The organism is Bacteroidia bacterium (assembly GCA_023228875.1).
Classification (GTDB): Bacteria; Bacteroidota; Bacteroidia; order NS11-12g; family UBA955; genus JALOAG01.
On record JALOAG010000001.1, the window covers coordinates 576,714 to 634,384 of the forward strand.

Sequence of the window (57,671 nt, forward strand, 5' to 3'; positions counted from 1 at the left end):
CCTCATTTCAACAATGCCTATATGTTCGCCTTTCCATTCAATATTTTTTTCAAAATGGATTTTACATGTTGCCACTCTTTCTTCAAGTGTAGGAGGGGGGAGCAGTTGCCCGTATTGAAGGAAATGTTTGATTTCTCTGAAAATCCAAGGGTATCCAATGGCTGCCCTTCCAATCATAATACCATCAACACAATATTTGTTTTTCATTTCTAAAGCTTTTTGTGGAGAATCAATATCTCCATTGCCGAAAATTGGAATATTTATTCTGGGATTTTCCTTTATTTTCCCAATCAGAGACCAATCAGCAGAGCCTTTGTATAATTGAACGCGAGTTCTGCCATGGATGGTGAGAGCTTGGATACCTACATCTTGCAACTGTTCAGCAACTGTTTCAATATTTTTTGTGTTGTCATCCCACCCTAAACGGGTTTTCACAGTAACGGGCAGGTGTGTAGCCTTTACCATTGCTTCTGTGATTGATTTCATCTTAGGGATATTTGTCAAGATGCCTGCACCTGCACCTTTGCAAACAACTTTTTTTACCGGACAGCCGTAATTTATGTCAATCAAATCAGGATTCGCTTGAGTTGCAATTTCACACGCTTCTTTCATGCTGTCAATTTCACCTCCAAAGAGTTGAATCCCAATTGGACGTTCATATTCAAAGATGTCGAGTTTTTGAGTGCTTTTAGCTGCATCTCGGATAAGCCCTTCTGATGAAATAAACTCTGTGTACATGAGGTCTGCACCGTTAATTTTGCACACATAGCGAAACGGAGGATCACTCACATCTTCCATCGGTGCTAATAGCAACGGAAAATCAGGCAGTTGTATATTGGCTATTTTTAGCAAATTTGCACAGCGTTATAAGTCACGGCAAATGTAAGTATTTATGCAATCTCAGTTTGACCCAAAACACAGAATTCAATATTCATCAAGGCTCTTGGTGTTAGTGGGGATTTTTATTTTGTGTAATTTTATGATTTTCCCACTTATTGGGTTCTCCGCAATTGCTTATGTTTATGAAATAGGGGTGATGGAGATTCCAAATGTCTTAGCCTCTCCGTCAGCATATTCCTATGGTGTGAATGTGATGTTATGGTTACAAATTATTACATCGTTTGGAGGATTTTTTGTGTCATCTTTTGTTTTCTTAAAATCATATAGTTACCCACCCTTTGAGTATTTGAAACTAAATAAAATGCCTGTCGTTAAAGCAATCTTACTCTGTTTGTTCATTATTGTTGCAAACATTGGTATAGTGAGTTTGTTAGGAGGGTTGAATTATCGCATTCCAATTCCTGAATTTGGCGGATTGCAAGAAATTGCTGCAAGGATGAATGAAAGAGCATCTGCAATGATGGAATCTATGCTGGTTATGAATGGATTGAGTGATTTGCTTATTCGTCTCTTTGTTATGGCATTATTGCCTGCATTTGTAGAGGAAGTTTTTTTTAGAGGCTTGCTTCAACGTTTTATAACAGAATGGTTTGGGTCTATTTGGACAGGTATCATAGTGAGTGCGCTCGTGTTTGCGTTATTCCATTTTAGGATAACCCAAATTCTTCCTATCTTCTTTGTTGGGTTGTTGTTTGGGTATATTTATTATCGAACAGGAAATTTGTATTATACAATATTGATGCATTTTGTACATAATGGCTCAATCGTTATTTTGACTTATTTAGTGAGAGATAAGGATGCGCAAGCATTTATGCAAGAGGACTATATTCCCGGATGGGAGTGGATTGTGCCATCAATTTTTGGACTTGTCATTGGAGTTTATTTTCTGTTGAAGCTTTTCCCTTTACAGCCTAATTCTAAAAATGTATTAAATCAAAATGGAGGTGATAATGAGTAACTTTATGACCCGTGCTATTACGGGAATTGTTTTTGTGCTTGTTGTACTGGGTGCGGTACTCTGGCGCATCGAAGCCTTTAAAGTGTTAATTATGTTAATCAGTGCAGTTAGTTTGTTTGAATTTTTAAGACTATACAAAGATCGAGATAATAGCGTGAACCCTTATTTCGGTGCAATATCCGGAGGGATTGTTTTGCTTTTGTATTCTTTCTTTAGATTAGAGATGAATGTTGCTGCTTTCTTCCTTCTTATCATTGTTCCATTATGTTTAGTCTTAAATCAATTGTTCACTTATAAAAAAGATATATTCTCCTCTGCCGGACTGTTGTTGGCAGGGAATTTTTATTTTGTATATCCTTTTGCAATGTTACTGACATTTTTAGAGAATTATAATGGAGATTATAAGCCCGAAATCTTTATATACTTACTTGTAATTGTTTGGTGTAATGACACTTTTGCGTATCTTGGAGGTAAGTTGCTTGGTAAGCATAAGCTCATGCCGAAGGTGTCGCCTAATAAGACTGTAGAGGGCTTTGTGTCGGGCTTGGTTTTCGCTGGGATAGCCTCATTCCTTATGTGTTATTTTGGTCTGTTTCAGGTACAAATCCCTTGGTATAAGCATATAATCATAGGTGTATTTTTTGGAACAGCGGCTACCATAGGCGATCTCATTCAGTCTTCTGTTAAGCGTATGGCGGGTGCAAAAGATAGCGGCAACATCTTCCCCGGTCATGGAGGAATGTGGGATAGGTTTGATGGTCTGATTGCTGTTGTCTGGGTTTATATTCTCAGTTCCCCATTTTTTATGTAGAAGAAATCGAAGGTTGTGCATTAGTACAATCATCTTTGGTACAAACGGTTATTTATATTTTCTATAAGTGTGAGTGTCTGTAGATTTAGTCATGCACTTTATGTTGTTGTTCAATCTCTAATATTAATCACGAAGAGCATGGAAAATCTACATTCTTTTTGATGTTTCTTTTTGGTGTTAATCTAATTATAACTGTTATGAACGTAAGGGTGCCAACTCCGAATATAGTCATTGATACTGATAGAACATGTGATAGGGTAAGTGTAAGCAGTGCGCCAATGCCATTGGTTAAATAATGTTAAATAATTAACAAGTCTGTTGCATCAATAGGCAACATAGTAAAAGTTGTTTTACAAAAGGTGCTTCAAAGATTCCAATGAGGTGATTTTGACTCAGGAAAATGCTACTATCTTTATTATTAGATTAAAATTGAAGAATAATTGCGCAGTACCTAAATTTGCTAAATCTTTGCGTACTTTACAAGCTGAATCATAACATGCTTTTACCATTCTTTAACGGGCTGCTGGAAGGGATTGTTATCTCCTTGTTGCTATTTGGTCCGGCATTCTTCAAATTGTTGAATGTCAGTATGCAGTCAGGAAGATTTAAAGGCTGGTGGTTGGCAACCGGTGTGCTGTTGAGTGATTTGGTGGTTGTGTTGTTATTAATTTATGGACTCTCGGGTTTGTTTGAAAATGTGCACTTTAAGCAATTTTATAGTCTGACAGCCGGTATTGCTATGGTTCTGTTAGGGTTGAAATATGTGAGAAGTTCTTATAGGATTTTCTTGAAATCATATAGAGAAAGGAGCAAAGGGAGTAAGAGTCTGTTAAGTGGCTTTGGGTTGAACTTGATTAACCCTTTTACTTTTGTACTTTGGTTTAATGTTTTAGGTGCAATCAGTTTAAAGTACAGTTCGGGAGAGCATTATAGAACTAATTTGATTTTAAATCTTTTGGGGATTCTATTAACTTTGTATTTGATGGATATCTTAAAAGTTGTAATGGCTGATTTTATTGGTAGGAAGATTGGACATCGTACTTTTTATCACCTCAATCGCTACTTTGGAGGTGTCTTTATAATCATTGGTTTAGTCTTTCTCTTTTTGTTCTTTAAATTATTATTTACATAATTGTAACTCAATCATGATGGCAACTTATGTAGATATTAATACACTTGTCAATGTAACTCTTGCACTTATTACGTTTAGTCTTGGTATTACACTGACAAAGAGTGATTTTGCAAATCTGTTTGCCAACCCAAAATCTTTGATTGTTGGTTTGTTTTTGCAAATTGTTTTATTGCCTCTTGCAGCCATTCTGATTATGTCAAATATGAACCTTGACCCCGTGCTCAAGGTTGGTTTTTTTATCATAGCGATTTGTCCATCGGGAATCAGTTCCAATATGTTGAGTTTTTTAATGAATGGAAATACTGCATTGGCAATTTCAATGTCTGTGTTTAATTCCCTTATTACGCTTTTCTCAATTCCACTTTTTACAAATTTTGCATTAGATTTTTTCTTGCATGAGAGAGCCACAAGTCTTCGACTGCCTTTTTGGGATACATTCTTCACTATTTTCTTTATCACAGTATTGCCCACTATTATTGGAGTATTCGTGAGAGCACGTTTTAAGCAAATTGTTAAACGAATTATTCCCATTCTTCGCTATGTGTTACCGTTATTGCTGCTATTTATCTTTTCTGTCAAAATATTTTCAAATGATTCAAACGGTCATCCCAAAATTCGCTTAGAACAGTTTTTTTCATTGTTTGCACCAGAGTTGTTTTTGAATTTTTTAGGAATGTTATTTGGCTTTATTGCAAGTACAATTGTTCAAATTAGTTTTCGCAATAGGCTGACTATTGTGCTTGAAATAGGGCTTCAGAATACGGCTATGGCGCTGCTAATAGCTGGCACATTGCTGGAAAATGCTCAAATGGAAATACCGGCTTTAGTGTATGCAACATTTAGTTTCTTTTCCACATTTGCTTTCGCATGGTTGTTTAAATACTTGTATTTTCGTTGGAAGAAATGGATGAAGCACAGAGGTGTTCAAAGAAAGTAAGATGTTTCAGTTAGCTATTGCCCAGCATTGGTGCACTTTCGCAAGTCAACACTATTCTAAAGGTGGTTTTCTCGTTTGGAATTGATTCTTTTACAAAGATGCTGCCTTTGTGATATTCAGTGATAATGCGTCTAACTAAAGATAGACCTAGCCCCCAACCACGTTTTTTGGTAGTATAGCCGGGTTTGAAAATAGTTTTGAATTTATTTGAAGGAATACCTTTTCCATTGTCTGTAATATCAATGTAAACCTTGTGTTTAAGAAGGAAAATACTAATGGTGATTTTCCCGCTACCAACCATCGCATCTATAGCGTTTTTGCAAATGTTTTCTATAACCCACTCAAAGAGTGATTTGTTTAAGCGTACCAATAAATCGCGATGTCTTTCAACAAACACATATTCTATCTTGTCAGATGTGCGTGTCTTCATGTATTGAATAGATTCACTCAGAATGTTATTGATGTTTTGTACAATCAACTCAGGTTCTGAACCTATTTTTGAAAATCTTTCGGTGATTACGTTTAGTCGCTCTATATCCTTTTTCATTTCCTGCAATGACTCAGGGGTTGCTTGTTCAGGCGCAATTTCTAATAATTCAACCCATGCCAATAATGACGAAATAGGTGTTCCGAGTTGATGTGCAGTTTCTTTAGCCAATCCTACCCAAACTTTGTTCTGTTCTGATTTTCGAGCTACTGAGAATGAAAAATATGAAACAAAGATGAAGAGTGTTACAATTCCTAATTGGTATAAAGGATAATTTTGAAGTTGTTTGAGTATATAAGAATCACTATAGTAGAGGTGTCCTACTTCTTCATTCATAATCTTGATAGTAATAGGAGGGTAGCCTTTCTTCATTTCTTCCAAACGAGCCTTGACATATTCGGGGTTCAATGCTTTTGTAGAGTCCAAATTACGCGAAATGAGTTGTCCGTCTGAGGTCTCCAGAATGACCGGAATAGTTTTGTTCTCTTCGACTATACTATAAAAGAAACTTAATTCACTTTCATCATCAGCTTGAGCGAGTCTTTCTTGCGCTTTTGCCCAAATTGCAATTTTCTTTTTTTCTTCAAACCGCAATTTCTTTACAAGGTTGTTAGTGTAGATAAGAGAGAAGGCACCAATTAATAATGCACCAATGAATAAGGCTATCTTTATGATTCGCTTTGTATAAAAAATATTCACCACGCCAAAATTATCCCAAAATCAGCATTATTTTCGCAACTCTATGCCAACTTTTTATTGCTGTTCAAAATCATTCATTCAGTCAATTATTTTACTTTAGTTTGTTGATACATGAGATTGTTTCATAATGTACCCGAAAAAATGCTTTTTGCAGCGAATGCACTGCTTTCTGCATGGATTAATTTTTTTGGGAAAAAGCCATTGAAAGCAAATGAAATCTTGGTTGTAAAGATTGATGAAATAGGAGATATGGTATCTGCTACTCCTGTTTTTAAGCTACTTAAAGAACGATTCCCTCACTCGCAAATCACTCTGCTGTGTAAGCCGGTATGTAAAACGTTTATGCAATATAACCCACATGTCAATACAATCATTTGCTCCGAAAAGGAATGGCAAAAAAAATTTGATTTGGTTGTGGAGTTGCGAGGTACAAGAAGGACATTGTTAAAGTCTTTTAGATATATGCCTTCATATAGGCTGGATAGGGGTACTGTACGTTTTAAATATAGGTCTAAATCAGGAAACTTGAGCGACAGAGAAACGAACTTTCTAGTAGTCAAGCCTCTCATAGGAGATGTGAAATTACCACTCCCTGATTTTTTTTCTTCGCCACAAGATAAAGTTTTCGTTGAAGATTTTGTGAACAATAAGCATTTACAACAATTTGCAATCATACATGCTACTTCAAATCAAGCAATTAAAGAGTGGTCTCATCAGCGTTTTGCTGAACTTGCAGATTGGTTTATTGAGAAATATGGATTTAAAGTTGTTTTTATTGGTGCTCAAACTGAGTTTACACGCACAGAAGCACTGATTCAACAAATGAAAAACAGTGCTGATAACTTTGCAGGAACATTCACCCTTTCGCAGCTTTATGAGTTCTGCAAGAAGGCAGCAATTTATGTTGGAAATGATAGTGGTCCTATGCATATTGCAAATGTAGCAGGCACACCCTTGGTGGGATTGTTTGGTCCTGTGCCGAGGGGAGTTTTTTATCCGTTTGGAAATAAAGCTATAGTTATACATCCTCAAACTAATGACAGAACAGGAGAAAGTCCAATGTCCAATATTAGTGTTGCAGAGGTGAAATCGGCAGTACAAAAACTCATTGGATGATTCAAAAGCAGTTTACAGAGTTTGTATATGAAGCCGGCTGTGATGAAGCCGGTAGAGGGTGTTTGGCAGGTCCTGTCTTTGCTGCGGCTGTTATTATTCCTAAAGGTGTTTGTATTGAGCGCTTGAATGATTCAAAAAAGCTCTCACACAAACAACGAGAACTTTTAAGATTTGAAATTGAGAAACGGACAATTTGGGCTGTTGCACAATGTTCCCCAACAGAAATTGACCAACTGAATATATTGTGGGCATCTATTGCTGCAATGCACAAAGCACTGGATTGCTTGTCGGTTGTCCCAGAATTCGTTTCAGTTGATGGAAATAGATTTAAACCCTGGCGTGAGATTGCTTTTGCAACCCATGTCAAAGGAGATGCGCGATTCATGCATGTTGCTGCGGCTTCAATACTGGCAAAAACGCATCGAGATGAATATATGCTCACTGCTCATAAAGATTTTCCTTGCTATGGTTGGGATAGAAACAAAGGATATCCTACAGCAGAACATAGACGAGGTATTGCAGAACATGGCATTTGTAAAGAGCATCGCAGATCATTTAGCCTACTGCCGGCACAAAGAACTTTTGAGTTTTAGATATGTTTCGTGATGTTTGATTGAGGAGGCCTTACAAATTATCAAAATCCCTTGTTTCCAAACGGAATCTTTCGCGTTTAAGTTCTGAGAACGGTAAGAATTTGGCTCTTAGTTCAGCTATTTCTTTGCGTGTCGCATAAAGTTTTAAAGCAGAAAATAAAGAAGCACTAAATGAAGAAGCAGAGGCTTCAAGTCGTTCTGCAATATTATATGCGGTTCCGTGGTCGGGACTTGTTCTGATAATAGGGAGTCCGGCAGTAAAATTAACTCCTTCGTTAAAAGCCAATGCTTTAAAAGGTGTTAATCCTTGGTCGTGGTACATTGCCAATACACCATCAAAGCGCATTAAATTGCTGGATCCCCATAGCCCATCAGCAGCATAAGGTCCAAAGACGATTGCGTTTGCATTGTCAGAAAGGCTTTCAATTGCAGGAATAATTACCTTTTCTTCTTCAGTGCCTATTGTGCCTCCATCGCCAGCATGCGGATTTAATCCTAGAATGGCTATTTTGGGTCTTACAATACCAAAGTCATTGCGAAGCGCATCAATAAAGATCTGAGTTTTTGAGATTATCAACTCTTTTGTGATGGTTTTAGCTATATCGGCAATAGGAATATGCTCTGTTACTAAACCTACTCTTATTTCATCATTAAAAAGAATCATTAAATGGTTCTTTGTGTTGAGTTTTTGAGCAATATAGCCTGTATGTCCACTAAATGGTGTATTCTCATTGATTGTTTTTTTGTCAACCGGGGCTGTAACTACTATTTGTAATCTGCCTTTAGAAGCATCTTCTAACATACGGTCAATTGCCAATAATGCTTGCTTCCCTGCTTGTTTTGAACCTTGCCCTAATTGGTATTCAAAATTACCCTCAGAGGTTGCTATCAAGTTAAGTTTGCCTTCTTGCGCATCTTCTAATTTGGTTATTAGGTTGTAAGATAAGTTTTCAAATCCTAATTTGTTTTTAATTTTAGTAAATACATTCTGCGCTCCATATAGCACTGGTGTGCAATAGTCATATACAAAGTCATGGTTGAAAGTTTTAAGGATTACTTCCATTCCAATCCCACAAGGGTCTCCCATTGTAATTCCTATTATTGGTTTTGTGTTCATTACATTCATTAAATCAATGTTTTCAAATATTCAAAAATCAATCTTACACCCACACCGGTTCCGCCTGCAGGTCTGTAATCAGTATTGCTATGGACAAATGCAGTACCTGCAATGTCAAGGTGTATCCACGGATAGTCGGTAAATTTTTCAAGAAATTTGCCCGCAGACATTTGTCCACCTTCACCCTTTCCTAAATTGGAGAAATCTGCAATTTCAGATTTTAATTCATCTCCATATTCATCCCAAAGCGGAAAGTAAATAACTCTTTCGAATGTGTCATATCCTTGCTGTTCAATCTTATCAAAGACTTTTTTTGATGCTGTTCCCATCATAGCAGAGGCGTAATTTCCTATCGCTCTTACTGCTGCTCCTGTTAAAGTTGCAAAGTCAATCACAAGTTCGGGGTTTAGTTTCTTTGCATAGTGCAAAGCATCTGCCAGAATCAACCTTCCTTCAGCATCTGTATTTTTTACCTCTACTGTATTTCCACTATACATTGTGATAATGTCCCCCGGTACGATTGCATCTTCGCCAGGACGATTGTCAGTGGCAGGAACCAAACCGATGATATGTAATGGAAATTTTGCTGTTGCTGCAGCATAAAGAATTCCGCCAACAGCAGCAGCACCTGCCATATCGCACTTCATGTAATCCATACTGTTTGCTGTTGGTTTTAGGCTCATTCCTCCTGTATCATATACAACACCTTTACCAATTAGTACAATTGGTTTTTTGTTTTTGGCGTTTTTGGGCTTCCATTCCATGATATTGAAAGTGGGCGGAATAGTGCTTCCGCTATTCACACCTAAAAGTCCACCCATTTTTTGTGCTCTGATTTTGGCTTCATTCCAAACCTCTATCTGAAAACCGGCAATTTTTCCCATTTTTTCAAATTCTTCGGAGAGTTTTGGAGCGGTGAGGTATGAATTTGGTTCGTTCACCAAATCACGTGTTTTGCCTACTGCTTCTAATACAATATTCCATTCTTTGATTTCTGTGGCAGAAATGTTTTTAGAGGAAACATATAGTGCAATCTCTTTGGACTTTTTGTTTTTCTTTTCTGTTTTGTATTTGTCAAAATTGTATTGACCTAATACAAACCCTTCGCAGCATGCTTTTGTTGCATTTGAATTTATACAAAAATCATGAATGACTACTTCTGTCAGTTCGTTTGCTTTGATGGTGTTTGCAAGACTTGCAGCATTTTTGCGTACTTGCTCTCTGTTTTTCCATTCATGGATGTTTTCGCATAATTGATATGCGAAGAGTGTTGTGCCATCAAACGTAGAAACAGTTTTTTTGATTTCTGCACTCTTTAACTTGCTTTTTATAATCGGATTTAATAGAGCATTAGGAATGGAACTTGTTTTCTCAAATAATACTATGTGAGCTTGTGCTTTTAATTTATTTGTATGTTGTTTAATTGTTATCATATTAGGTTTTGACTGAATATCAGAGGGCAAAGTTAATCTGATTAAAACAAAAAAAGCTGCTAAACAATTTGTTTTAGCAGCTTTTTTTAGTGATACAAGGAAATTTAATTTTCTAACATGTAGAAATTGCCGGAAGTTACAGATAAAGCGATACCGAAAGCATCTTTTGCGGCACAAGTGAATTTGCCTGACAATTTTTTATCAGCGAACTTTGTAATGGTGAGCGTTCCGGATTCGCATTTTACTTGTGTCAAATCACCCGCATTATTTTTATAGTATTCAAATGTTGCTTGTTTGTTTGTGTTTAGCGGTTTGTCTATACTTATAAATTCATAAGTGCCTTCTTTTAGACCACCTTCACTTTTAATAACAAGGTCAAGTCTTTCACTGCTCGTTCCACCTAATGATTGGTTGTAATAAATTTTGTATTTGTCTTGTGCTTGAGAGATCCATGTGGTGTTAAAAGCATAACTGAGGTCTGCCCCTATCTTGAAACAGGTGTTTTTATCTCCACATGGGTTTGTTTCTTTTTGGTCGTCATCTTTATTGCTCTTTTTACAGCCTGAAAAAGCAAGTGAGCCAATCAGAATAAGTGTAAGAATTGATGTAATTTTTCTTTTCATAATGTGAATAGCTTTGTTTGAATATGCAAATATGGCAAAGAATTCGATTAATTGGAAAATCTTTTTTGGGCTTTGCGATTCTTAAGATACCAGACTGTAACCGAAATAAAGATAACAGCATATACGGTAGCTAACATGATTAAAATACCTGGATTTAATCCCATTCCTACAACCTTCTCGTCATGTGATTGAAGGGATGATACAACTGCGCTTTTACACATTGGACATTGCGCAGATGCTTGTAAAATCCCAATGCTAAATACCAACAATAATCCTAAAAACTTTTTCATTTTAAATGTAATAAGGTGAAATTAACAAATAAACTAATGCCCCTGATACGGCAACATATAGCCACACAGGAAAGGCATATCTAACAATTTTTTTATGTTTTTCAATTTGCTTTAGCATTCCCCTCATAAATGCAAACAAAACAAGAGGAATGACAATGACCGAAAGTAGAATATGACTAATTAAGAGGAAATAATATACATATCGTAAGGCACCCACGTTCATTAGTTCGGAGTCTGACAATGTTCCGTTCCCATTAATGTCCCCAAAGCGAACTTCGGACGCGGTCATGTGTCGGATTGCATATAATACAATGAACATGACAGATAAACCGAGACATATCTTAATTAATCTTTCGTGTAAGGCTATATTTTTTCTTTTGATGGCAACGAGAGCTGCTATCAACAGCATTGCAGTAATTGCATTAGTTGTAGCATAAATAGGCGGGAGAAAACGTGTGTCATATCCTTCCAACTTGATTCTAAATAACATTAATACTGCAATTGGCAGTATGATGGACAAAATTATGATTATGCGTTTAAATGAACTTTCTCTCATTTGCTTTGTTGACTATATTCATATTCTAAAGCTCTTACTGCGTCTTTAATTGCAGGAATTCCATCCTTTGCCATTCCTCTTCTTCCGGGAAAAATACCTCTGACTCTGCCTTCTTTGTCCACCAATACAATGCTCTCGCTATGAAAAAATGTATTATTTTCTCTATCTTCATTTGCCAGCAGCTTGTATGACTCTTCTGCCATGTCATATATTTTTTCTTTTGGTCCTGTAAGAAAGTTCCACTTGGGTGCTTCCGCGCCAAATCGTTTACTGTATTCTAATAGAACAGGTACGGAATCATGTTCAGGGTCAACTGTGTGAGACAAAAAAACAACATTGTCATCATTCACAAATTCTAAATAGACCTGTTGGAGATTACGATTCATCTCAGGGCATACATCATGGCATGTTGCAAAGAAGAAGTTTACTAACAAAATTTTCCCTTTTACAGACTCTTTTGAAATTTTTTGACCTAATTGATTTGTAAACTCAAAATCTTCAATGGTGTGGTATATTGTGTCGCCATTGGCATCAACTGAGGTTTCAAAAAGTATAGGTAGTTTTTGGGTTAAATGTTTGCCGGTTTTAAACACCACAATCCATGCGATGGGCGCACCTATCAATATCACAATGAGTGTAATAGTTAAGAGGAGAGGAGTGTTTCTTTTTTTAGATTCTGTCATCTTGTACAAGATTATTAATTGCTTGGCAAATATAGACCATTCAGCCATTCGGTCCACAAGATTCTGACCTGTACAGCCTCTTTTACATCGTGAACTCTCAGTATGTCGGCTCCTTGTTGTAGTGCAAATAAATGTAGCGCACTTGTTGAAGGCAGCATGTCTTGTGGAGTAGAATTAAATAGTTTCCAGAGCATAGTTTTTCGTGAGACGCCAACCAAAATAGGCGTTTGTAATATGTGTTTAATAGCTGAAAGATTGCGTAGTAGTGAATAATTGTGTGAGATGGTCTTACCAAATCCAAAACCGACATCCGCAATAAAGTCTGATATACCTATTGTCTCGGCTTTCTGTTTATTTACACCCAGATAATGTGTTACCTCTTGGCAAACATTGTGATAAGAGGGAGCATTTTGCATTGTTTTAGGCGTGCCTTGCATGTGCATTGCAATATAAGGACAGCTGTTTTGGGCTGCAATATGAGTATTTTCAGGGTCGATTTCCCCTGCACTAATATCGTTAATAATGTGTGCTCCACTATGTATGCACGCGTTGGATACCGAAGAGTAGAATGTGTCAACGCTTAAGATTGCCTTTGGAAAATGTTTGGAAATAGCTTCTATCATAGGGATAATCCTTGCCAATTCTTGTTCTGCTGATTGTGAGTCAGCGCCTGGTCTTGTGCTCTGTGCACCTATATCAAGAATGTCAGCGCCTTCATCTAACATTTTGCCTGCTGTATCCAAGGCTTCTTGGATACTATGAATACAACTTCCTTCATAAAAAGAGTCTTCTGTGATATTGAGTATTCCCATAATTAGAGGGTGATACCATGTTTTAAGTTCTCCTTTTAGATTGAGTCGAAGTTGATATTTGTTGTCTTGGTACATTTATGCCTGCAAAACAAACAAGTTTTTTGCGTATAAAATCATGCTTCCGTACTATATTTGCCTACTTTTGAAAAATACTTAGCACAGAAATGAAGTTATTAACCCATACTGTCAGAGCGCTTGTTGGCTTACTGTTCATGTTCTCCGGTTTTGTAAAGTTTAATGATCCGGTTGGTTTTTCATATAAAATGGAGGAGTATTTTGAGGTTTTCGCAGACGATTTGGATGTGCAACAAGATAGTCTTCATATTCAAATTCAAGATCAGCGTGGCAATGATGTTACGCATAGTTTTCCGGTATATAAACATAAAACAAGCAGTACATTATGGCTTACTAGTAAGACCGACAAAGAACTAATGGAACTAGGGAGTGATACTTTTGTTGTTACTAATGTAGTGGTGAGCGTTGAAAATGAAGTTTTATTTGATGAAAATTATCTCTATAAGCCACAGCAGCCGGAAACGGATTCAATTTGGTTTAACTGGGCTTTAGGACAAGACCCGCTCAATAGATTCACAGAACATATTTCACCATATAATGATATTGAAAATGACATTACATTGGATTACTCTAATAACATAAAGTCGCAACCCCTTGCATCTAAATTTTTTGAGGCACTTGTTCCTTATGCTTTATGGATTGGGATGTTGATATGTGTGTTTGAGTTAGTGCTTGGATTTGTTTTGCTCATAGGTTGGAAGCCTCTTCCTGCGCTGTTGGTAACGTTTTTGATGATAGTGTTTTTTACTTTTCTCACAGGGTACTCAGCAGTATTTAATAAGGTAACAGACTGTGGATGTTTTGGCGATGCAATCAAGTTGACTCCTTGGCAATCATTTTATAAAGATGTGATACTATTGATGCTTATTATTTTCTTGTTGGCAAAAAATAAAATTATAAAGCCGGTATTTTCCAATGGATTTTCTCTTAAAGCAACCATAGTAATCGGATTAATCTCATTGTCTTATAGCCTGTATGCACTGTATTATTTACCACCTGTTAATTTCTTGAACTTTGCTGATGGCAATAATTTATATCAAAGGACATTGATTCCCGAAGGACAGACCAAAGACGATGTGATGGAAATTGTGTATTTCTATAAGAACAAAAAGGATGGCACAGTAAAAGAGTTTGATATCAATACAGCCCCGGTAGATAATGATGATTGGGAGTTTGTGGACCGCAAGGAAAAGATTATTCAAAAAGCATATAAGCCCAAATTAGACAATTTTCACGATATCATTCATTCAGACTTAGGAGATGTGTCGGATTCTATTTTGCACAGCACAGATTATCAGCTTATAATCGCTTCTTATGATATTACAATTGCAAATAAGAAAGGAATAGAAAAAGCAGTAGAACTGGCAAATACTTGGACTAAAGAAACAGGGAAGCCGATATGGTTTATAACCAGTAACACAAAGGACGATTTAGATAGTTTTGCTTCAACACATCAGTTAGAATTTAAGTTTTGTACTGCTGATAATAAATTTGTTAAATCAATTATCCGTTCCAATCCGGGGGTGATTTTACTTAAAGGTCCCATAGTGGTAAAAAATTGGGATGCTCACCGTATTCCTTCTTTCAAGAGAATTAAGAAGAAGCTAAAATAATTGTAGAAAGGATGTTTAAACACCTTATAATAAGGTCTTTTTATCCCTTAAGTATTTTATGGGGAGTCATAACACTTTGTTTTATTCTTTTTTATGTGTTTCCGGATGCAGATGAATTAGTGGTAGGTCAAAGAAGTGATTTGCAAACAAAACAAGCCATAAAAGAAGAGTTGGGTTTAGACAAACCGGCATTTGCCCGATACATTCACTATTTAAAACATTTAAGCCCTATTTCAGTTGAATCAAAGAACAATATTGTAGAGACTAATATCAACATTGGTGTTTCCGCTACTTCAGCATTAGTTATTAAATTTCCTGATTTTGGACTTTCATATCAAAATCGTAAACCTGTGGTTTCCATTCTTCTCGAAGCGCTGGTAGGTACATTAACATTAGCAGGTGTTGCTATGTTGCTGGCATTTTTCATGGGGATTGTGCTTGGGACTATTGCTGCATTAAATTATAATAGTATAGCAGACTCTGTCATACTTGCTTTTAGTACACTTTTCATTTCCATACCTTCTTTTTTCTCTTCAATATTAATAGCGTGGCTGTTTGGGTTTGTATGGCATCAATATACAGGTCTTCCCATGACCGGAAGCTTATTTTCAATTGATTTAGAAACAGGGAACCAAATATTAACATTGGAAAATTTGGTATTGCCTGCGCTCGCGTTAGCTGTTAGACCTGTTGCAGTAATTACTCAATTAATGCGTTCTTCTCTTTTGGGAGTGTTGCAGAGTGATTATATAAGGACAGCAAAAGCAAAAGGATTGTCACCTAATAAATTAATTGTACGTCATGCACTTAAAAATGCACTCAATCCGGTTATTACAGCTGCCTCAGGTTGGTTTGCATCAATGATGGCGGGCGCATTCTTTGTTGAATACATCTTTAATTGGAAAGGACTTGGCAAAGTTTTAATAGAATCTGTGCAACTTAGTGATTTGCCTGTTGTCTCCGGTGGAGTAATTTACATTGCTATCATCTTCATAGCGGTCAACTCACTGGTCAATATCTCATATCAATATCTTGATCCGAAATTAAAAAAATAATGACAAAAATTTTTGTTGTTGGAATGCCGGCAAGTGGCAAAACTACCTTTGGGGCTAAATTGGCAAAAGCTCTTAATTATAGTTTTGTTGATTTAGATAAATTAATAGAAGAAAATGAAAATAAATCGATAGCAAAAATGTTTGAAGATATTGGCGAATTAGGTTTTAGGGAAATTGAACGATTCTATTTGCAAGGATTGAAAGATTTGCAACATGCAGTTATTAGTACAGGCGGAGGCTCTGTTGCATTTTTAGATAATATGGAGTGGATGAATTCAAATGGTTTAACTATTTATCTGGAAGTTGATATAGCCACTTTGATACAGAGAAACACCGTAAATAGGCGGTTTAGACCACTTTTTGCCGACAGTTCAAATGAAGAAATAGAAGAAAAAATGTATTTTTTAATGGAAAAGAGGGTGCAATTTTATGAACTATCAACCTTGGTAGTCAATAAACAAAGTGTGAAAACAACTAATAACATATCTGATAATCAGCAAGTTAACGAAGTTAAGGAAATAATTAATCAGATTGTTGATTTTAGGTGAATAAATAGCGTTAAAAAAAATGCGGAAGTGCTTGCATTTCTAATTGTGTACTCTACATTTGACGATGTAAATTTTTATTAACTTAAATAATTAAATATTATGAACAAATCAGATTTAATCGATCACATTGCAAAGGATGCTTCAATCACTAAAGTACAAGCATCAGCAGCTTTGAATTCATTCATTGATGCAACATCTAAAGCTTTAAAGAAAGGTGATAACCTTATCTTAGTTGGATTCGGAACTTTCTCAGTTACTAAAAGAGCTGCAAGAAAAGGCCGTAACCCAAGAACAGGTCAAGAAATTAAAATTCCTGCTAAGAAAGTTGTTAAATTCAAAGCTGGTTCTGATCTTTCTAAAAAGGTTGGATAATTCTACCTTTTTACGTTCCTTTGAGCCTCGCATTTGCGGGGCTTTTTTTTTGATATGATTTCACAAAAGACACTCTTTTTAAATTTACTGGCACAAACTACACAAGCTCCTTTATTACTTGAAATCGAAAGGGCGGACGGAGTTGTTTTGTATGGAACACATGGGGAGCAATATCTCGATTTAATATCAGGGATTAGTGTCAGTTCCCTGGGGCATGGTAATAAAGCTGTAATTAATGCGATTGAAGAACAAGCGCATAAGTATCTTCACTTAATGGTATATGGAGAACTCGTTTTGACCCCCCAAGTGAAGTTAGCAGAGGTACTTTCGCAATTCTTACCTTTCAAAGATCAAACTTCTGTATTTTTTACAAATTCAGGAAGTGAAGCTATAGAAGGTGCTATGAAATTAGCTAAGAGAGCTACAGGGCGTGCAGAGATTATTGCGCTCAAAAATGCATATCATGGAAGCACACATGGTGCAATTAGTCTCAGTGCAGACCCTTATTATACTGATTTTTATCGCCCATTGCTTCCTCAGATGAGGCAAATAAAACAAAATTCAATTGAGGATTTAGATTATATTACAACTGATACTGCGGCAGTTTTTGTTGAAACTATCATGGGTGAAGCCGGTTATCTGCCATCAAACCAAGAGTGGTTAAAAGAATTAAGAAATAGATGTACTCAGAGTGGTGCTCTTTTAGTATTAGATGAGGTGCAATGCGGTATGGGAAGGAGCGGTACTTTGTTTGCTTTTGAACAGTATGAAATTCAACCGGACATCTTGGTACTTGCAAAAGCATTTGGAGCAGGAATGCCATTAGGAGCTTTCATTTCAAACAAAGAGACTATGTCAGTCTTGTCAACTAATCCTATCTTAGGGCATATTTCAACTTTTGGAGGACATCCTGTGTCGTGTGCAGCGGCTCTGGCAGGATTTGTTGAAATTACAGAACGAAAATTATGGCAAAATGCCAAAGAAATTGAAAGAGAGTTTAGAAGCGGGTTGATGCACCCTGCTTTGCAACAAATCACAGGGCGAGGTGCTATGTTGGGTATAGAACTACCCACACAAGTAAAGTGTTTAGAGTTTGTACAACATAGTATTGAATCAGGAGTGTTGATTGATTGGTTCCTTTATGCACCTCACAAAGTAAGACTTTCGCCACCTTTGGTAATCAACAGCAGTGAGATTAGGCAAGCTTGTGAAATTATGAATAATGTAGCCGAAAAGATTTTCTAACTACTATGAGGAAGATTTTTATACTATTATGTTGTATCAGTCTTTTTGCATGTCACAAATCACAGCAAGAGAATGTTAATCAAGTGGCAAAAATTGTTGAATTTCAAGATCATGCGCTAAGCTTGTTTACAGTTGCGTATGATGTAATGGCCAAAATTGATTCACCATCTACTGTCAGTATGTTTCAAAATTGTATGGAAGTAGTTTGGATAGATTCACTTTTTAATGATGGTAACGGGATTGAAGCTTTTCTTACTTTTCATAATTATGACTCTTTTTCAAGTAAGTATTTGTATGGGTTTGATAAAAAGTTGCGCAAAGGACTTTTATACATAGAGGTAAATCATTCGCTAAGCAACCAAGATGTAACCGGACAGATTGCAATAGTAGATTCAATTCAATATAATTCAGGGTATTATATTAAGAAAATGAAGCAGCTTAATGGAAGTTTGTTTTTTAGTAGAAATGGTGCTAATAGCTGGGTTGTTTCCCTGCCTCAAATGAAGTATCAAAGTGGATTGCAGCTTGGGATGATGAGTTTTGAGGGAGAAATAAACCTCTCATCAGGCTCAAGCAATGGACTGATAGGTGCGACATTATCAATGAAAGGTTCTTCAAAGGGAGTCGTTTCATCCGATTTCAAGACAGAAATAAAAGCACCTTTAGAAATAAATTTTTCAAAAGAATGTTCAGGTATGTATAGGGTAGGAGAACAACAGGTGCAATTCAAAGATGACACTTGGACTGTGAATTATAATGCTTTCAACACAGGAAACTGTGATAGATATATCAAGTTGGAATGGGGTCGGCAAGAGTATTTTAGACCTATGTATTAGAGTTTGCCCCCGCTTCCTCTTATTTTTCTAGAGCTATAAGGGTTGCCTTCTTTGCCAAAAAGTCCTCTATCTTTTTTTCCGAGTCTATTTTTTTTCTTTGCTTTATGAACTTGGTTGCCACAACTTGTTGTGCGAGTTCTACCACTATTAGGGGCTTTGACAACATGTACTTCGTTTCCACAACTTGCAGCTGACTGACATGCGGATATCCCGAAAAGAAGACAAATAATGACAATAAAAAAGCAAATACGTTTATATGAGCAATGCAAAACGCAGCAAATATATTAAGAAAATGATGATAAGAAATACTTTAAAATTCGGTTGCTATTACTTTAGAAGTGAAATTTAGTTTCCGAGTTGAAAGATTCCTATAGTTTGAGATGATAGATATCCTATTGATTGTCTTCTTGTTAAAAAATGAATGCCATCATGAGACGCGATTACATTAAAAGATAAAGATTTTACTTAATTGAAAAGTTCAAAAATTATTTTTCTTTTCCACTGTATTTGCTAATTTTGCCGCCCCCAAAAGGAGGAATTATAATTTGACAGAAGAAAAAAAATTAACCGCAACAGAGTCAACTGAAAGCACACAAACAGCTAAGACTCAACCCGAATTGACACAGAGGGTGCACAATCCGGATGAATTTGATTGGAGTATGGATGGAGCAGGTTTTGCCCATTACTCTAAAGCAGAAAAATCTAAAATGGAGGAATTGTATTCCAAAAACATTTCTTCACTTAACACAAATGAGATCATTGAAGGAAAAGTTGTTTCAATCACAGATAAAGATGTGGTATTAGATGTCGGATTCAAATCTGACGGAATTGTTTCTAAAAATGAATTTAGAGATATGCCAAATCTTAAAATTGGCGACAAAGTTCTTGTGTTTGTTGAGCAAACAGAAGATGCTCTTGGGCAACTTGTACTATCTAGAAAGAAAGCACTTCAAGAAAATTCTTGGGTAGAAATTTGTAAAGCGATGGAACAAGATAAGGTACTTACCGGTCTTGTTACATCTAGAACAAAAGGAGGACTTGTTGTTGATGTGATGGGAATCGATGCATTTTTACCCGGTTCTCAAATTGATACCAAACCTATTCGTGACTACGATCAATTTGTAGGTAAAGAAATGGAGTTTAAGGTGGTAAAAGTGAATGAGATTTTTAGAAATGTTGTGATATCACACAAAGTGTTAATTGAAGATGATATCGAAGCACAAAAATCTGAAATTCTATCCAGCCTCGAAAAAGGTCAAGTATTAGAAGGAGTTGTTAAAAATATGACTTCATTTGGTGTATTTATTGACCTTGGTGGTGTTGATGGATTATTACATATTACAGATATCTCTTGGGGTAGAATCAATCACCCGGAAGAAGTATTGCATTTAGACCAAAAAATCAATGTTGTTGTTCTTGATTTTGATGACGAAAAGAAAAGAATATCTCTTGGCTTGAAACAGCTTTCAGAACATCCTTGGGATTCATTGGATGACAGCATTAAAGTTGGTTCTAAAGTTAAAGGCAAAATTGTTACGGTTGCTGACTATGGAGCATTTCTTGAGATTAAACCGGGTGTAGAAGGACTCATTCACGTTTCTGAAATGAGTTGGTCTCAACACCTAAGAAATCCTTCTGATTTCCTTAAAGTAGGTGACGAAATTGAAGCAGTGGTGCTGACTTTTGAAAAAGAAGAAAGAAAAATCTCATTGGGTATTAAGCAATTAACACCTGATCCATGGCAATCAATTCAAGCTAAATACCCTATCGGTAGTAAACACGAAGGAGTTGTTAAGAACCTAACAAGTTATGGGTTGTTTGTTGAACTTGAAGAAGGTGTTGACGGACTTGTTCACGTTTCTGACCTTTCATGGACAAAGAAAATTAAACATCCTGCCGAGTACATTAAAAAGGATGAGAAAATTGAAGTGATTGTTCTGGAAATTGATAGTGAAAATAGAAGACTTTCATTGGGACACAAACAATTAGAAGAAAACCCATGGGATGCATTCGAATCTATTTTCAAAGTAGGTACTAGACATGAGGCAACTATTGTTGACTTGAATGATAAAGGCGCAACGGTACAATTATCTTATGGTATTGAAGGTTTTATTCCTAAACGTCACTTAACTCAGCAAGATAATGCCCAAGTTAAAGAAGAGCAAACTATCGAAGCTGAAGTGATAGAATTTAATAAGGATGCTAAAACAATCATTCTTTCTCATACTGTGATTTGGAAGGCAAATGACGAAGAAAAGAAAGATGCAGAAAATAAGAAGAAAGAGAAACAGGCTAAAAGTACTTCTAAAACTGTACAACAAATCAATCAAGCAAATGACAAATCTACTTTAGGTGACTTAGATGCATTTGATGACTTAAAGGCTATGTTTGAAAAAGCTGAAGCGAAAGCTGAAAAGAAATCAAGCAAAAAGTCTGAAGCAGAGCCTATAGCAACAACCAAAGAGGAGAAAGCACCAGCCAAGTCAAAGAAATCTAAAGGTGATGATTTGAAAAAATTAAGCGGTGTAGGTCCTGCTTTTGAAAAAAGATTGATAGCTGTTGGTATTGATTCTTATGCTAAAATGGCTGCTCTAACTGAAGCTAATGTGAACAAACTTGAAGAAAAAGATAATATCACAAGTTGGTCAAATTGGGAAAAGTGGATTGAAGAAGCTAAGGCACTGATTGGATAATTTCCAATAATCATAATATTAAGCCGTTTGGATTTCCAAACGGCTTTTTTGTTTAATAGAGTTTTTGTCTTTTGAGTAAAAATGGGAGTATAATTTGCTCGAACCCTTTATCAATATCTGCTTCAATGAAATCAACTTGGTATTGCATTGATTTTTCTTTGATAATCTTGTTAAAGGATTGAATACGTTGAATGTATTCTTTACGTACTTCTTCGGTGTTGATTTTTATCTCTTCACCGGTTTCTATATCTACAAATTTGTGTGGTACAGATGGAAAGTTGAATTGAATTTCTTCATTTCCATATACGGTATGAAAAATTATTATTTCATGCTTCTTAAATTTAAGATGATTGATTGCATCAAATAATAACTGAGGATTGTTGAGATTGGTTTGGTCGAATAGGTCTGAAAATATAATTACCAGGCTTCGCCTGTGTATTTTCTCTGCCATTAAATGCAGCATGGAAACAATATCTGTTTGTTCGCGCTTTTGTTCGGACTTTATGACCTTCTCTAGTTGTGAGATGATTTCTTGGTAATGTTGCGTAGATGATTTGACTGCACTTTGCCATTCAATACTTTTTGCGAAGCAAGTCAAACCAAATGCATCACGTTGTTTTTTGAGCAGATAACTTAATACTGCTGCAGATTTGAGTGCAAATTCAAGTTTGCTGTTTTGAACAAGAGGATAGTACATGGAAGACGAAATGTCCAAAAGTATATGTGCGCGTAGATTTGTTTCCTCCTCAAATCGCTTGACAAACAAGTTGTCTGTTCTGGCATATAACTTCCAGTCAATATTGCGAATACTATCCCCTTGGTTGTAAGCTCTATGCTCAGCAAACTCAACACTAAATCCATGAAATGGACTTTTGTGCATTCCGGTAATAAAACCTTCAACAGTTTCTCTGGCAAAAAAGTCAAGAGATGCTAGACTGTGTGCGGTTTCCTGAAGCATAGTGAAAATTGCTTAGCTTATAGATGAGCATCTATTTTAGCAGCAATATGACTCTTTGGGAGTGCACCTACTAATTTGTCAACAACCTGCCCACCTTTAAAAATCAACAATGTAGGAATGCTTCTAATTCCAAATTGTCCTGATATGTTGGGATTTTCATCTACGTTTACTTTACCGATTACTGCCTTGCCGGAATATTCATTAGCTAATTCTTCTACTACCGGTGCTATCATTCTGCATGGTCCACACCACTCTGCCCAAAAATCTACTAATACTGGTTTGTCTGAATTTAAAACTTCATTTTGAAAGTTTGAATCGTTGAATGTTATTGCCATAATAATATATAATTTTCTGTTAGCAAATTAACACCAAATTAATTGCCAAAACCAATTTACGGACAAAATAGGTCTAATCTTCTGCCATTATGCCAATCAAATAGAGATTCTCTTGCTGCTGCAAAAAAGTTGCACAAAATCAACCCTTGAATATGTGTAAATTGCCTATTTTTGAACACTTTATAAGGATTAATAAAATATGGAATTAAAAGATGTAGTTGCTATTGCAGGCGCTCCAGGACTCTACAAAGTAATTGGACAGCGCAAAAATGGTATGATTGTAGAATCTTTAGATGGGGCAGCTAATAAAATTGCGACTTCACCTACTCAAAAGATATCTGTCTTGAGTGATGTTGCTATTTTTACTGATGCTGAAGAAGTGAAACTCTCTGATGTATTATTGGAAATTAAGAAACAAACTGAAAACGGATTGTCTGTACCTGACAAAAAAGCCGATGACAATGCACTCAAGTCTTTTTTGGCGACTATAGTTCCCAATTATAATAAAGAACGTGTATATGTTTCTGATATGAAGAAACTAGTAGGTTGGTGGCAGATTTTAAAAGACCAATTAGATTTTGATAAACTAACAGTATCTGAAGATGCAGTTGAGGAAAGCGGAGAAAAGGCTGTGGGAGCTAAAGAGGCCAAAAAGGATGCATTAAAAGCACCAAAAGCTAAGTTAAAACAAACAGCTCCTAAAGCAAATACAAAAAGTAAAGCTGCCAAATCTATTTCAACCCCGAGGAAGGCGCAATAACTGCGATTGAATGGAACTTAAAGCACATCCGCGTATATTCCTGCCTAAGGACTATACAATTACACAATGGGAAGGGCTGTTGCCTTATTATGAAAGCCTTATTGATGAAGATTTTCAATCAATAGATGAGTTTGAATTATGGCTAAAAAAAGTAAGTGAATTAGACAGTGTTGTCAGTGAAGACCTTGCTTGGAGATATATTCGTATGACCTGTGATACGACTAACAAAGAATATGAGCAATCTTATCTTGATTTTATTTCAAATATTCAGCCCCAATTAACACCGCTTACTGATAAAATTAATAAAAAGTTAGTTGCTTCATCGTTTTTACAAGAACTTGAAAAAAAGGACGGTGCTTATACTTTGTATTTTAGACAAATAAGGACAGCTATTGACTTGTATCGTGAAGAAAATATTCCTATCTCTACCAAAATCCAAACGCTTGCTCAAGAGTATAGCGCAATCAGCGGACAAATGGAAGTGGATTGGGAAGGCAAGAAATTGACGTTGCAGCAAGCCGGGGTCTTTCTTAAATCTAATGATCAGTCGGTTCGTGAAGAAGCATACAAAGCGATACAAGAAGAAAGGTATAGAAATCACGAGCGTTTAGATAATATTTTTTCTGAAATGGTTGCGCTGAGACATCAAATAGCTGTCAATGCCGGATTTGAGAATTTTAGAGACTATAAGTTCAAAGCACTCAATCGATTTGATTATACGGTGCAAGATTGTTTTGATTTTCATAATGCTATTGAAAAGGTTGTGGTTCCTTTAAAGAAGAAATTACACCAAATACGTAAGGAGAAATTAGGTGTAGAAGTGCTTAAACCTTGGGATACTTCAGTTGATCCTGATAATCATCCAAAGTTGCATCCATTTGAAACCGGTGAAGAGTTATTAAACAAAACTATCAAGGCTTTCAACCGCATTGACTCATATTTTTCTGATTGTTTATTAACCATGAAAAAAATGAAACATCTGGATTTGGAAAGTAGAAAAGGAAAATCTCCCGGTGGATATAACTACCCGCTTGCTGAAACCGGTGTACCTTTTATTTTTATGAATGCAGCTTCGATGCAACGTGACGTGGAAACGATGGTACACGAAGGTGGACATGCAATTCATTCTTTTCTAACCAGAGAGTTACCACTCGAATCTTTCAAAGAAACACCATCAGAGGTAGCAGAATTAGCTTCCATGAGTATGGAATTGTTGAGCATGGATGTTTGGGATGAGTTTTATCCAGATCCTTCAGACCACCAACGTGCTATACGCGAACAATTAGAGGGGATTATATTTACATTACCTTGGATTGCGACAATCGATGCGTTTCAACATTGGGTTTATGAACACCCAACACATACACAAGATGAACGTATTATTGCATGGAATAACATTTCTAATCGCTTTGAAACCGGATTGATTGATTATACAGAAGTAGAACAATATAAAAACTATTCATGGCATGCTCAACTTCATGTCTTTGAAATTCCTTTTTATTATATAGAATACGGATTTGCTCAATTAGGGGCAATTGGTGTTTGGAAGAACTATAAAAACAACCAGGTTGCAGCTATTGAAGCCTATAAAACTGCTTTAAAGGCAGGCTATACAAGGTCTATTCCTGAGATATATCAATTAGCAGGAGTTAGATTTGATTGTTCTGCCGGATATATAGAAGAATTGTTTGAATTTCTTTGGAAAGAGCTACACTGATGCGTGTGTTCGCTTAGTGTGAGATACTACTCTTTTTTTTGACGGTTTGATATTATTTCTTGTGCTATTGATATTGAAGCAATCTCTCCATTTTCATTATCTTTGTGAGCCTTTACCTTATGAGCCAATCGTTACTTCAGGCAAAATTAGATGCATTTATTAGCAAATACCACCGAATGCAATTGTTGCGTGGTGGTATTGCAGTAATTGGAATTTTTTTGAGCAGTTATCTCTTTGCTGCTTTGTTGGAGTACTATGGCCGTTTTGGAACAGCAATAAGAGCGATTCTGTTTTTCTCAATCATTGCCCTCACAATATGGGTTGTTGCCAAGAATATTGTAAAACCATTATTACAATTGCTTAAAATCAGTAAAGGAACATTAAGTTATAAAGATGCCTCACTAATGATTGGCAGCCATTTTCCACAGGTGAAAGACAAGTTGTTAAATGCTTTGCAGTTAGAGTCAATGAAGCAAGCCAGCGGACAAAATGAGCTCCTCATGGCAGCTATTGAGCAAAAAACAAGAGAAATTTCAGGCATCCCTTTTTTGAATGCGATTGATTGGGAAGGGGTTAGAAAGGTTGCAAAGTACAGCGTTATACCGCTTTGTCTGTTTTTGATAACATTGGTTTTTAATTCAGGTCTTTTTATTGAAAGTGGTCAGCGAATCATTCACTTTCAAAAGCAATTTGCAATTCCTGCACCTTTTCAATTTGTGATTGCAGAAAAGCAACTCAATGTCTATCGAAATCAAGATTTTACTTTAGAATTACAAACACCAGGGGAACAAATACCCACTGAGATGTATGTCATTTCTGCAGGTAATACTATGAAAATGGAGACAGTGGGCAAAGGGAAATTCTCTTTTACTTTTAGAAATGTACAATCCAATCGGATTTTTTATTTTACCAATGGGAAATTTAATTCTCATGATTATTTGCTGACCGTAATTCCTAAGCCGGTGATATTGAATTTTAAAGTAGCATTACAATATCCTACGTATTTACAAAAAAAGAATGAAACACTTGAAAATGTAGGCGATTTGACTATTCCTGCCGGAACACGAGTAGAATGGAGTTTTCAAACTAAAGATGCGGACCAGTTACAAATGCTTATTGATACCATGACGCGAAAAGTGCAGCAGGATAATCATGGTAATTTTGTGTTGACTCAGCGATTCTTGCACAGTACTTCTTATGCAATTCAAGTGCTCAATTCAAAAACAAAGGGATTTGATAGCATGGCTTACAGCGTTCATATCATTGCAGATGAGTATCCTTCCATATTTGCAGAACAACAGAAAGACAGTAACATGTTGTTTACAAACTATCTGTTCGGTGAGGCAAGCGATGACAATGGGGTTAGTAGGTTGACATTTTTCTATAGGAAGGTTGGGCAACAAGAGCATTTTCAAAAAATTGAATTGCCAATTACAGGCACATTCAAACAGAATTTCTTTCTACCGATTGACTTAAAACAATTGGGTCTTGCTCAAAATGAAGCATTGGAGTATTTTTTTCAAGTATGGGACAATGATAGAGTTATGGGACCCAAATTTACCAAGACCACTATTCAAACTTTAAGACGTGAATCAGACAAAGAACTTGAAAATCAAGTGAGTGAAACAGGTAAGGCATTGCAAACTAATATGCAACATGCTCTTCAGAAAGCTTCGGAGCTGCAAGAGAAAATAAAATCATTGAGCAATGATTTAAAGCAAAAAAGTACCTTGACATGGGAAGACAAACAAAAGATTGAGAAACTTCTTGAAGAGCAGAAAAAGTTGCAAGAAGAAATTGAAAAAATGAAACAGGATTTTCAGCAACGCAATGAGTTTGAAGACCAGTTCAAGAATAAAAATGAGGAGCTAAGAAAGAAGCAAGAGCAAATTCAAAAGATGTTTGATGAACTTTTTGATGACAAGACAAAAGAACTTTTTAAGAAACTTGAAGAGATGCTTTTACAGCAAAATAAAGATAAAATTCAAGAAAATCTGAATGACTTGAATAAGAGCAACAAGGATTTGGAAAACATGTTAGACAAGACTTTGGAACAATTCAAACAATATGAACTCGAAAAAAAGATAAATGAAACCATAGATAAGTTGGATAAGCTGTCTGACAGACAAGAGGAATTAAGAAAAGAAACTGAGAACTCCGACAAGAGTCAGAATGAAGAGTTGCAAAAAAAGCAAGACGAGCTTAATAAAGAATTTGAGGCAGTTCAAAAAGATTTAGAAGAGATAAAACAGAAAAATAACAACCTTGAAGACCCGATGAAACTTGACAATACAGAGTTACAGAGTCAAGATATCCAATCTGATATGAACCAAGCAGAGGAAAATATTTCTAAAAATAAGAAGAATAATGCTGCCAAGAAACAACAAGACGCTTCAAAGAAAATGAAAGAGTTGGCGCGAAAAATGGAGCAGGAAATGGCTGAAAGCAAACAAAATCAGAATGAGGAAGATTATCATACGTTGAGACAGCTGCTCAAAAATTTGATTCTGTTATCCAATTCGCAAGAGGAGATTATGAAGGAATTTGGTTCAATCAAAGAATACAACCCCCGTTACATTGAATTGTCAAAGCGGCAAAAAGAGTTGAGACAGTCTGCATTAATGATTGAGGATAGTTTGAACAATTTGGCAAAACGTCAGCCCATGATTTCTTCTTTTGTTACGAAAGAGTTGGGGTCCCTTACACAAAATATGGATGGTGCGGTCATGGATTTGTCGGAAAGATATACAGGCAACGCGTTGGTTAAGCAACAATACGCAATGACTCATACCAATAATTTGGCTGTATTCCTTACCGAAGTGCTTCAACAAATGCAACAACAGATGAATGCAGAAAAGAAAGAAGATGCAAAACCTCAAGACGGAGACCCAAAACAGAATTGTGAAAATCCGGGGCAAAAAAATTCTATGGGTAAAGGAAAACCTAAACAAGGGATGCAGGGTATGAAGCAACTGCAAGACAGATTGAACAAAATGATGCAAGATATGCAGCAAAAAATGATGAACGGACAAAGTCCCTCAAGCGAAGAATTTGCACGTATTGCTGCTCAGCAAGAAGCTTTGAGACGTGAACTTGAACGTATTCAAAAAGAAATGGGAGAGCAAGGATTGGGTGGTACAGACTTGATGAAGGAAATTGAAAAAACAAAGAAGATGATGGAGGAGACCGAAAAACAATTGTATAATAAGAAGTTAGACAGTAGAACCATTCAAAGACAAGAAGAAATTTCACACAGATTATTTGAACATGAAAGAGCCGAAAGGGAGCAAGGAGAAGATGACAAACGTAAAGGAGAGACAGCCACTGAGAAAACGAGAAAAATGCCTCCTTCCATAGAAAAGTATTTGAAGGAAAAAGCAAGAGAAGTAGAGTTTTATAAAACACTGCCCCCTGAGTTCAGTCCTTATTACAAGAATAGGGTGAAAGATTATTTTCAAAATATACAATCTTAAATTTAACCGAAATGATTCTATGTATTGAAACAAGCGGTGAAATTTGTAGTGTAGCTCTTGCAGAAAGCACAAAACAATTTTACTTTTTAGAAAGCCAAGTACCCAATGCTCATTCAGCCGTATTATTGCCATTTATTGACAGGTTGTTTACAGAACATCAAATCTCCAAGCAGTCCCTATCAGCAATAGCTCTTTCTTCAGGACCCGGTTCCTACACAGGGTTGAGAATCGGTAGCGCTGCGGCAAAGAGTATTTGTTTGGCTTTAAATATTCCGCTAATAACAATAAGTTCACTTGAAATATTAGCACAAAAAATGAAAGCAAGGTCTGCAAATGCAGAATGTTTAGTGCCTCTGTTTGATGCCAGAAGAATGGAAGTCTATGCAGCGGTTTTTGATGTAAATACAAATAGAATCAGCGCTGATATGCCGATTGTCTTGTCAAAAGATACCGCAGCGTTATGGAATCATAAGAAAGTTCTACTTGCAGGTTCCGGAGCTGCAAAAACACACTTGTTTTTAAAAGAAATTGGGGAAGATGCTGAACTTTTAGGTGATTTTTTTCCTGATGCCCCGTCCATGTTAACCCTTGCATTTGAACACTTTGAAAACAAATACTTTACTGATATTGTTAATTTTGAACCCGCATATTTAAAACCTTTTTATACCACCGCAACCCCCATTAAATACAAATTGAATGAAATCCTTAACTATAGCTGAATTTGAAAAAGAAATGAGCCATGCGCTTGTTTTAGATGTTCGAAACAAAACCGTCTTTGAAACAGGTTTTATTCCTAAGTCGCTTAACATTGGTGTGGATGGTGCGTTTCATCAATATCTTCCTAAATTAATAGAGAAAGACAGGCGGGTTGTATTGGTATGTGAGCAGAATATTGAGAAACAGTCTGCGGAATTAATTGCAAAACAAGGATTTAAAAATATTGCCGGTTGGCTAAACAATGGAGTTGAGAGTTGGAAACAAGCCCAAAGACCTATTGATATGCATATCTCAATTCAGGCAGATGAGTTCGCAACTGACCTGTATTTTCTCAATGAACATGAATCTGTAATTGATGTTAGAGAGTATGACCTTCGGAAATTAGGGTCTATTGAAAGTTCAGTAGGTATGCCTTTGACTGATTTGTTCGAAAATTATTCAGAGATGGATATGCAAAAAGCATATTACTGTCATGGGGCAGATGGATATGAAGCAATGATTGGAGCATCTTTTTTAAAATCTAAAGGATTTAACATGGTCAAGTCTGTGGACAGCACATATGAAGACATTCTTGAAAAATTAAAATATCACAAAAAGGTGTAACCCTGACGTTTCCTTGTCTTTTGTCTCGGGAAGTATCATTGCCTGCTTTTTATACATTTGCAGACTACAATGTCGTATATTTTGTTGAACGGTCATTTTGTAAAGCAAACCGGAGACGTGTTCGGTCAAGATACAAGGTTGTGGCAGTTTGGAGAAGGACTCTTTGAATCAATTAGAGTGTTTAATGGTCGGTCACCTTTGCTCGATTTGCATGCAGCACGTTTAAGTAGGAGTTCTAAAATATTAGGCTGGGCAATTTCACCCGCTTGGAATGAGCGATTTTGGAACCAACAGATAGATAAACTTTGTGAGAAAAATCAATGGACAAATGCACGAGTTAAACTCATCGTATATAGACAAGGAGCGGGGACTTATTTGCCGGAAAATGTTTTTTTTAATTGGATTCTATTTGGACAAGAGCTGCATTCTGATGAGTTTGAGTTAAATCCTGTTGGACTGCGCACCATGGAGTTTTCAAGACTGCCAAAGCCTGCTGAATACCTTTCATTGCTTAAGATTACATCAGCAATGCGTTATATACAGGCAGCTCAATTTGCATTTCAAAATCGAGTAGATGAAGTGTTGATTACAAACCAGTTTGATAGAATTTGCGAAGCAAGTTCTTCCAATCTCTTTATCGTACAAGGAGATTCACTTATTACCCCTGCACTGTCCGAATATTGTTTGGATGGTGTAATGCGAAGAGCAATCATTTCATTAGCAGAAATGCATGGAATTGAATGTTTTGAATCATCTGTCTTTAAAAATGATGTTTATTATGCAGATGAACTTTTTGTTACCAATGCTGTCAAAGGGATACAATGGATCGGAAGTTATGAAGATTGTAATTTTGAATTAGGCAAGCTCACAAAGAAGTTTCATAAGTGGCTAAACGAACTATTACAAGAATGACATGTGCGTTACTATTGATCTGAATGGACCTTTATTTATTGAAGATTCCTTCGATTTCTGATGCAAAATTTTCGCTAATGACTTTACGTTTTATGCTCAGCTTAGGTGTTAATTCACCTAATTCTAATGCAAACTCGCGGGAGAGCAATTTAAACTTCTTAATTTTTTCTATGTCAATCAAGTCTTTGTTCACTTCATCAATCAGATTTTTGTAATACTTCAGCACTTGTTCGTTATTGATTGCGGTTTCTATGTCAGAAAATGGAATTCCGGTTTCTTGCATCCAATTCTTTAAATTCTCAAAACTTGGAACAATTAAAGCTCCTATGAATTTTTCATTTGCCCCTACCACCATGGCTTGTTCAATGAAGAAACTCTCTTTTAGTTTGTTTTCAATAGGTTGAGGAGCAATGTATTTACCTCCGCTATTCTTAAAAAGTTCTTTTTTTCTGTCAATAATTTTGTAAAATTTTTCATCTACCAAAGCACCTATGTCACCAGTATGAAGCCAGCCGTCCACAATCATTTTGTCTGTCTCTTCTTTGTTTTTGTAATACCCGACCATGTTATTTTCACCTTTACATAAAATCTCACCATCATCTCCCAATTTTACTTGTACATTGTTTATTACTGTACCTATTGTCCCTATTTTGCGATTTTCTTTTCCAAACCTATTTACAGTAATGACAGGTGATGTTTCTGTAAGACCATAACCTTCCATAATGGTGATTCCTGCAGCTGTAAAAAGTGTTGCCAGCTTTGGCGGACATGCAGCACCTCCCACGACAATTGCTTTAACATTGCCACCTAAGGCGGCACGCCATTTACTAAAAATGAGTTTATTTGCAATGTTGAGCTTGAGATTGTAGAAGCTGCTATTTCCCTCTATCTTGTATTGGCTTCCGATTTTGACTGCCCAAAAGAATAGGAATTTTTTAATTCCTTTGAGCTCAGCACCTTTCTTCATTATTTTCTCATATACTTTTTCTAATAGCCTTGGGACAGTAACAAAGAGTGCAGGTCTTACTTCTTTTAAATTGTCTGCAATGGTTTCCATTCCCTCTGCATAATAGATGGAGTAATTATTATAAATATAAATGTAGGTTACGGTCTTTTCAAAAATGTGATTGAGTGGCAAAAAGCTAAGACTTTTCTTATATCCTTCTTCTACACCAATCTCTTCAATTACATTGCGAACATTTTTAACATTGCTTACAATGTTTCTATGGCTTAGCATTACGCCCTTAGGTTTGCCTGTAGTACCGGAAGTGTAGATAATGGTGGCGATGTCATCTTCTTTTATGACTGATTTGCGTTTCTCAATTTCGAGTAAATCTACTTGGTTTGGTTCTGATAATATTTGTTTCCAAGTGTTTGTATCTTCACCTTCCTCAAAAGTAAAGATGGCTTTTAGAAATGGCATCTTATCTTTTACATCAGTCAGTTTTTGGTAAAGGGACTTGCTGTTCACGAAACAGTATTTCACTTCTGCTTCATTAAATACATAGATAATGTCGTCAATATTGGTATTAGGATAGAGAGGTACTAATACTGCTCCGGATTGTTGAGTTGCAAAATCTGTAATTAACCATTCAGGACGACTGTTGCTGATAAGTCCGATTTTATCTTGATTTTCAACTCCGACTTTGTGTTTTATGCCTAAGTTTATTAAACCGTTAGTAAGTGCATTGGCTTGACTGATTACTTCTTGAGCGCTTAATTCTAAATATACTCCATCTTTTTTTGAAGCTAGTAATACTTGTTTGTTCTTAACTGATTCCATTGATAAACAGTCAAAAAGTCGTGAAAACTGTTCCATAGTCTAAGGATTTGTTCAATAATGTTGTGTTCAAAAGTAAGCATGATTTTATGATTTCAAAGTATAGAAACACAAAAGGCTGCCATAAATGGCAGCCTTTTGTACTAAAATATTTTGCTATGATTTGTTATTCTACAATCATTTTGCGTGTAACCGTATTGTTTCCGGCAGTAAGTGTGTAGAAATAAACACCACTGCTGTAAGTAGCAGCGTCAACAGTAATAATATGATTACCTTGATTAAGATTTGATATGTTATTGCTGAACATTACCTTTCCTGTCATGTCTTTTACTTCAATGTGTAGAGAAGGAGTAAAATCATTCAAGTAAATTGCGATATCAGTTTGACCATTAAATGGATTTGGAGTGTTTTGAGAAACTACAAAAACATTTGAAGGTTTTACGGTGTAAACATTAAGTCCCCAAATATTGCCAATTGAGCCATCTAAGATGTCTGCTTTAGGCACTGCAGCATAAAGAATGTCATTTCCATTTTCAGGGATTGGGTGATTGCTGGCAGAAGCTGAATTGTTTGCCAAGTTTGTACCCGGACGGTCATCTTGTTGGAAAATAACATGTAAATATTCATTTACCCTTCTTGCTACTGAAGGAAAGTCGTTTTCTTTGTTTAGCATTTTGGTAATTGCTTGTGGAGCGCTCCAAGTAGTTCCTCCATCTTCTGATACCATCACAAATAATGCACGATAATTCAAGTTATTATCATCTAATGCACCTTCAACAGGGGCAGAGAAAACCACATAAAGATTTCCATCAGCATCAATTGCAGCTACTGGTTGTCTAAATAGGGAAGTGTTTTGTAAACGTGCAACAGAATATAGATCACCGGGTATGTTTCCGTTTTGTAATCCTGAGAGTGTGCCCGGTTCAATGCTGTATTGACCGTCTTCATCTCTGTCTAACATACTACCATTAGCAATAAGTTGGGCTTCGCTAAGGTCTTCATTCCAATACATAATGCCAGCAATGCCGGGGAAGAAGCTATAACTGTCATCGGTAGAATCTTGTTTAAGCACCCTGCCTAAGCCATACCAAACATGGCATTTTCCATTTGCATCAATTAAAACATCCATTGTTCCATCACTACAGAATGGAGAATCAACTGTAAGTACCCCTTGTCTTAGTGGAGGATAAGGAAATGAATCTACATAATAGTGTGTGAATGTAGTACCATTGTCTGTAGATTTCCATAGTGCTACATCAGTTCCCAGTCTTCCGGATATAATGGCTACAATACTATCTTTTACATCAATAGCATAATTGTCGCCACCGCCAAACGCCCATCTTGTGGAGTCATATTGAGGGAGCATAGAATGTTCAATATCCCAAGTTTGACCACCGTCAGAAGAACGTGAATAAGTCATTGGAGCTTTGATACCGTTCACCTTTGGTGCAGGAGGGTCTGAAGGAGCAGAAGAGTCAGCATAGTTGCTAATCACATGGATGTAGTTCAATCCATCTGTCCCGATTCGAGCCCATAATGGTCTTAGTTTGGTTTGAGTCAATATTGGACTTTGTGTGAATGAGGTGTTGCCAAAAGCAGAATTTTTTGACATTATAAAACCTCCATCCTCAGCACTATGAGCAATAATAACTTCTTTAGAGCCATTAAGCATGCCTATACTGGGCCAACCGGTTCTTTTGTTTTCAATTCTTGGAGTTGCGCCATCAGGAACAGTCATCCAATCTGTTTTGTTAAAATGGTTGTAACCTGTACCTCTTTGCGCAAAAGCGTTGTCTGTAGCAGTAGTCCAAACTGCACTAATAGTGCCGTCCGGATATAGAATAATTCTTCTTCCCATTGCAGCATTGGATTGTTGGTCATACTTGGTATTTCCTATTTTGATATAGGAGAAATTTATGTCTCGTCTTTCAACTACAGTGGACTTAGAAGGTGCAACAACGGGATTAGAATTTGGTTGTATTACAATAGGAGCCGCATCAGTAGTTTTGACCGGCATGTTGTTTACTACAACCTGGTTTGAATTAATCTTGCTTTGGGCAAAAAGTGCACCTGTCGCAAGAATGCTAAGCAGTGATAAGTATATTTTTTTCATCTCAGGAATTTGTTAATTATTAATGGGTGTAAAAATAGGAATTTTTATAACACAACAAGATATCTAAAGGTAAAATGCCGAATTAGTTACTATGGGTGGCAAATATCTTAAGTACCATCTCACGCATCATTTCTCCGGTCGGAGTTGCATTACCTCCTACACCCTTGGATTTCAAGTCATAGTATTTGAGAATGGCAAAAACTTGCTCAACTTTTTCTGAACTGAAATTAGCCGCAGCCATTCTGTATTCAGTAAGGATAAACTCATGTATGCCCAATTTTGATGCTAAGCTTCTGGCATCTAATGTCTTAAACTCGTGATAGAGTAATATTTTTTTAAAGTATGAAAATAAATTGCCAATGATTACTATAAAGGGGTTTTGAGTCGGATTGTTGGCTAAATAATTGATTATTTGGATGGACTTGTTGAAATTGTTGCTGCCAATTGCTTTTTGCAACTCAAAAACGTTAAAGTCTTTGCTGATACCGATGTTCTCTTCTACATGTTTTGTATTGATGAGTTGCACTTCCTTCGGTAGTTGCAGAAGCATCTTGTCTATCTCATTTGCAATTTTCCCTAAATCATTTCCCAGATATTCTGCAATGAGCAAAGAAGCTTGCGAATCAATGGCTTTGTCTAAGCTTCTGATATATTTTTCAATCCAACCCGGAATTTTGTTTTCGTATAATTTCTCACTTTTGAAGAAACCATATTTCAAAAACAGTTTAGCCACTTTTGTTCGTTGGTCCAGTTTGTCAATTTTGTAATTGAGAACAAGTATTGTGCTCTTGAGTGGGTTTTCCAAATAAGGGACAAAATCGTCCATTTGGTTTTTGGGGAGGTTCTGGGCTTCTTTTACAATAATGACTTGATATTCAGCCATCATGGGATAGCGCTTTGCAGCCATGACAATATCTTTCACTTTGACTTCTTTTCCATACATGATTGTTTGGTTGAATTGTTTTTCTGTAGGTGTTAATACAGTTTCTTCAATCAAATCGGATATTTTTTCTATGTAGTATGGTTCATCCCCCGAAAGAAAATAGACAGGTTGAAATTCCCTGTTTTTAATTGAGTTTGAAAGTAGTTTAAAATCTTCTTCGGTATTCTTTGCCATAAGAATTGCGTTTGCTGCTTTATCTTTAATTTGCAGTTGAAATGCAGAAGATTAATTTGCCTGAATTTGCACCGCTCCTTAAGAATATTGGGCAAAGAAAATACATTTTTGATTCTTTTAGGAAAAAGTTTGTAACACTCACGCCAGAAGAGTGGGTCCGTCAACATTGGGCATATTTTTTAGTAACATATATTGGTGTCCCAAAAGGGGTTATTGGTATTGAGGTGTCATTGAAGTACAATACCATGAACAAAAGGGCTGATATAGTGGTTTTTGATAAGTCTCAACAACCTGCTTTAATTGTTGAATGTAAAGCATCTCATGTAGCTTTGACGGAGCAAACATGTTTACAAATTGCAAACTATAATGCTGTGTTTAAATCAAAATTTTTAATCATCTCTAATGGGATGGAGCATTTTTTGTTTGAAGTGGATTTCCAGTCAAATACAATTTTTCGACTTCAAGAACTTCCTGTGTATAGTGAATGGTAATCTTATGTTATTTAATATTGTTGCGGTCTAACCAATTTGTTAACACAATCAAGCCCCAGAAGATGTTCCAATGATGATTTTGTTTCCCAATTTTAAAGTCGTTAAAAGCACTTTGCCAACTTTGTGCATGAAGGAGTTCTCTGTAAGCTAATTTGTGGATAGCATTCTGGACATATTCGGAAAGTTCATTTCTTAACCATTTATCCCAAGGTAGTACAAACCCCATTTTTTTTCTTTGGATTATTTCCAGTGGTAATAGATCTGAAAGCGATTCTACCAACAAAGATTTTTGTGCCTTTGATTTAGTCTTATAAGCATCAGGTGTATTTAAAACATACTCCACCAATTTGTGGTCGAGAAAGGGAACGCGCACTTCAAGTGCGTGGCGCATACTCATCTGGTCTGTATCTCTTAACAATACAGGTTGTAAGTAATAGTGTAGCTCTGCTTGTGTTAATTGGCGATATCTTTCAAACGAATTGTTAAAAAATGATTCTGAAACAATGGGTTGATAGCTACCTAATAAGTAATTGCAATCAGATTTGCTCAGCATACTTCTCAATGTTTCATAAGCTTGGGCAGGATGGAGTGTGTTCATTGAAAGCAGTTCATATAGCTTTTTGTATCGTGTATTTTGATTAAAGCTTAACAAGGTACTGCCGCATTTTCTAACAATAGTTGGAACTTTTCCAAGTTTATTAATTATTAACGGTAGTTGTGCAAAGACAGGATATCCACCAAATAATTCATCACCGCCAAGCCCTGATAAAGCCATAGTGATTCCGGCTTTGCGCGTAACTTGTGAAACAATATAGGAGTTGGCTCCATCAAAACTTGGATGGTCGTAGGCGTTGAGGATATTTTCTATTTCTTCTAAAAATAGTGTTGGGCTTAATTTAATCTCTGTATGTTTTGTGCCATATCTTTTTGCAACTTGTTTGGCATAATAGGCTTCAGAGAATTCTTTTTCTTCAAAACTAATGTTAAATGTATTCACGCTGCCGGACATACATTCACTCATAGCAGCAGTAACCGCTGTTGAGTCAATTCCACCGGATAGGAAAGCTCCAAAAGGTACGTCCGCAACAAGCCTTTTTTCAACAGCATTCATGAAAAGTGTTTTTATGTCTTTTTTACATTGCTCATAGCTTATTTCATTGTTTGTTTCTAATGTCGGCTCCCAATATGAATGGAAGTCGAAAGTCCTTTCTGAAATAATTGCGAAAGAGGCAGGAGGAATGGATTTGGTGTTTTGCAACAAAGTGTCTTGGCCTGAAACTGTTCCAAGTCGGAAGAATTCCGAGATTTTGCTCTTGTCTAATTGGGCTTGAAATAGATTACTTGCCAACAGCCCTCTTATTTCAGATGAGAAGACAATGAAGTTGTCAGTTTTGTAATAGTAAAGAGGTTTTATTCCTAATCTGTCTCTTGCAATAAAAAGGTTTTGTTGCGCTTGGTCATAAATAGCAAATGCGAACATCCCCTCCAAATATTCCAACATTTGTGTTCCCCACTTGATATATGCTGCAATCAGTACTTCTGAGTCGCTTGAGGTTTTGAAAGGGTATTCCGGTAGAAGGGATTTGATTTTTTGATAATTATAAATCTCACCGTTAAAGATTAAAACAAATCTACCATCATGACTAAACATGGGCTGGTTGCCGGCATTACTTAGGTCAATAATAGAAAGTCTGACATGCCCTAAGCCGACATTGTTCTGTAAGAAAATTCCATTGTTGTCGGGTCCTCTGTGTTGTATGGCTTCATTCATCTTCTTGATATGCCATTCTTCAACATGGTTTTGATTGAAATGAAATATGCCGTTTATGCCACACATATAAGTACTAACGATTATTTAGTAAATCAAAAAGGGTTTCAGACCACGAGTTTAGGTTAATTTTATTTGAAAGCAATACACTGGTTTCTGCCATGGCATTGTATTGAAGCTGATTAAGACTTGCGGCTTTCAATAATGTTTGTTTTAATGAACCGATATCATCAGGAGGAAAACTAAAACCATTTTTCCCTTCATGTAAAAATTCAGAGCCTGCTCCGACAGCAGTGCTGATTAATAAAGGAAAACCTGCGGCAGCAAACTCATGTACAACTACCGCCCAGGGTTCAAAACGACTGGGTAGAATAAAAACTCCTGTGTCTTCAATAAACTTGCCCATTGCGTTAGGTTGAATAAAGCCCCAATGTTTAATGTCTTTGTGTTCAACCCTTTTTTCAAAATCCAATCCAGTACCCAAACACCATAATTTCCACCCTTGCAATGTACCATCTTTTTTTAAATCTATAAATGCTTGCCACAAATTTTCAAGTCCTTTTGCAGGAATATACCTTGCAACACAAATGAATCGCTTTGGAAACTCTTTAAACTTCTTGTCTTTAAATTGATGATAAAAAGTACTGAAAGAGTTGGTATCTCCGCAATAATATCCGGTTTTTATCTGCTTTTCTTTGAATCCCAATTTGAGGGCATATTGCTTTTGAGGTAATCCCGGTACCCACGCTTTATTAAAGGTCTTATGAATGGTAAAGGGTGCTGTAAGTTGCAAAAGCCTTTGTTTGAGACTGCCATTCCAATGATTGTCCATTGCTAATATAACAGGAATTTTCTTGACAAATTCTTTGCAAACAGCCAAGTAATCTTTGTCAATCCAGCCTGAGCACATTATTAGATCAGGTGCAAGTTTATCGGCAAAGGCAGACAACGATTGTTTGTCAAATTCTTTTCTGTTATAAATATATAATCTGTTTGTTGTCTTAAATTCAAAAGGAGCCTCGGCATTAACCGGGTATTTCACTAAATGAATTTCTACATGTTGAAATCGGTTCAGGAAATGGTATAACGAGCTGGAAACATACTGTGCAATTTCAGTATAGAGTATTAATATGGTGGCAGCTCTTTGGTTCATCACAGTTTGTTAGTCAAGAATAGAATGTTTTTTTATGAGATGTAAGTGATAAGGGAGGGATAAGTTGTATTATTAGCAATGTATTGATTGCCCCAATTAAAGCACCTGCCAATACATCTTCAGGGAAGTGCATTCCGTTATAAATTCTGGAGATGCCGGCAAGCAATGCCAATATAAAACACAAAGAATAGCACCATGGCTTATTCACTAATAATGCTATGAAAAATAATCCTGTGAAAGCAGTAAACGTATGTCCTGAAGGGAAAGATTGCCAGTATTTCACAGACAAATATGGTGAAAAATGAACGGATGATGGAGTATCAATAAAAAACTTTGCAGGGCGAGGAGTTTGTGTGAAAACATAGTTTTTAAGTGAGAATGAAATAATAGCATTCATTACGAATGCAATACAGATGTTGAGTATTTGGGATTTATATCTGAACCAAACAAAAATAATGGCAAATACAATCAGGGGCCATTCGCCCAACAACGTAAAAAGAAAGAAAACGAAATCAACCGCTCTGCCTCCGCAACGATTTAAAAGAAAAAAAATATTTTCTCTACCAAGAGCTATAAAAGCAATCCATCCAATAACCTGTAAACCAATAAGATAAAAAATAAAATGGTTAGAAATAGATTGCTTAAGAGACGGTTTCATTAGGAATGTGGGTTCAAAAATAAGCGAATAATTTTGCCTGTCAGACATAATTGATATAAATTGCACCCAAAAGAAAATCTCATGAGTGAAAGGGTCAAATTAGAAATGGAGTTTTTGATTAATTCTTCTCCTGCAATCTTGTTTAATTTTATAAGCACTGCATCCGGTCTTTCTCAATGGTTTGCTGATAAGGTTTCAGTCAGAGGATCTGAATTGATGATTTTCTCATGGGGAAATGAAGAGGTTAGAGAAGCTAAAATTGTCAAAAAAGCTTTTAACAAGTTCATTAGATTTGCATGGTCTGATGCAGACAGTAAAGACGAGTATTGGGAAATGGAAATTTGCAAAGGAGAATTGACAGAAGACATCATGTTGTATGTTACTGAATTTGTTGATCCTGATGAGGAAGAAGAAATATCAAATTTATGGTCAAGTCAGATAGATGATTTAAAAGAAACACTCGGAGTTAATTAAGTTCCTCTGCTTGAAAAAGTTAAACACACTCATTCTTAAATCTTTTATTGGTCCTTTTGTGGCCACGTTTTGTATTTCAATGTTTCTGTTTCTTATGCAGTTTCTTTGGAAATACATTGATGAGTTTGTTGGAAAGGGACTGGAATGGCATGTATTTGCAAGGCTGCTCTTTTTTGCAATGGCTGATTTAATTCCTTTTGCATTGCCATTAGCGGTATTGCTTTCGTCCATAATGACCTATGGCAACCTTGCCGAAACTTCTGAATTGGTGGCAATTAAATCAGCAGGAATTTCATTGAGAAAAGTCCTGACTCCAAGCTTTATTGTAATGCTTTTACTGTCATTACTCACTTTTTATTCTTCAAATATAATTATACCAAAAGCCAATCTGGAATTTAAAACATTGCTCTGGGATATTCGGGAGAAAAAGCCTGCATTTAATATTAAAGAAGGCGTTTTTTACAGTCAGATTGAGAACTTTTCAATAAAAGTATCCAAGAAAGAGAAAGACAACCAAACCGTGCGCAATATTATCATCTATGAAAAACAACCGGATAACCCCATGCTCAATGTGATTCGTGCTGAATGGGGAGTTATGAAGTTGTCTGAAAACGAACGCGCTTTACTGTTCACTCTGTATAATGGAGTGCGATATGAGGAGATGACCGGTTCGCAAAACTATTATAGAACACGACCTCACAATACGATGAAGTTTGCCAAGCAGGTGATGGCATTTGACTTATCTCAATTGGATTTAAAAAAGACCGAGAAAGAATTATACAAAGGGAATTATAGGTTTTTGAATGTCAAAGAGCTTACTGTGGAAATAGATTCCATGGATAAAGAAATCTTGCAAAGTAAACAGCAGTATGCAAAATATATAAAGCCCTATTTTTCTATCTATAATACGCAATATAGTAAAAGAGATTCTGTTACCGCTTTGAGCCATAATAAGTTGATTGATAATTTTGCAAAGGTGAAACAAGAAGAATTGATTAACACAGCTCAAGATAATGTTAGAAATATATTGAGTATGGTCGAATCCAATCAAACAAGCCTTTCCGAACTTACAAATGAAGAGCTGAAATATGCCGTAGAGAGACAAAAAAAGTACACATTAGCAGCCGTTATTTTAGTGCTGTTTTTCTTAGCAGCACCTCTGGGTGCAATCATTCGTAGAGGTGGATTAGGTTTGCCGATGGTAGTGTCCATCTTGTTATTTATTCTGTATTATGTAGTAGATATGATTGGAACTAAAATTGCAAAAGAGGGAATAGTAGATGTTTGGTTGGGTACATGGCTCTCAACCCTTGTGCTGACACCCGTTGCAATTTGGATTTACTATAAAGCCTCCCGTGATGCAGCATTATTTGAAGGAGGTATTATTAACAAATTAGCGAATAAGCTTAATTTTAGAAAAAAGGTTATCCCGTCTTGAAAAGGGTGCTCATCATAGGTAACAGAATTCCTTTGCCTGCCAGAGATGGAGGTGCTTTGGCTATACTGCAAATACTTAAATTGTATGTTAAAGCAGGATTTGAAGTTGATTTTGTAACACTCAATACTTCAAAACATTTTGTTACAGAGGATATCATTCATTCAGAATTGGACTTTCTGAACTCGATTGAGAAAGTGAATATTGATACTCAATTGAAATTGGGAGCTTTACTCAAAAACCTATTACTATCAGCAAAGTCATATAATCTGTCAAGATTTTATTCAAAAGAGCTTGAAGACTTGATTTTGCGTAAGATTCAGGAAAATGAATACGATTGCATACACATAGAGAGCCTATTTGCAGCAACAGTATTACCTGTGCTAAAGCAAAATTTTCAAAGACCGATTTATATTAGAGTGCATAATATTGAGCATCAAATATGGCAGCGAATGGCGGAAAATGAACAGAATATTTTCAAGAGAAAATATTTGAAAATAATGGCGCAGCGTCTTCAAAAAGAAGAGTTGCTATTGTTGTCTCTTGCTAATGGCTTGTTACATATTTCCAACAGTGATTTAGCATTTTTTGAATCGCAACTACCGGCAGTAAAACATATTTATTTGCCTTTTGTTGTTGAAGAAAATACTCAGATTGAATACCCTGATGCTACACCTGCATCGGTAGGTTTTATAGGTTCACTTGAGTGGTTGCCGAATCAACATGGTTTAGATTGGTTTTTGGATAAAGTTTGGGCAAACGTCAGGGTTGCTATTCCTGATGCAGTTTTGAGAATCGCAGGAAAAAACATACCGGATAAATATAGGTCAGATGAGCATTGCGGAATAGAAGTAATGGGAGAGGTGCAGTATGCGAATAATTTCATGCACCAACAACAAGTGCTAATTGTACCCTTGTTTTCAGGAAGTGGAATAAGAATTAAAACCATTGAAGCAATGGCAAACGGAATTGCTGTGGTGAGTACAACAATTGGTGCGCAGGGTTTGGGTGTTGTTCCCGGTGAAGATATTCTCATTGCGGATACAGCTAAAGACTTTTCAAAAGCGTTGATACTATTGCTTACTAATGAAATGTTGCGATTAAAATTGAAAAAAAATGGGGAGTCATTTGTACAACATAATCACAATGAAAGCAAGGCGATTAGTGTGCTAAAGTCCTTATGCTGATTATTTCTTAAATACCCAATATTTCTGTCCAAAGAAATTCCAAATGGCAGACATAATTGTGGCAAATACAAATGCAAACAACTTGTCCAATTGCAGTGTAATGTTAAATAAATCCTTGATTGTCGTATTGTTGATTTGGATAAACAACTCGTAGTAGGGAAGTAGCTTTAGAAAAATTTCATTTACAGAAACATTAATTAATAATGACACGCCATATATAGCAAAGAATTTTGAGAGTTGGTTTACACCGGTCTTTCTTTTGTCCTTCCAAGTCCATAATTTATTAAGAAAAAAGGTGTAAAAAGACCCGGTAATAAATCCTAATGCTTTTGCAATACTCAATGATTCGAGAAAGAAAGATGTGCCATAATATACTACCAAGTCAACAAGCACCGCAGAGATACCTATGATGATATATTTAACTATTTGTTTTCGCGAATCTCTCACCTGATTGCAAAAGTAATTTTATTATTTTTAATCGAAGCAAACCATCCAATTGGGATTGGAAAATTCATAGCTATATGTCCAACAGGGAAATTTGATAAATAAGGAATGTTTAATTTGTTTGCATAGTATGCACAAATCTCCTCAGCTGTTTTCCCAAAAGGAACAGTGTTGTCATGCATATCCGTAAGTCCGCCAGAAATAATCAGTTTGACTCCTTCAAAAAAACCACTCCTTTGCAGTGAATTGAACATGCGGTCAATGTGATATAGATATTCGTCCAAGTCTTCAATAAATACGATTCTTCCTGTATTGTGCGATAAACTCTTTGAACCCATTAAACTATAAAGCACAGATAGGTTGCCGCCTGTAATTTGAGCACTTTCGATATCATGAACATCTTGTCCCTGTGGCAATGAATAAGTGAGTTCACTTGTCTTTAGAAAATGTGCTGTTAATGATGCAGATTCATGAAATAAAGGGTCGTTATATTGCACGAATGACAATGGCATGAGGCAATGCAAAGAAGGGCATTTATATTGATTAAGGAGGTGTTGGTGAATGGCTGTGATATCGCTATAACCGCAAATCCACTTCGGATATTTTTTTAATAAATCCCAATTGACATGGTCAATAATTCTTGCAGAACCGTAACCCCCTCTTGCACAAAAAATTGCTTTAACCTCCGGATTAGACAATAGTTCATTGAAATCGCTGATTCTTTGCCCGTCAGAACCTGCAAATTGGTTGTCAGAATCAAATAAATGTGAAGCAAAACATACCTTCCATTGATGTTGGTTACACCATTTCTTGAAACCTTGTAACTCTTCTTCTACAACTTTACGTGCAGGTGCAAGAACACCAATCGTGTCTCCGTTGTTTAATTTAGGTAGTTCAATCATTTAATTTCTGTTTCATTTTCAATAAATGTAATGCCAAATTCGCTTAATTCATTAAGGATGGGAATGTATATTTCTGAATGGAAGGGTAGTATTACACCTGTTTCTTTGATTTTTCCTGTTGCTAATAGTTTCACTCCCATTGCAAGAGGCAATCCAACAGTATCGCTGATTGCCGTATGATATACATCTTTCCCTTCAAGCGACATTAAGCTGGTATGTTGGTAGTGCTTATGATCTATTGTGTATTCTACTTCATGATACATCAACAACATATCTTTATCTTGCTCATTGAGTTTCCATTTCTCTAACAATATTTTTTCCAAAATTTCAGCAGCAGTGTATGTACCGTAGGGAATAATTTTCTCAGAATCTAATTCAAGATATTGGATTTTCTCCCATGCTTCTTTGCTCAACGAAGTACGAATGAGTTGTTCAAAAATGTGCTTATTGGAAAATGTATCCGCTGAATCTGTAAGTTTTAAAAAAAAGTCTTTATATGTATAGTCAGTTGGTATGTTGATTTTAGTAATGTTTTCTGTCGCACCAAGCAAAGCTAAGGCATACCATGCTTCACAAAAACCTGGTCTGCGCAAGGTTCCTCTTATGATGGTTGGTACACCATCAATCTTGTAATGTTTTGAATAATCAAGAGAATTACGGTTTGCATAAGCTTCATAGCTCCCCACGTTTGGAAGATCAAATGACCAAAGCTTGCTGAAGAGCCGTGGATAAGGGACATAGTATGTGAGCTTATTCTCGCGATACCTTGCCATTTCTCCCTGCCCTGCAATAACTACGTTTTTTGGGTTCCATGTGAACTTATACTTCCATGGGTTATCCAATTCGTCCTTTAATGACATCAGTGCTCCTGTGAAACTCTTGAAACTATGAATCTTTCCATCCTTATTCTTAATATTCTCTATGATTCTGCATGCAGATAAATGGTCAATACCGGGATCAGCACCCAGTTCAAAAAGAAAAACTAAGTTCTTTTCTTTTGCCTTTTTATTTAGCACTTTGATTTCATGCTTCGCATAGCTTGCGGTGAGCATGTGTTTAGAATGTTTTAAACAAAGTTTGGCTACTTTAAGATGGAATAAATGGGGAAGCATGGACACAACAATAGTTGCATCAATAATAAGATTTTCCATGTGTACTGCATCAGAAATGTTAATTTTAACTACTTGAATATGAGGGTAATCAATTGTCTTCTTTCGAACTAAGTCGAGATCTAAGTCTGCGACTGTTAATGAAATGGGACTCTTTTTAGTCCATTTTCCAAGATAGTTTATCAGACTCCCGGAAGAACGCCCCGCTCCTAAAATCAATATATGCTGTTTCATGAATTTCCTTGACAAAGTAAGTGAAACTACTATTGAGAAAAAATGAAATTCATGTATAATTAATAACAAAGGAGATTCATTATTATATACAAACAAAAAAGCCTCCGCGCAGCGGAGGCTTTTTGAACATTCAAAGTCGGTTTTTACTTCGCAATAATAACCTTGTGAGTCAGCACTTGATTGTCATGTGTAGTAACTCTAATCAAGTACACCCCGTTCGCCATGTTTGACAAATCGATGATGTATTGAGCATTTGTGTTGTTTTGAGTAGATAACAGAACAGTTTCACCCACCATGTTTGAAACAGCGATATTGCTTACGGTAACATTGTTGTTGTTAGCAATAGTAACAATGCCATTACTTGGATTAGGGAAAAGTTCGAAACCTAATTGAGCAAAAGTTGAGTTTACATCAAGGTTCTGAACCACGTGTTCCAATGTTTTTTCGCACTGGCAACCTTCGGGAGAAGTTACAATTAATTTCACTTTGAACTTACCATCATTGCTGTATTGGTGGTTAGGGTTAGGCGCAGTGGAAACAACTCCGTCTCCAAAATACCATTTGTAGTCAGCACCTACCACCGGCACATCAAAGGTATATCCTCTTTGTCCGAAAGTCCAATCGTGATTAATTGTGAAATCGCAAGAAGGAATAATACCCACATTCACAGTTTTAGAAATAGTGTCAGGGCAAATACCAAACTTAGAAGATGCAATCAAAGTAATAACATAGCTTTCAGGAGATGTATTTGAGTATGTATGAAGTGGTGTAGTCATATCACCGTATGTCATGCCATCGCCCATATCCCAGAAACTATGGAAATTGCCAAACTCAACTGTAGTATTGTTAGCAAGTTGGAGTGTGTTGCCGGCACAAGTGGTTTGTGCGATATCGAAATCGGCATTGGGACGATAACCTGTTCTTACTGAAGATGCTTTAAAAGCCGAACATCCATTGTCATAATTAACAGTCAGACTCATATTGTATTCTCCTGCGCTGTCAAATTTCACAGAAGGCTCTCTGTCTGCGTATAAAATTCCATCAATATTCCATATAAAATCAATAGTGCTGTATATATTAGTAATTCCACTATTGAAGATAATTGGACTGTTGCTGCACACATCGGACGTAGAGAAGTTAATGATAGGAGCTTCCATCACCACAATAGATTTAGTCATAGAATCAACACAGCCAAATTGTGATGTTGTTTTAAGAGTAATCAATTGTTCACCGTATGCAGTAAATGTTACTAAAGGATTTTTATCAAATGAACGCACATTGTTGCTTCCAATGGTCCATTCGCTACCCCATGATGAGAATGGAATGGTTGTGAGGTTGCTCAAGGTTACATTGCTGTTCTGACAGATGCTGGCAGGAGAAGTAAAATTAGCAACAGGGTTGGGATAGTTATAAACAGATTTTGTTATTTCAGAATGACAACCATTGTCAGACGTAGCAGTAAGTGTTACTTGATAAGGACCGGGTTGTGTATAAACATGAGTAGGGTCTTTGAGTGTACTTTCGTTTTCGTCACCGAAATTCCAAACGTAAGTCATTGTACCCGCAGCTAATGTACTATTATTGGTAAACTGGAATGGATTCAAACCGCATTGATTTTTAAAAGTAAAGTCAGCAACCGGACTTTCAATAACTTCAATAGTTTTATAAACTGAGTCAGCAAAACCTAAATCAGAGGTTGCAACCATTTTAACTGTGTATATACCTTTAGAAGCATACAATTTTTGAGGTGCAAATTGTGTAGAAGTTGTTCCATCGCCAAAATCCCAAAAAGTTGAAATAATCGTACCGGAAGCAATCTCAGTAAGATTGACAAATTGGAGTGTTGTGCCGAGGCATCCTCCGGCATCTTCCACTGCCACTGAAGGCATAGGTGCTATATGTAAGTATCTAATCGTTGTCGTGTCACATTTACCATAGGATTTATCAGTAACTGTGTAATATAAGACAACGGGTAAGTCAACATCTGATGCATTAAATTTAAGAGAAACATACGCATCGGTTGAACCGGATGGCGGATAAAATGAATATCTGTTTGAAGGCATTACAGTACCATCGATGGTTGCTTCAAACTTACTGGTCCAAGTTGTGCCATATCCGGAATTTGAGTAGCCAATTGGTGGTGAAAAGTGATAAATGAAAACTTTGTCATGTGTTACCAAATCCGGTTCGTCATTTTTAATAAACCCAGGAAAAACTATGTCCGGATTAAAATTCGCACCAAAAGGCAATGAAGTTACATCAAAACTTTTAGATATAGCGTTATTGGAGTTGTCCATATCATTACTTAGTACAGTAAATGTTAATGAGTTATTTCCGAGCACTGTAGGTTTTAATTTATAACCGGGAATTCTGAAAACCTTGGTTTCGCCAACTTCAAGACCAACTAGTTCAAAATGTTTTATAGTAATGCCTGATGCCCCCGGCATTGATATATTAATGTCCACCATAGAACGTCTTCCGGGTCCATTGCTTCTGAGCGTTACATCTATATCATATTCATTGTTATGACAAAGTATTCCCGGTGCGGCAGCAATCACAGGTTGCACATCTAGTACTTCAATATCTGAGTATTTGGTTGCAAGAGTTAGTATTTCAACATATCCATCTCCGTTATTATTTCCTTGAGTATTTGTTTGAGCGACTCCGCTATTGTATGAACCTCCTCCATCACCATAATCATAATATTGGCTACCTCCATTGTATCCTCCACCGCCACCTGCTCCGCAACTACCTCCGCAACTACTATGAGCACCACCACCACCGCCAAATCCTCCTTGTGCAGTAGGTGCTGAGCTACTGAGTCCACCAGCTCCACCATTCAAAAATGCCTTTCCCCCTGTTACACCATAACTGCCTGCACTTCCTGAGAGAGCTCCGTCAGTCTTATATCCTCCACCTGCGCAAGCAATTACTCCCTGTGCTGTTCCGCCATTTTGTGTTCCGTTGTTGGTTGCCAATCCGGGATTACCGTCTCGGTTCATAGCACCACCACCACCACCGGCAACAATAAGAATCGTATTGGTTGTTACGTTCACTACATAAGAACCACCGCCACCACCACCACCGGTACCATTTATTCCTTTTTGACCCACGAGAATATATATTTCTTCACCGGCATTCAAATCAAAAGTTCCTTGGATTGTAGCGCCCTTTCCACCCACAAAAGAACCACTATTGTAGTCCCCGCCTTTTGCACCTGCAACGGTTATTTGGTATGTACCATCATCTGGCACCCTCCATGATTGAATACCGCTAATAGATGTAACTTTCCCATCTAAATTAGTTGAGCTGTATGCAGAGTTAATTTGGGCTTGTGTCGGACCTAATCTTGCTGTTGCACCTGCAGTGGTAAATTTATAAGTTTGTCCAAATACAGTCGAAGTGCAAATGAAAAAAAGTGATAGTAATAGATTCGGTACAAATTGATTACTAAGATACCACCGGATTTGCTTAGATAGCTTGATTCTGTGTGTAATAAGCTCTGATGGTGTGTTGTAAATGTTGTAATGTGTTTTCATGATTATTAATAGGTAATTTACATAGTGCTAAATTATATGAATCTATTTGAATTCTTCTTCTTTTTTTTTCTTTTTTTCCGATATAGAGCGTTATCTAGTCCTAAATCGATAAAAATGAGTTTGTTAATTTCACAAAAAAGCTTCCCTTTTGAGGAGGCTTTTTTGTGATTTACTTTCTTCTTGATTACTTCGCAATAATAACCTTGTGAGTCAGCACTTGATTGTCATGAGTAGTAACTCTGATCAAGTACACCCCGTTCGCCATGTTTGACAAATCGATGATGTATTGAGCATTTGTGTTGTTTTGAGTAGATAACAGAACAGTTTCACCCACCATGTTTGAAACAGCGATATTGCTTACGGTAACATTGTTGTTGTTAGCAATAGTAACAATGCCATTACTTGGATTAGGGAAAAGTTCGAAACCTAATTGAGCAAAAGTTGAGTTTACATCAAGGTTCTGAACCACGTGTTCCAATGTTTTTTCGCACTGGCAACCTTCGGGAGAAGTTACAATTAATTTCACTTTGAACTTACCATCATTGCTGTATTGGTGGTTAGGGTTAGGCGCAGTGGAAACAACTCCGTCTCCAAAATACCATTTGTAGTCAGCACCTACCACCGGCACATCAAAGGTATATCCTCTTTGTCCGAAAGTCCAATCGTGATTAATTGTGAAATCGCAAGAAGGAATAATACCCACATTCACAGTTTTAGAAATAGTGTCAGGGCAAATACCAAACTTAGAAGATGCAATCAAAGTAATAACATAGCTTTCAGGAGATGTATTTGAGTATGTATGAAGTGGTGTAGTCATATCACCGTATGTCATGCCATCGCCCATATCCCAGAAACTATGGAAATTGCCAAACTCAACTGTAGTATTGTTAGCAAGTTGGAGTGTGTTGCCGGCACAAGTGGTTTGTGCGATATCGAAATCGGCATTGGGACGATAACCTGTTCTTACTGAAGATGCTTTAAAAGCCGAACATCCATTGTCATAATTAACAGTCAGACTCATATTGTATTCTCCTGCGCTGTCAAATTTCACAGAAGGCTCTCTGTCTGCGTATAAAATTCCATCAATATTCCATATAAAATCAATAGTGCTGTATATATTAGTAATTCCACTATTGAAGATAATTGGACTGTTGCTGCACACATCGGACGTAGAGAAGTTAATGATAGGAGCTTCCATCACCACAATAGATTTAGTCATAGAATCAACACAGCCAAATTGTGATGTTGTTTTAAGAGTAATCAATTGTTCACCGTATGCAGTAAATGTTACTAAAGGATTTTTATCAAATGAACGCACATTGTTGCTTCCAATGGTCCATTCGCTACCCCATGATGAGAATGGAATGGTTGTGAGGTTGCTCAAGGTTACATTGCTGTTCTGACAGATGCTGGCAGGAGAAGTAAAATTAGCAACAGGGTTGGGATAGTTATAAACAGATTTTGTTATTTCAGAATGACAACCATTGTCAGACGTAGCAGTAAGTGTTACTTGATAAGGACCGGGTTGTGTATAAACATGAGTAGGGTCTTTGAGTGTACTTTCGTTTTCGTCACCGAAATTCCAAACGTAAGTCATTGTACCCGCAGCTAATGTACTATTATTGGTAAACTGGAATGGATTCAAACCGCATTGATTGTCAAAAGCAAAGTCAGCTACCGGAGTTTCAATAACATTAATAGTTTTAATCATAGAGTCAGCAAACCCTAAGTCAGAAGTAACAACCAATTTGACATTGTATATACCTTTCGTGTTAAATACTTTTTGAGGTGAGAAGAGAGTAGAAGTAGAACCATCGCCAAAATCCCAAAATACTTTAGGAATTGTTCCGGAAGCAATAGATGAATTATTTACAAATTGCAACACACTTCCTAAGCAGCCTCCAACATCTTCATAAGTTACATCAGGCATTGGAGCAATATGTAATTGACGAGATATAACAGAATCGCACATACCGTATGATTTATCTTTTAAAGTAAAGTAGATAAAGACATCTTTATCAATATCTTCTTTTTTAAACTTCATAGTAACATACCCGTCATTACTTCCAGAAGGAAATACAACATTGTATCTGTCAGATGGTAGTGCTTCGTCATCCATTACTGCATAAAAGTTGCAAGCCCAAGTGGAACCATAGGCAATGTTAGCATATCCTGTTGGAGGTTTAAAATTATATCGATAAGTTTTATCATGAGTTATTAAATCCGGTTTATCTGTACCAGGGTATCCCGGGAAATTATTGAAATTATTATCAGGAAGGAAACTACTTCCATAAGGTAATGAAGTTACGGGATAGTAGTTTGTTACTCGGTTGTTAGTTGTGTCGTCACTATCGCTTAAAACCTTAGTCAGATTAAGTGTAATACCTCCTGTTCCGGTAGTAGTCATTGTAACTTTCTGTGAAGATATACGGTAAACCTTTGATGTGCCATTAGCAAGATCACGTACATCGAAGAAATCAAATTTTAATACAGGCATACCCGGTACGGTAACTTCAAAGTTCAAGAATGTAGCATCATCCGGTCCATTATTTTTTAAAGTAATATCAAATTCATAAGGTGTTTTAACACACATTACTCCGGGATTAGGAGTAACAGGTTTTACAGATACTGCTTCAATATCTGCGGCTCCTACACTGATTACGGTGATATCCACCTTTCCGTGTCCGGTGTTTACACCCGGTGTATTACTTTGATTATCTCCAACGTTATAAGAACCACCGCCACCGGCCATATATCCCCCATCTCCACCGGAGTATCCACCACCACCACCACCACCATTACAACCCCCGCCAGAACCGCCACAACCAAACCCGCCATCTGCCGATCCACACGACCCTCCGGTACCTCCTTCAGCGCCATTGATAAATGCTTTGCCACCATTACCCCACGTACCATCATTCGCACCATCGCCAAGTAGTCCGCCACCTGCGCTGCCCCATGAAGATGAAATTGCTCCGCCATATCCAATACCGGATGGCTTTGCATTACAAGGGCTAGTAGAACTTATCATTAGCTCGCCACCGGCTTTAGTAATGCGCCCGTCACAACTGTTTTGCGAAACAGCTGCTCTAGAACCAGCACCCCCGCCTGCAATGATTAAAGGAGTGTTATCCGTTAAGGTTACAAAACTACCACCACCACCACCACCATTGGACCCATATGAGCCTAGTCCGGCTTGACCTACTACAATTTTTAATGTTTGCCCGCCTATCAAATAAAATTCACCGGACATTTTTGCACCTTTCCCTCCGGTATATCCTGATTGAGCATTAAAGCCCTGACCTCCGTAAGCCTCAATTTTATATGTACCTGATGCCGGCACCGTAAAAAGTTGAATGCCATTTGAGGATGTAACTAAACCGCTAAGGTTAGTTGATGCATATGCGGTGTTAATTTGCGCTTGTGTTGGTCCTTTAGACCCGACAGCACCACAGTTTGTAAACTTGTACACTTGTTGTCCGTGTAGAAATGTGCATGCTGAGAGCAAAATTCCTAAGAATGACAACTTGAATACTCTTTGACTGCTCCACCCTAAGGTAAAAAAGTGTTTAGTAATGGATAAATTGTAATGTGTTTTCATGTGAGTAAAATTTATTTCATAGATAATTACACTTCAAACATAGATAATTTATCAATTTGTTGTTTGCTTTTTCATTAAAAACTTTTTTAGTACATTTATATTGGCATTGTAAATTATTGAAAATAAATGTAATACAAACAAAAAAGCCTCCGCAAAGCGGAGGCTTTTTGAACATTCAAAGTCAGTTTTTACTTAGTAATTATCACTTTGTGTGTCAACACTTGATTCTCAAGTGTTGTAACTCTGATTAAATATACCCCGTTTGTCAAATCAGACAAGTTAAGAGTGTATTGACTGTCAGCATTATGTTGAGAAGAATTCAGTACAGTTTCACCCACGATATTGGTTACTGAAATATTGCTAACGGTTACATTGTTGTTATTGGTGATAGTAACAATACCATTGCTAGGATTAGGATATAAACCAAATCCGAACTGAGCAAAAGTAGTATTCACATCAAGGTTTTGAACCACATTGTCAATCACTTTTTCACATTGACAACCCTCTGGAGAAGTAACAATTAACTTCACAGGGAATTTGCCATCACGATTGTACTTGTGAATAGGGGATTGTTCGTTAGACAAAAGCCCATCACCAAAATACCATTTGTATTCAGCACCTTGGTGTTCAGGAGTAAAGGTATAGCCTCTTTGACCAAAAGTCCAATCATGTGTAATATTAAAGTTACAAGAAGGTACAACACCAATGGTAACATCGTGCGCAACAGTGTCAGGGCAGATCCCGTTTTCTGAAGTAGCAACTAAAGTAATGGTATATTGAGTAGGAGCAGCATTGTTGTAGATGTGATTAGGAGTAACCACATTTGAGTAGGTAGCTCCATCACCCATATTCCAATAATAAAGAGCCTTGTTGTAAGCAACAGTCGTGTTATTGGAAATGCTAATAGGCTCACCGGCACAAGTAACATCAGGGAGAGAGAAATCCGCATGGGGTCTATAACCGGTTTCAACTACCATAGATTTAGAAGCTGAACAAGCGTTGTCATAAGTGATATTTAGGCTTACATTATATTTTCCTGCTTTACCGATACTGAAAGTAGGGTCAGATTTAGCTGATAGCATTCCCCCCACATTCCAAATATAATCCACTTTAATGTTTTGAGGAGCATCAATACCGCTGTGGAAAGTAACAGGTGTATTAGAACAAACATCAGAATAGGTAATATTAATGCCGGGACCCGGAATAACATTAGCTAATTTGACAATAGAATCAGTACATCCGAATTGTGTTGTTACTTTTAATTTAACCCACTGTTGTCCATGTTCCTGAAAGACGATAGAAGGACTCTTTTCAAAAATTCTCATATTGTCATTTTCAACAGTCCATTCGCTACCCCAAGAAGAGAATAAGATAGAAGTAGTATTGCTCAATGTTACATTGCTGTTCTGACAGATGGTGTTTGGCATAGTGAAGTCAACATTAGGGTTAGGATAGTTGTAAACTGGTTTAGTAACTTCAGCGTGGCAGCCATTATCAGACGTAGCAGTAAGTGTTACTTGATAAGGACCGGGTTGTGTATAAACATGAGTAGGGTCTTTGAGAGTACTTTCGTTTTCATCACCGAAATTCCAAACGTAAGTCATTGTACCCGAAGCTAATGTACTATTATTGGTAAACTGGAATGGATTCAATCCGCATTGATTATCAAAAGCAAAGTCAGCAACCGGTGTTTCAATAACATTAATAGTTTTAATCATAGAGTCAGCAAACCCTAAGTCAGAAGTAACAACCAATTTGACATTGTAAATACCTTTCGTGTTAAATACTTTTTGAGGTGAGAAGAGAGTAGAAGTAGAACCATCGCCAAAATCCCAAAACACTTTAGGAATTGTTCCGGAAGCAATAGTTGAATTATTCACAAACTGCAACACACTACCCAAACAACCACCCACATCTTCATAAGTTACATCTGGCATTGGCGCAATATGCAATTGACGTGTTATTACAGAATCGCATATACCATTCACTGATTCTTTAATAGTAAAGAAAATAGAGACATCTTTATCAATATCCTCTTTTTTGAAATTTAACGTCAAGTATCCATCAACTCCACCCATAGGGGCTACAATATTATATCTGTCAGCAGGGAGTGGTTCGTTGTCAATTACCCCACTGAAACTAGTTGACCAAGTTGTACCATATCCGGAATTATTATAACCTGTAGGTGCAGTAAAGTTGTATCGATAAGTTTTATCATGAGTAACTAAGTCGGGTGTGTTATTACCTGGGAAGCCGGGAAAATTAGCTGCCGGAGTAAAGTTAGTTCCATAAGGCAATGAAACAACATTATAATTTGTGTTCGAGGTATTGTTATTGATGTTGTCACCATCACTGAGTACTTTTGTGATTGTTAGGGTTAACGCTTGATTCCCTGTAACACCACAAGAAATTTTATCAGTAGAAATGAGGTATGATTTTGTTTGACCATTACCTAAATCGCGAATATCAAAGAAGTTATAGGTTAATGTATTCATGCCGGGGGCGCTAACTTCGAAGTTTATAAACGAAGCATCATCTGGACCGTTATTTTTGAACGTTACTTCAAATTCATATGGAGTTTTAACACACATTGTATTTGGCTTTGGTGTAAGGGGTTTTACAGCAATTGCTTCAATATCAGCCTCTCCTACACTTATTACGGTAATTTCTACATATCCGTGCCCATTATTATAAGTGCCTAAATTAGTGATTGGATTGCCTCCAAAAGAGGATGAGTTTTCATATTTGCCATCTGAGGTTTTAACATCAGTTGCCGTAGCTAAAATATAAGAACCTCCTCCGCCTCCACTAGAAATAGATTGAGTTTGGCTTCCACCTGCGCCACCGGAATATCCACCACCTCCACCACCACCTCCTGTATTTCCATGGGTGCCACCGCCACATCCAAACCCTCCTATACAATCTGCAAACCATGCAGAAGTACCTCCAGTCGCACCATTTTTAAACCCTACACCGCCACCACCCCAGGTGCCATTTGTTCCATTAGTTAGAAAACCTCCTCCTCCTCCAACACCTGCAGGACTTGTACAGCCATTTCCACCATTACCATTAGTTCCACCGGAACACATGGCATTGCCGCCTTTTGTTGTTGTTTGTCCATTTGCATTGCCTAAACCGGAACCAGAAGTTTCTTGTCCACCACCACCACCTGCCACAATAATAGGTACATCTAGATCAGTTGCAACGAAGGAGCCGCCTCCGCCAGAACCTGATCCTGAAGGAGAGTAATATCCCCCCATTTGTCCAACTAGAATTTTTAACTTTTGACCACCAATTAACATAATATTAGCTTGAATAATAGCCCCACGTCCATAATTGTTTCCACCTCCACCTCTAGCTCCAGCTAATTTAAATTGATATATTCCAGATGCAGGGACTGTCCAGTATTGAAACCCGTTGGTGCATGTTACTTGGCCATCCAACGTGGTAGCAGTGTATGTTGAGTTTACTTGCGCCTGAGATGGGCCACTTGCACCAGTTGCACCACAGTTTGTAAACTTGTAAACTTGTTGTCCATAGAGCAATGAGCAACATGATGTGCATAGGACAATGAACGACACTTTGAAAAGTGTTGACGTAAGTGTTCTCCAATTTCTCTTGAGGTTTACATGTAATTTTGTGTGGTATTGTGTTTTCATGATATGAATTATTTTGTCATTATTATTTCAGGTTGCGAACATAAATAAAAGATGAATGTTTTGCAAATTAATTAAGCGTTTTTCAATATGATTTGAAAAGATTAATAGCCAAAACTGAATGTATGCGGTATGTTTGTTTACCAGCCTTGCTCACCAATGAGGGGTACAAAACTAAAGTTCTCAAAAATTTCTGTTTTGTAGTTTAAATGGTCGATTTTGATGAGCTTAACCATTTTTTGTTTGTTTTCGGCATTGCCAACAGGGATAATTAATGTTCCGTTTATTTGTAATTGGTTGAATAGGGCAGTAGGTATCTTTGGAGCACCGGCTGTTACAATTATTTTGTCAAAGGGTGCATTTTCTTTCCATCCTAAGGTACCATCTCCTAACTTAGTATTAACATCTATTCCGAGTTTATGCAAAAGAGTTTTTGATTTTTTATGTAATATTTCAATCCTCTCAATGCTCCAAACCTCTGCACCACAGAGGCTAAGTATTGCGGCTTGGTATCCGCTGCCTGTGCCTATTTCCAGTATTTTTTCGCCTTCTTGCGGATTGATTAATTGAGTTTGAAATGCAACTGTGTAGGGTTGTGAAATGGTCTGACCTTCATCTATTGCAAATGGTTTGTCTTGATATGCAAAATGCTCGAACTCGTGAGGGATGAAAAAGTGTCGAGGTAACTTTTGAATGGCATATAATACCTTTTCATTGGTAATGCCTTTGTTTCTGAGAGCTGCTACTAACTTGTTGCGAAGTCCTTGATGTCTGGGAGTGTCTTGCAAAATTTACACAAAAACTAATTGGTTGAAAATAATGATTTTAATGGCTGCAAATAAATTAAATTATTTGTACCTGCAAAATAATCATGATTAAACTCGGTGTAATTGGTACAGCCAAGCAAGTGCAATATGTTACTGAGACGGCTGAAAAGACAGGGAAATACTT

At 36.7% G+C, this 57,671-nt stretch carries 48 protein-coding genes and 1 pseudogene (2 of these 49 cut by a window edge); 25 read left to right on the forward strand and 24 right to left on the reverse strand.

Going from position 1 to position 57,671, the window contains the following annotated elements:
• A protein-coding gene (dusB, locus tag M0R38_02715) for a tRNA dihydrouridine synthase DusB (protein ID MCK9480657.1) crosses the window boundary here: on the reverse strand, positions 1-852 show its 5' portion. 168 nt of this gene lie to the left of the window's left edge; the window shows 852 of its 1,020 coding nt (coding positions 1-852); the start codon lies at positions 850-852; its stop codon lies beyond the left edge, outside the window.
• 40 nt (positions 853-892) lie between these two features.
• On the opposite strand from dusB, the gene M0R38_02720 reads away from it, so the two are divergent.
• From M0R38_02720 to M0R38_02735, 4 genes are all read left to right on the forward strand, one after another.
• Entirely contained in the window at positions 893-1,858 is a 966-nt protein-coding gene (locus M0R38_02720) for a CPBP family intramembrane metalloprotease (protein MCK9480658.1), read from the forward strand.
• Complete coding sequence (locus M0R38_02725; protein ID MCK9480659.1) at positions 1,851-2,669, forward strand: phosphatidate cytidylyltransferase; 819 nt, start codon at positions 1,851-1,853, stop codon at positions 2,667-2,669. The genes M0R38_02720 and M0R38_02725 overlap by 8 nt, the downstream gene beginning before the upstream one ends.
• A gap of 496 nt (positions 2,670-3,165) precedes the next feature.
• Positions 3,166-3,801 (forward strand): LysE family transporter, encoded by a 636-nt coding sequence (locus tag M0R38_02730; GenBank protein MCK9480660.1) that lies wholly within the window; start codon positions 3,166-3,168, stop codon positions 3,799-3,801.
• Between the two features lie 16 nt (positions 3,802-3,817).
• Complete coding sequence (locus M0R38_02735; GenBank protein ID MCK9480661.1) at positions 3,818-4,738, forward strand: bile acid:sodium symporter; 921 nt, start codon at positions 3,818-3,820, stop codon at positions 4,736-4,738.
• 10 nt (positions 4,739-4,748) lie between these two features.
• Here the strand turns inward: M0R38_02735 and M0R38_02740 are convergent, their stop codons facing one another.
• The gene (locus M0R38_02740) at positions 4,749-5,927 is read right to left on the reverse strand and encodes a HAMP domain-containing histidine kinase (protein ID MCK9480662.1); all 1,179 of its coding nucleotides are present in this window, start codon (positions 5,925-5,927) and stop codon (positions 4,749-4,751) included.
• A gap of 108 nt (positions 5,928-6,035) precedes the next feature.
• On the opposite strand from M0R38_02740, the gene M0R38_02745 reads away from it, so the two are divergent.
• Positions 6,036-7,040, forward strand: a complete 1,005-nt coding sequence (locus tag M0R38_02745; protein MCK9480663.1) for a glycosyltransferase family 9 protein — start codon at positions 6,036-6,038, stop codon at positions 7,038-7,040.
• The gene (locus tag M0R38_02750; GenBank protein ID MCK9480664.1) at positions 7,037-7,633 is read left to right on the forward strand and encodes a ribonuclease HII; all 597 of its coding nucleotides are present in this window, start codon (positions 7,037-7,039) and stop codon (positions 7,631-7,633) included. The genes M0R38_02745 and M0R38_02750 overlap by 4 nt, the downstream gene beginning before the upstream one ends.
• A gap of 31 nt (positions 7,634-7,664) precedes the next feature.
• On the opposite strand, the gene pdxA is transcribed toward M0R38_02750, so the two are convergent.
• The 7 genes from pdxA to folP all read right to left on the reverse strand — a co-directional run bounded on the left by pdxA (position 7,665) and on the right by folP (position 13,222).
• Positions 7,665-8,750: a 4-hydroxythreonine-4-phosphate dehydrogenase PdxA gene (pdxA, locus tag M0R38_02755; GenBank protein ID MCK9480665.1), complete on the reverse strand. Its 1,086-nt coding sequence runs from the start codon at positions 8,748-8,750 to the stop codon at positions 7,665-7,667.
• 8 nt (positions 8,751-8,758) lie between these two features.
• Complete coding sequence (locus M0R38_02760; GenBank protein ID MCK9480666.1) at positions 8,759-10,183, reverse strand: peptidase M17; 1,425 nt, start codon at positions 10,181-10,183, stop codon at positions 8,759-8,761.
• A gap of 104 nt (positions 10,184-10,287) precedes the next feature.
• Positions 10,288-10,806 carry a hypothetical protein gene (locus M0R38_02765; GenBank protein MCK9480667.1) on the reverse strand — a complete coding sequence of 173 codons (519 nt, stop codon included), beginning with the start codon at positions 10,804-10,806 and terminating at the stop codon, positions 10,288-10,290.
• Positions 10,807-10,853: 47 nt separating this feature from the next.
• Positions 10,854-11,096, reverse strand: coding sequence for a hypothetical protein (locus M0R38_02770; protein ID MCK9480668.1), 243 nt, complete (start codon positions 11,094-11,096; stop codon positions 10,854-10,856).
• Between the two features lies 1 nt (position 11,097).
• On the reverse strand, positions 11,098-11,652 hold the full coding sequence (locus M0R38_02775) for a DUF420 domain-containing protein (GenBank protein ID MCK9480669.1): 555 nt from the start codon (positions 11,650-11,652) through the stop codon (positions 11,098-11,100).
• On the reverse strand, positions 11,649-12,335 hold the full coding sequence (locus M0R38_02780; GenBank protein ID MCK9480670.1) for an SCO family protein: 687 nt from the start codon (positions 12,333-12,335) through the stop codon (positions 11,649-11,651). The genes M0R38_02775 and M0R38_02780 overlap by 4 nt, the downstream gene beginning before the upstream one ends.
• A 14-nt stretch (positions 12,336-12,349) precedes the next feature.
• Positions 12,350-13,222 (reverse strand): dihydropteroate synthase, encoded by an 873-nt coding sequence (gene folP, locus M0R38_02785; GenBank protein ID MCK9480671.1) that lies wholly within the window; start codon positions 13,220-13,222, stop codon positions 12,350-12,352.
• A gap of 89 nt (positions 13,223-13,311) precedes the next feature.
• On the opposite strand from folP, the pseudogene M0R38_02790 reads away from it, so the two are divergent.
• From M0R38_02790 to rpsA, 8 genes and pseudogenes are all read left to right on the forward strand, one after another.
• Positions 13,312-13,431, forward strand: a pseudogene (locus tag M0R38_02790) (DoxX family protein).
• Between the two features lie 147 nt (positions 13,432-13,578).
• The gene (locus tag M0R38_02795) at positions 13,579-14,835 is read left to right on the forward strand and encodes a hypothetical protein (GenBank protein ID MCK9480672.1); all 1,257 of its coding nucleotides are present in this window, start codon (positions 13,579-13,581) and stop codon (positions 14,833-14,835) included.
• Between the two features lie 11 nt (positions 14,836-14,846).
• On the forward strand, positions 14,847-15,890 hold the full coding sequence (locus tag M0R38_02800; protein MCK9480673.1) for an ABC transporter permease: 1,044 nt from the start codon (positions 14,847-14,849) through the stop codon (positions 15,888-15,890).
• Positions 15,890-16,438: a shikimate kinase gene (locus tag M0R38_02805; protein ID MCK9480674.1), complete on the forward strand. Its 549-nt coding sequence runs from the start codon at positions 15,890-15,892 to the stop codon at positions 16,436-16,438. Before M0R38_02800 ends, M0R38_02805 begins: the two co-directional genes overlap by 1 nt.
• Before the next feature lie 99 nt (positions 16,439-16,537).
• Positions 16,538-16,810, forward strand: coding sequence for an HU family DNA-binding protein (locus M0R38_02810; protein MCK9480675.1), 273 nt, complete (start codon positions 16,538-16,540; stop codon positions 16,808-16,810).
• A gap of 54 nt (positions 16,811-16,864) precedes the next feature.
• Entirely contained in the window at positions 16,865-18,055 is a 1,191-nt protein-coding gene (locus M0R38_02815; GenBank protein ID MCK9480676.1) for an aminotransferase class III-fold pyridoxal phosphate-dependent enzyme, read from the forward strand.
• An 83-nt stretch (positions 18,056-18,138) separates the two neighbouring features.
• Complete coding sequence (locus tag M0R38_02820; GenBank protein MCK9480677.1) at positions 18,139-18,891, forward strand: hypothetical protein; 753 nt, start codon at positions 18,139-18,141, stop codon at positions 18,889-18,891.
• A 659-nt stretch (positions 18,892-19,550) separates the two neighbouring features.
• Complete coding sequence (gene rpsA, locus M0R38_02825; protein ID MCK9480678.1) at positions 19,551-21,584, forward strand: 30S ribosomal protein S1; 2,034 nt, start codon at positions 19,551-19,553, stop codon at positions 21,582-21,584.
• 52 nt (positions 21,585-21,636) lie between these two features.
• Here rpsA and M0R38_02830 read toward each other — a convergent pair whose 3' ends face one another.
• Positions 21,637-22,542, reverse strand: a complete 906-nt coding sequence (locus M0R38_02830) for a DUF58 domain-containing protein (GenBank protein MCK9480679.1) — start codon at positions 22,540-22,542, stop codon at positions 21,637-21,639.
• 17 nt (positions 22,543-22,559) lie between these two features.
• Entirely contained in the window at positions 22,560-22,877 is a 318-nt protein-coding gene (trxA, locus tag M0R38_02835) for a thioredoxin (protein ID MCK9480680.1), read from the reverse strand.
• Positions 22,878-23,076: 199 nt separating this feature from the next.
• On the opposite strand from trxA, the gene M0R38_02840 reads away from it, so the two are divergent.
• The 6 genes from M0R38_02840 (at position 23,077) to M0R38_02865 (ending at position 31,059) form a co-directional block, all read left to right on the forward strand.
• Positions 23,077-23,637 (forward strand): DUF5606 domain-containing protein, encoded by a 561-nt coding sequence (locus M0R38_02840; GenBank protein ID MCK9480681.1) that lies wholly within the window; start codon positions 23,077-23,079, stop codon positions 23,635-23,637.
• Between the two features lie 10 nt (positions 23,638-23,647).
• Positions 23,648-25,354: a M3 family oligoendopeptidase gene (locus tag M0R38_02845; protein MCK9480682.1), complete on the forward strand. Its 1,707-nt coding sequence runs from the start codon at positions 23,648-23,650 to the stop codon at positions 25,352-25,354.
• Between the two features lie 119 nt (positions 25,355-25,473).
• Positions 25,474-28,827 (forward strand): hypothetical protein, encoded by a 3,354-nt coding sequence (locus M0R38_02850; GenBank protein MCK9480683.1) that lies wholly within the window; start codon positions 25,474-25,476, stop codon positions 28,825-28,827.
• Between the two features lie 11 nt (positions 28,828-28,838).
• Positions 28,839-29,546 (forward strand): tRNA (adenosine(37)-N6)-threonylcarbamoyltransferase complex dimerization subunit type 1 TsaB, encoded by a 708-nt coding sequence (gene tsaB / locus M0R38_02855; protein MCK9480684.1) that lies wholly within the window; start codon positions 28,839-28,841, stop codon positions 29,544-29,546.
• Positions 29,524-30,147 carry a rhodanese-like domain-containing protein gene (locus tag M0R38_02860; GenBank protein MCK9480685.1) on the forward strand — a complete coding sequence of 208 codons (624 nt, stop codon included), beginning with the start codon at positions 29,524-29,526 and terminating at the stop codon, positions 30,145-30,147. The genes tsaB and M0R38_02860 overlap by 23 nt, the downstream gene beginning before the upstream one ends.
• 69 nt (positions 30,148-30,216) lie before the next feature.
• On the forward strand, positions 30,217-31,059 hold the full coding sequence (locus M0R38_02865) for an aminotransferase class IV (GenBank protein MCK9480686.1): 843 nt from the start codon (positions 30,217-30,219) through the stop codon (positions 31,057-31,059).
• Between the two features lie 31 nt (positions 31,060-31,090).
• On the opposite strand, the gene M0R38_02870 is transcribed toward M0R38_02865, so the two are convergent.
• From M0R38_02870 to holA, 3 genes are all read right to left on the reverse strand, one after another.
• Entirely contained in the window at positions 31,091-32,878 is a 1,788-nt protein-coding gene (locus M0R38_02870; GenBank protein ID MCK9480687.1) for a long-chain fatty acid--CoA ligase, read from the reverse strand.
• A 127-nt stretch (positions 32,879-33,005) separates the two neighbouring features.
• A complete protein-coding gene (locus M0R38_02875) occupies positions 33,006-34,952 on the reverse strand; it encodes a T9SS type A sorting domain-containing protein (GenBank protein MCK9480688.1) in 1,947 nt (648 codons plus the stop codon).
• An 82-nt stretch (positions 34,953-35,034) separates the two neighbouring features.
• A complete protein-coding gene (gene holA / locus M0R38_02880) occupies positions 35,035-36,069 on the reverse strand; it encodes a DNA polymerase III subunit delta (GenBank protein MCK9480689.1) in 1,035 nt (344 codons plus the stop codon).
• 41 nt (positions 36,070-36,110) lie between these two features.
• Here holA and M0R38_02885 point away from each other — a divergent pair, with 41 nt between their 5' ends.
• Positions 36,111-36,560 carry a type I restriction enzyme HsdR N-terminal domain-containing protein gene (locus tag M0R38_02885; protein ID MCK9480690.1) on the forward strand — a complete coding sequence of 150 codons (450 nt, stop codon included), beginning with the start codon at positions 36,111-36,113 and terminating at the stop codon, positions 36,558-36,560.
• A gap of 7 nt (positions 36,561-36,567) precedes the next feature.
• Here the strand turns inward: M0R38_02885 and asnB are convergent, their stop codons facing one another.
• The 3 genes from asnB to M0R38_02900 are packed head-to-tail and all read right to left on the reverse strand — an operon-like array spanning position 36,568 to position 40,187.
• Positions 36,568-38,397, reverse strand: a complete 1,830-nt coding sequence (gene asnB, locus M0R38_02890) for an asparagine synthase (glutamine-hydrolyzing) (protein ID MCK9480691.1) — start codon at positions 38,395-38,397, stop codon at positions 36,568-36,570.
• Between the two features lie 7 nt (positions 38,398-38,404).
• A complete protein-coding gene (locus tag M0R38_02895; protein ID MCK9480692.1) occupies positions 38,405-39,481 on the reverse strand; it encodes a glycosyltransferase family 4 protein in 1,077 nt (358 codons plus the stop codon).
• Between the two features lie 13 nt (positions 39,482-39,494).
• Positions 39,495-40,187 (reverse strand): phosphatase PAP2 family protein, encoded by a 693-nt coding sequence (locus M0R38_02900; GenBank protein ID MCK9480693.1) that lies wholly within the window; start codon positions 40,185-40,187, stop codon positions 39,495-39,497.
• 33 nt (positions 40,188-40,220) lie between these two features.
• Between M0R38_02900 and M0R38_02905 the strand changes: the two genes are divergently transcribed.
• The 3 genes from M0R38_02905 (at position 40,221) to M0R38_02915 (ending at position 43,235) form a co-directional block, all read left to right on the forward strand.
• Positions 40,221-40,613 (forward strand): START-like domain-containing protein, encoded by a 393-nt coding sequence (locus M0R38_02905; protein MCK9480694.1) that lies wholly within the window; start codon positions 40,221-40,223, stop codon positions 40,611-40,613.
• 79 nt (positions 40,614-40,692) lie between these two features.
• Positions 40,693-42,051: an LptF/LptG family permease gene (locus tag M0R38_02910; protein MCK9480695.1), complete on the forward strand. Its 1,359-nt coding sequence runs from the start codon at positions 40,693-40,695 to the stop codon at positions 42,049-42,051.
• Between the two features lie 5 nt (positions 42,052-42,056).
• Positions 42,057-43,235, forward strand: coding sequence for a glycosyltransferase family 4 protein (locus M0R38_02915; GenBank protein ID MCK9480696.1), 1,179 nt, complete (start codon positions 42,057-42,059; stop codon positions 43,233-43,235).
• Here the strand turns inward: M0R38_02915 and M0R38_02920 are convergent, their stop codons facing one another.
• The 7 genes from M0R38_02920 to M0R38_02950 all read right to left on the reverse strand — a co-directional run bounded on the left by M0R38_02920 (position 43,236) and on the right by M0R38_02950 (position 57,511).
• Positions 43,236-43,682, reverse strand: coding sequence for a GtrA family protein (locus tag M0R38_02920; protein MCK9480697.1), 447 nt, complete (start codon positions 43,680-43,682; stop codon positions 43,236-43,238).
• The gene (locus tag M0R38_02925; GenBank protein MCK9480698.1) at positions 43,679-44,581 is read right to left on the reverse strand and encodes an LD-carboxypeptidase; all 903 of its coding nucleotides are present in this window, start codon (positions 44,579-44,581) and stop codon (positions 43,679-43,681) included. Before M0R38_02925 ends, M0R38_02920 begins: the two co-directional genes overlap by 4 nt.
• Entirely contained in the window at positions 44,578-45,924 is a 1,347-nt protein-coding gene (locus tag M0R38_02930; GenBank protein MCK9480699.1) for a saccharopine dehydrogenase NADP-binding domain-containing protein, read from the reverse strand. Before M0R38_02930 ends, M0R38_02925 begins: the two co-directional genes overlap by 4 nt.
• A gap of 143 nt (positions 45,925-46,067) precedes the next feature.
• Positions 46,068-49,463, reverse strand: coding sequence for a PKD domain-containing protein (locus M0R38_02935; protein MCK9480700.1), 3,396 nt, complete (start codon positions 49,461-49,463; stop codon positions 46,068-46,070).
• A gap of 184 nt (positions 49,464-49,647) precedes the next feature.
• Entirely contained in the window at positions 49,648-51,393 is a 1,746-nt protein-coding gene (locus M0R38_02940; protein MCK9480701.1) for a PKD domain-containing protein, read from the reverse strand.
• Between the two features lie 1,859 nt (positions 51,394-53,252).
• Complete coding sequence (locus M0R38_02945) at positions 53,253-56,723, reverse strand: PKD domain-containing protein (protein MCK9480702.1); 3,471 nt, start codon at positions 56,721-56,723, stop codon at positions 53,253-53,255.
• 137 nt (positions 56,724-56,860) lie between these two features.
• On the reverse strand, positions 56,861-57,511 hold the full coding sequence (locus tag M0R38_02950) for a protein-L-isoaspartate(D-aspartate) O-methyltransferase (GenBank protein MCK9480703.1): 651 nt from the start codon (positions 57,509-57,511) through the stop codon (positions 56,861-56,863).
• 80 nt (positions 57,512-57,591) lie between these two features.
• Here M0R38_02950 and M0R38_02955 point away from each other — a divergent pair, with 80 nt between their 5' ends.
• A protein-coding gene (locus M0R38_02955) for a hypothetical protein (protein MCK9480704.1) crosses the window boundary here: on the forward strand, positions 57,592-57,671 show its 5' portion. It continues 877 nt past the right edge of the window; the window shows 80 of its 957 coding nt (coding positions 1-80); the start codon lies at positions 57,592-57,594; the stop codon falls past the right edge of the window.

Coding starts and splice junctions, on each gene's coding strand:
- M0R38_02720 (MCK9480658.1), top strand. CDS start 893: ATGCAATCTCAGTTTGACCCAAAACACAGAATTCAATATTCATCAAGG.
- M0R38_02725 (MCK9480659.1), top strand. CDS start 1,851: ATGAGTAACTTTATGACCCGTGCTATTACGGGAATTGTTTTTGTGCTT.
- M0R38_02730 (MCK9480660.1), top strand. CDS start 3,166: ATGCTTTTACCATTCTTTAACGGGCTGCTGGAAGGGATTGTTATCTCC.
- M0R38_02735 (MCK9480661.1), top strand. CDS start 3,818: ATGGCAACTTATGTAGATATTAATACACTTGTCAATGTAACTCTTGCA.
- M0R38_02745 (MCK9480663.1), top strand. CDS start 6,036: ATGAGATTGTTTCATAATGTACCCGAAAAAATGCTTTTTGCAGCGAAT.
- M0R38_02750 (MCK9480664.1), top strand. CDS start 7,037: ATGATTCAAAAGCAGTTTACAGAGTTTGTATATGAAGCCGGCTGTGAT.
- pdxA (MCK9480665.1), bottom strand. CDS start 8,750: ATGAACACAAAACCAATAATAGGAATTACAATGGGAGACCCTTGTGGG.
- M0R38_02760 (MCK9480666.1), bottom strand. CDS start 10,183: ATGATAACAATTAAACAACATACAAATAAATTAAAAGCACAAGCTCAC.
- M0R38_02765 (MCK9480667.1), bottom strand. CDS start 10,806: ATGAAAAGAAAAATTACATCAATTCTTACACTTATTCTGATTGGCTCA.
- M0R38_02770 (MCK9480668.1), bottom strand. CDS start 11,096: ATGAAAAAGTTTTTAGGATTATTGTTGGTATTTAGCATTGGGATTTTA.
- M0R38_02775 (MCK9480669.1), bottom strand. CDS start 11,652: ATGAGAGAAAGTTCATTTAAACGCATAATCATAATTTTGTCCATCATA.
- M0R38_02780 (MCK9480670.1), bottom strand. CDS start 12,335: ATGACAGAATCTAAAAAAAGAAACACTCCTCTCCTCTTAACTATTACA.
- folP (MCK9480671.1), bottom strand. CDS start 13,222: ATGTACCAAGACAACAAATATCAACTTCGACTCAATCTAAAAGGAGAA.
- M0R38_02795 (MCK9480672.1), top strand. CDS start 13,579: ATGGAACTAGGGAGTGATACTTTTGTTGTTACTAATGTAGTGGTGAGC.
- M0R38_02800 (MCK9480673.1), top strand. CDS start 14,847: ATGTTTAAACACCTTATAATAAGGTCTTTTTATCCCTTAAGTATTTTA.
- M0R38_02805 (MCK9480674.1), top strand. CDS start 15,890: ATGACAAAAATTTTTGTTGTTGGAATGCCGGCAAGTGGCAAAACTACC.
- M0R38_02810 (MCK9480675.1), top strand. CDS start 16,538: ATGAACAAATCAGATTTAATCGATCACATTGCAAAGGATGCTTCAATC.
- M0R38_02815 (MCK9480676.1), top strand. CDS start 16,865: ATGATTTCACAAAAGACACTCTTTTTAAATTTACTGGCACAAACTACA.
- rpsA (MCK9480678.1), top strand. CDS start 19,551: ATGGATGGAGCAGGTTTTGCCCATTACTCTAAAGCAGAAAAATCTAAA.
- M0R38_02830 (MCK9480679.1), bottom strand. CDS start 22,542: ATGCTTCAGGAAACCGCACACAGTCTAGCATCTCTTGACTTTTTTGCC.
- trxA (MCK9480680.1), bottom strand. CDS start 22,877: ATGGCAATAACATTCAACGATTCAAACTTTCAAAATGAAGTTTTAAAT.
- M0R38_02840 (MCK9480681.1), top strand. CDS start 23,077: ATGGAATTAAAAGATGTAGTTGCTATTGCAGGCGCTCCAGGACTCTAC.
- M0R38_02845 (MCK9480682.1), top strand. CDS start 23,648: ATGGAACTTAAAGCACATCCGCGTATATTCCTGCCTAAGGACTATACA.
- M0R38_02850 (MCK9480683.1), top strand. CDS start 25,474: ATGAGCCAATCGTTACTTCAGGCAAAATTAGATGCATTTATTAGCAAA.
- tsaB (MCK9480684.1), top strand. CDS start 28,839: ATGATTCTATGTATTGAAACAAGCGGTGAAATTTGTAGTGTAGCTCTT.
- M0R38_02860 (MCK9480685.1), top strand. CDS start 29,524: ATGAAATCCTTAACTATAGCTGAATTTGAAAAAGAAATGAGCCATGCG.
- M0R38_02865 (MCK9480686.1), top strand. CDS start 30,217: ATGTCGTATATTTTGTTGAACGGTCATTTTGTAAAGCAAACCGGAGAC.
- M0R38_02870 (MCK9480687.1), bottom strand. CDS start 32,878: ATGGAACAGTTTTCACGACTTTTTGACTGTTTATCAATGGAATCAGTT.
- M0R38_02875 (MCK9480688.1), bottom strand. CDS start 34,952: ATGAAAAAAATATACTTATCACTGCTTAGCATTCTTGCGACAGGTGCA.
- holA (MCK9480689.1), bottom strand. CDS start 36,069: ATGGCAAAGAATACCGAAGAAGATTTTAAACTACTTTCAAACTCAATT.
- M0R38_02885 (MCK9480690.1), top strand. CDS start 36,111: ATGCAGAAGATTAATTTGCCTGAATTTGCACCGCTCCTTAAGAATATT.
- asnB (MCK9480691.1), bottom strand. CDS start 38,397: ATGTGTGGCATAAACGGCATATTTCATTTCAATCAAAACCATGTTGAA.
- M0R38_02895 (MCK9480692.1), bottom strand. CDS start 39,481: ATGAACCAAAGAGCTGCCACCATATTAATACTCTATACTGAAATTGCA.
- M0R38_02900 (MCK9480693.1), bottom strand. CDS start 40,187: ATGTCTGACAGGCAAAATTATTCGCTTATTTTTGAACCCACATTCCTA.
- M0R38_02905 (MCK9480694.1), top strand. CDS start 40,221: ATGAGTGAAAGGGTCAAATTAGAAATGGAGTTTTTGATTAATTCTTCT.
- M0R38_02910 (MCK9480695.1), top strand. CDS start 40,693: ATGTTTCTGTTTCTTATGCAGTTTCTTTGGAAATACATTGATGAGTTT.
- M0R38_02925 (MCK9480698.1), bottom strand. CDS start 44,581: ATGATTGAACTACCTAAATTAAACAACGGAGACACGATTGGTGTTCTT.
- M0R38_02930 (MCK9480699.1), bottom strand. CDS start 45,924: ATGAAACAGCATATATTGATTTTAGGAGCGGGGCGTTCTTCCGGGAGT.
- M0R38_02935 (MCK9480700.1), bottom strand. CDS start 49,463: ATGAAAACACATTACAACATTTACAACACACCATCAGAGCTTATTACA.
- M0R38_02940 (MCK9480701.1), bottom strand. CDS start 51,393: ATGCCTGATGTAACTTATGAAGATGTTGGAGGCTGCTTAGGAAGTGTG.
- M0R38_02945 (MCK9480702.1), bottom strand. CDS start 56,723: ATGAAAACACAATACCACACAAAATTACATGTAAACCTCAAGAGAAAT.